The sequence below is a fragment of the Rhizobium favelukesii genome (genome assembly GCF_000577275.2).
GTDB classification, from domain to species: domain Bacteria; phylum Pseudomonadota; class Alphaproteobacteria; order Rhizobiales; family Rhizobiaceae; genus Rhizobium; species Rhizobium favelukesii.
Genome location: NZ_HG916852.1, coordinates 2,470,272 through 2,527,034 on the forward strand (window position 1 = coordinate 2,470,272; position 56,763 = coordinate 2,527,034).

Below are 56,763 nucleotides of genomic sequence, written 5' to 3' on the forward strand. Positions count from 1 at the left end.
GATCGCGAGGTAGGTGTTGACGATCGTTTCGATCGCATCGGTCACCTTCTCGGGCTCGAAGCCACGACCGATGATCTCGCCGATCGACGTGTGCTCGTCGCCTGACCCGCCGAGCGTGATCTGGTAGAGTTCAGCGCCCTTCTTTTCCACGCCAAGCAGGCCGATATGGCCGACATGGTGATGGCCGCAGGCATTGATGCAGCCGGAGATCTTGATTTTCAGCTCGCCTATTTCGGTTTGACGAGCTGGATCGCCGAAGCGCCTTGAGATTTCCTGCGCGACAGGAATGGAGCGCGCATTGGCGAGCGCGCAGTAGTCCAGCCCGGGACAGGCAATGATGTCAGTGATGAGACCGGCATTTGCCTCCGCAAGGCCCATGGCTACCAGACCGCGATAGACGGCTTCGAGGTCGGCGAGTGCCACATGCGGCAGGATCAGGTTCTGCTCGTGGCTGACCCGGATTTCGTCGAAGGCATATTCCTCAGCGAGATCGGCAACGGCATCCATCTGGCTATCCGAAGCATCGCCTGGGATGCCGCCGATCGGTTTCAGCGAGATCGTCACCATGCCATAGTCGGGATGCTTGTGCGGCTGCACGTTCTGCTGCACCCAGCGAGCAAAAGCCGGATCGGCCTTCTTCCAGCGGGCAAGGTTCTCCCAGCCTTCGGCGCGATCGGGTAGAGCCGGCGGCGCGAAATAGGCCGCAATCGCTTCGACGTCCTGCTCGGGCAGCTTCAGTTCGGTATCCCTAAGCTCTGCGAATTCGGCCTCGACCTGGCGTGCCAATTCTTCCGCGCCGGTTTCATGCACGAGGATCTTGATGCGGGCCTTGTACTTGTTGTCGCGACGGCCATGCAGGTTGTACACGCGCATGACCGCGGTCGTATAGGATAGCAGATCCTCTTCCGGCAGAAAGTCGCGGATCAGCTTGGCGATCATTGGCGTGCGGCCCTGGCCGCCACCGACATACACGGCAAAGCCGATTTCGCCCTTGTCGTTCTTCTTCAGATGCAGGCCGATGTCGTGGACCTGGATCGCAGCACGGTCGCGCTCGGCACCGGTGACGGCAATCTTGAACTTGCGCGGCAGGAACGAGAACTCCGGATGCACGGAGGACCACTGGCGCAGGATTTCCGCATAGGGACGCGGATCGGCGACTTCATCAGCGGCAGCCCCGGCGAAGTGATCGGCCGTGACGTTGCGGATGCAGTTGCCCGAGGTCTGCATCGCGTGCATCTCGACCGTGGCAAGCTCGGCCAGCACATCAGGCATGTCGGAGAGCTTCGGCCAGTTGAACTGCAGGTTCTGGCGCGTGGTGAAGTGGCCATAACCGCGGTCATAAGTGCGCGCGACATGAGCGAGCATGCGCATTTGACGAGAGCTCAGCGTGCCGTAGGGAATGGCGATGCGCAGCATGTAGGCGTGGAGTTGCAGATAGACGCCGTTCATCAGGCGCAGCGGCTTGAACGCGTCCTCCGCGAGCTCGCCGGAAAGGCGGCGCTGCACCTGGTCGCGAAACTGCTCGACGCGCTCGGCGACAAAAGCGTGGTCAAATTCGTCGTAACGATACATCTGCTTCCTCAGACTGCGATGAATGCGGGGTCGGCGGGCTTGTAACCCGGCGCGTATTCCATGGTCGGACCCTGGGCACGAATGCGCTCGCGAAGGCGCAGCGGCCAGAGCACGCCGTTGGTCTCCTGAACTTCGACGACGGCAACGTCGACGACCTCGTTGTCGGCATAGGACTTCTTGCCAATCGCTTCCAGCGCCACGACGGCTTCAGCATGGCGAGCAACGAGGGCGTCCTGCAGCGAGGCGACCCAGTCGCCATTGGCGTTCAGCCAGACGGCAACACCATCCGTCAATCGGTTGGCGGTCAGAACCTTGTCTACCATGTTCAGCTCCTTGCAAATTCGTCGGACCGGGCGCGTTCGCGTACCAGCGGTTCCGACAGTTCGAAATTGGCGCCTGCGACCGCATCGCCGATAATGACCATGACCGGGCCGGTCAACTCGTTACGGTGCTGCAGGTCGGGAAGATCCCGCAAAATCCCATGCAGCAGACGGCGATCGGATCGGCTGGCGTTCTCGACGACGGCAACAGTCGTCTCCGCGGGAAGGCCGGCCTGCATCAGGCGTTCAGCGACCGAGGCGGCAACGGTGCGGCCCATATAGACGGCGATTGTCGCACCGGATACCGCAAGGCTTGCCCAATCCGGCAAGACATCGCCCGTCAGATCGTGGCCGGTCGTGAAGACCAGCGAGGACGCAACGCCACGCAGCGTCAGAGGCAGCTCGAAATCGGCAGCTGCGGCGAATGCCGAGGTGATGCCCGGCACCACTTCATAGGAAATGCCAGCAACTCGTAGAGCCGCCATTTCCTCCCCTGCCCGACCGTAGACTAGCGGATCGCCGGACTTCAGGCGAACGACACGCTTGCCTTCACGACCGAGGTGCACGAGAAGATCGTTGATCTCCTCCTGTGACTTCGAATGGCATCCCTTGCGCTTGCCGACCGATAGACGCTCGGCGTCGCGGCGGCCCATGTCGACAATTTCCTGCGGCACGAGGGCATCATAGACGATGACATCGGCTTCCATCATCACGCGCTGGGCGCGCAGCGTCAGCAGGTCCGCTGCGCCGGGCCCGGCACCAACCAGCCATACGTGGCCGTCGACCTTTTCTGCAGACTGCAGCAGGCTATTGGCTGCACGACGCGCCTGCGGCAGGTTCTCGTTGGCGACAGCATCGGCGACCGCGCCGGAGAAGAAATGGTGCCAGAAAAGACGGCGCGCAGCCCCCTTCGGCACGAGATGCTCGACGGTTTTTCGATAGCTGGTGGCAAGATCGGCCAGACGCCCCAGCGACGGCGCAAGCAGCTGATCCACCTGGGCGCGTATCATCTGTGCGAGCACCGGTCCAGCGCCTTCCGTGCCGATTGCGACAGCCACCGGCGCGCGATTGACAAGCGCAGGCGTAAAGAAATCGCAATAGTCAGGCTGATCGACGGCGTTGGCGGGCACTTTCTCGGCGCGTGCGGCCTCGACGATGACGCGATCCTGCGCCGCGTCGCCTGTCGCCGCAAAGACCAAAGTTGCGCTGTGGACCTGCTCGGCTGCAAAGCCGGCGCGCACGGTTTCGATGCGATTGGCGATCAGATAGGCGTGATAATCGGCCTCGGGGCGATCGGTATAGGCAACGACCCTCGCCTGCGTATTCAGCAGCAGGCGAACCTTCGCAAAGGCTTCGTCGCCATTGCCGAAGACAGCCGCGATCTTGCCCTCGACGCGAAAGAAGGCAGGAAATACCGACAGTTGTTCATTCTTGCAAGGCATCATCAATCCATTTCGAAGTTGCCGGAATATGCACCGTCCGGCCAGGCAAATGAAGAAACAGAAATTCCAAAGCCTGCGCGGGTGCGTATTCTTTTACCCGCTCTTCCAACGATTTGAGTAAAAGTCACCGGTGCGGCGCAGCGGGCACACCTGGAGCTGCCGCAACGCAGCAGAAAGGCTGTGAGAAATCCGACGACGCGATCAAATCGGCATTTGCCTCCTCTGGCGCTGCCGGTAGAGTGCAGCCACCAAGGAGAAGACCATGCCCGACACGACCATCGCCGCCCGCCTGCTCAACGTGATGGAACATGACATCCTTCCGATGACCGAACGTGGGGTCGCTGCCGGCAACAAGGTATTCGGCGCCGCGATCCTTCGCAAATCCGACCTCTCGCTGGTCGTTGTGGAGACCAACAACGAGCTTGAAAACCCGCTGTGGCACGGCGAGGTGCACACGCTCAAGCGTTTCTACGAGCTTGGCGAGAAGCCAGCCACGAAGGACCTGATCTTTCTCTCGACGCACGAACCCTGCACCATGTGCATGTCTGCGATCACCTGGGCCGGGTTCGACAATTTCTACTATTTCTTCAGCCACGAAGATTCCCGCGACGCCTTCGCCATTCCCCATGACCTGAAGATCCTGAAGGAAGTCTTCGGTCTGGAACCTGGCGGCTACCGTCGCAGCAACGCATTCTGGAACAGCTTTGCGGTTGCCGATCTCGTCGAGACGGAAGACGAGCATTTGAAGGCCGAGTTGAAGGCACAAACAGCGCGCATCAAGGCGCGCTACGACGCGCTCTCCGACAGCTACCAGGCGTCGAAGGGCGACAACGACATTCCGCTGAATTGAGTGACCATGGACGCTTCCAAAGACATTTCACGCCTGATCGAGATCATGGCCGCGCTGCGCAATCGGGAAACCGGCTGTCCCTGGGACATCGTCCAGACATTTGAGACGATCAAACCCTACACGATCGAGGAGGCTTACGAGGTCTCCGATGCGATCGAGCGTAATGACATGGACGATCTCTGCGAGGAACTGGGCGACCTGCTGCTGCAAGTCGTCTTCCACGCGCGCATGGCGGAAGAGGCCGGCGAGTTCGCATTTAGCGACGTGGTTGAGGCCATCACTCGCAAGATGATCCGCCGGCATCCACATGTCTTCGCCCGTTCCGATGCAGATACGCCGGATGCGGTGAAGAAGCAGTGGGACGATATCAAGCAGGCCGAAAAGCGCGAGCGCGCCGAACGGCGAGCCAAGCGCGGTGTCAGCGAAGATTTCAAGGCCGGTTTCCTGGGATCGGTCCAGCGAAACTTCCCTGCCCTGACCGAGGCGCTGAAGCTGCAGGAGCATGCTGCGAAGGTGGGCTTCGATTGGTCGGCGCCCGAACCGATCCTCGACAAGATTGAGGAGGAAATCGGCGAGCTGCGCGCCGCGCTGGCCGAAGGCGATCAGGCGAAGGTCAGTGATGAACTCGGCGATCTTATCTTCGCCGTCGTCAACATCGGCAGGCACGTGAAGGCCGATCCAGAAGAATCCCTCCGCGGAACGAATACGAAGTTTCGTAGACGCTTCAATCACATCGAAGCTGTTCTTGATGCAGAAGGTGAAACTCTGGCAGCAGCTAGCCTGGAGCGGATGGAAGAAATTTGGCAGGCGGCAAAGGCAATCGAACGGCAGTTGGATTGAGCCGACACCCTCACGTGAAGCGCAATCGCGGGCGTAAACTCAAGTACCCGCTGTGGGGGAGCCTCTAGCGCTCCCAGTCCTCTTTGCCAGCCTTCGGCCCGTTGCCGAGACGGCGCTCCAGTTCGACCGATTCGGTTTCCGAGAGGCGCACATCGAGTGTGATCGACCCGTCCTCGTTGTCTTCGCGGTTGTCGACAATCGCGTGGTCGTAGAGCCAAGGCAGCAGCGCCAACTTGTCGACAGGCAGGCGTACGGTCGCTTCAGTCAGCACGCCGGAAAGCCTGCGGCTGATCTCTCCCATCAACGTATCGATACCCTCACCGCTGATTGCGGATAGGGCAACCACGTTCTCGGCGCCGCTCGCCTTCTGAACAATCGCATCGTGGGCTTCCGGTTCAAGGCGATCGATCTTGTTCCAGACCTCGATGATGCGCTTGTCGCTTTCGGCCTCGTCGATACCGAGGTCCTTCAGGATGCGGAGCACGTCCGCGCTCTGCGCCTGGTTGTCGATGTCGGACATATCACGGACATGGAGGATGAGGTCGGCTTCCAAAACCTCTTCCAGCGTGGCGCGAAAGGCCGCGACGAGGTGAGTCGGAAGGTCCGAGATGAACCCGACCGTATCAGAGAGGATCACGGTGCGGCCATGCGGCAGCTTCATTCGGCGCAGTGTCGGATCGAGCGTCGCAAAAAGCATGTCTTCGGCAAGCACGCCTGCCCCGGTTATGCGATTGAATAGCGTCGACTTGCCGGCGTTGGTATAGCCGACCAGCGCCACGATTGGGTGCGGCACCTTCTTGCGCTTGGCGCGATGAAGCTGGCGTGTACGCACGACCTGCTCCAGCTCGCGCTCGAGCTTGATGATGCGGTCCTGCAGCATGCGCCGGTCGGCTTCGATCTGGGTTTCACCGGGACCGCCCATGAAGCCGCCACCGCCGCGCTGACGCTCCAAGTGCGTCCAGCTGCGGACCAGACGGCCCTTCTGGTAATTGAGATGCGCGAGATCGACCTGCAGCGTGCCTTCCTTGGTGGAAGCGCGGCGGCCGAAAATCTCGAGGATGAGGCCGGTGCGGTCAATGACCTTGGCGTTCCATTCTCTCTCGAGATTGCGCTGCTGTACCGGCGTTAGCGGATGGTCGACGATAACGAGACCAGAATCGTTTTCATCGAGCGTCGCCTTGATCTCTCCGATCTTGCCCGTGCCCATCAACGTTGCGGGTCGCGGATCGTTGACGGTTACGACGGTGCCATTCACCACATCAAGGTCGATCGCCTGGGCAAGACCGGTCGCCTCTTCCAGGCGGCTCTCGGGCGTCCTGGTGACCACGGGCGCAGCATCGCCCGCGCTGCGCCCGCCTCGCGCCTGCTTGAGCACAGGCACGACAACGGTCGCGCGCATGTCATCCCGGTGCTTGGCAGCTTCCGGGATGATCGAATCGTTCTTTGTATCGCGTGTCGAAATAATTGCAGTTCCTGTTAGGAAGCGGCTTCTTCGCTCTCAAACATCTGCATCGGCTGGCCGGGCATGATGGTCGAGATCGCGTGCTTATACACGAGTTGCGAATGGCCGTCACGGCGAAGCAGAACACAGAAGTTGTCGAAGGACGTAACCACACCCGTCAGCTTAACGCCGTTAATCAGAAAAATTGTCAGTGAAATCTTTTGCTTGCGAACAGTATTGAGAAATAAGTCCTGCAGATTCTGAGAACGTTCCGCCATCGCGCCGCTTCTTTCTTTATTGCCGGCTTCGTTTTGCCGGTGAAATACTAATCAACCTCGCCTGCAGGCAGCTGACAACCCTCATCCCCTCTGCCCAGAAAGCCTTGGTATCAAATCGCAATCTTTTCCGCAACGTCGAAAAAGGCCTCCCGAATTTTCTGGGAGATGCTGCCCGGATGACCGTTCGCGATCGACTGGCCATCGATCGCCACGACCGGAAAGCAGATGCTCGTTGCAGCCGTGATGAAGACTTCACGTGCGGCAAGCATCTCGGCGACCGAGAACTCCCGCTCTTCGATCGTCAGCCCCAGCTTGGCTCCGACATCGATCAGCGTCGTGCGGGTAATGCCGCGCAGAATGCCATGTTCCGCCGGGCGCGTGATGAGCGTACCACCGCGGTCGACCATCCAGACGTTGGTCGCAGCGCCCTCCTTCACCATGCCCTTGGCGTCGACATAGATCGCTTCCTGCGCCCCGGCTTCCTTCGCCTGCTGACGCGCCATCGCGTTCGGCAGGAGGCCGACCGATTTGATGTCGACGCGATCCCATCGATTGTCGGGAACAGTAATTGCCTTGATGCCTGTAGCGTTCTTTTTGGCGATGATCGAGGGATCAGTGCTCTTGGCGGTGATCACCAGCGACGGCAGGGTTCCCTCTGCCGGAAATACGTGATCGCGCCGCGCAACGCCGCGCGTGACCTGCATGTAGAAGAGACCGTTGCGGACCCGATTGCGCCGCAACGTTTCGCGAATGACCTGGGTTAGCGCATTACGGCTCATCGGCCAGGCAATGCGCAACTCGCCAAGCGATCGGTCCAGTCTGTTTAGGTGGCGCGTAAGATCGACGATATAGCCATGCCTGATTTCACAGACTTCGTAGACGCCATCCGCGAACTGATAGCCGCGGTCCTCGATATGGACCATCGCGCTCGAGTGCGTGACATAGCGGCCGTTCACATAGGCTATTCTGGGCATGGAGAACCTGTGCGTGGGGGTATAAGCAGGTGAACGAGTGACGGCGCAGCAGCGCCGCCCTGGTATCAAACGCCAAGCGACTTCAGCTTGCGGTGCAGCGCCGAACGCTCCATGCCGACGAACTCTGCGGTACGCGAGATATTGCCGCCAAAACGATTGATCTGCGCAATCAGGTAGTCCTTCTCGAACATTTCTCGTGCTTCGCGAAGCGGCAGCGTCATGATGTGATAGTCGTTTTTGGCCGAGACCTTCGGCAGCATGTCGCCGAGGTCGGTCGGCAGCATCTCGGCGGTGATGGGCGCGTCAGGACCGTCAGAACGGGCAAGGATCATCAGCCGCTCGATGTTGTTGCGCAGCTGGCGGATGTTGCCCGGCCAATCATGGGCCTGCAGCACGGCCATGGCGTCGTCGCCGATGCGGCGCGGACGGATGCCGGCCTGCTCGGAAATCTGCCGCATCAGCTGATCGACCAGGAACGGGATATCCTCGCGACGATCTGCCAGCGCCGGTACGCGCACCGGCACGACGGCGAGCCGATGGTAGAGATCTTCGCGGAACCAGCCCTCGGCGATGCGGCTCTCCAGATTGTAGGCCGTCGACGAAACGATGCGCACATCGACCTTCACGCGCTTGGAGCCGCCGACGCGTTCGAACTGCTGATCGACGAGAACGCGCAGGATCTTGTTCTGCGTCTCGCGCGGCATTTCTCCGACTTCGTCAAGATAGAGAATGCCGCGGTGCGCCTCTTCCAACGCTCCGATCTTGCGCGCCTGGCCGGGCGAACCTTCGGTACCGAACAGCGCGATCTCCATGCGCTCCGGCGTGATATTGGCGGCATTCAGCGCCACGAACGGACCGCTTGCACGCGCCGACTTCTTGTGGATCATCCGGGCGACGAGCTCCTTGCCGGAACCCGACGAGCCGAAAATCATGATCCGGCTGTTGGTCGGCGAAACCTTCTCGATCGTCTGGCGCAGTTGCGAGACCGCCACCGACGTACCGATGAGTTCGACCGGATCGCCAGCCTTGCGCTTGAGTTCCGATACCTCGCGCTTCAGCTTCGAATTCTCGAGCGCGCGTTCGGCGATCAGGATCAGCCGGTCGGCCTTGAACGGCTTCTCGATGAAATCGAATGCACCACGCTTGATGGCGGACACAGCAGTCTCGATGTTGCCGTGACCGGAAATCATGACGACGGGAATATCCGGGTGGCGCGTCTTCACCTCGTCGAGCAGCGATAGACCGTCGAGCTTGCTTCCCTGCATCCAGATGTCGAGGAAGATCAACCGCGGCGCACGATCGGAGATCGCAGCCAAAGCGCTGTCGCTATCGTGTGCCGTGCGGGTCTCATGTCCCTCATCAGACAGGATACCGGAGACGATCTCGCGGATGTCGTGCTCGTCATCGACGACCAGAATATCAGAGGCCATAAACACTTTCCTTGTCACTTGCGGCCGGGGCAGAAGGCACGGTTTCCAGACGTGGCAGGTGCACGCGGATCATGGCCCCTCTTCCCTGGTCGAAATCAGCGGGCGCATCATGCAGTTCGAGCTGCCCGCCATGTTCCTCAATAATTTTCTTGACGATCGCCAGACCAAGCCCGGTGCCCTTCTCGCGCATCGTCGTATATGGTTCGAGAATGCTATGGCGGTTCTCCACCGGCAGGCCGCGACCGTTGTCGATCACATCAACGGTAAAGCGGTCGCGTACCGGATCGAGCGAAGCACGAACCAGGATCTTGCGTTGGTCGCGCTCGCCGCTCGGCACGGCTTCAATCGCCTCCACCGCATTCTTGATCAGATTGCCGAAAGCCTGACCGAGCATGCGACTATCAAATTGTCCTTCCAGCGGCTGGTCGCCCAGTTCCTGCTGGAAGCTAACGTGACTGTTGCCCATCTCGCGCAGGAACACCGCGTCGTGCAGGATCTTGCGCAGATCGCTCGGCTCCTTGATCGGCTTCGGCATCCGAGCGAACGATGAGAACTCGTCGACCATGCGGCCGATATCGCCCACCTGGCGGATGATGGTCTCCGTGCACTGGTCGAAGACACCCCGGTCGTCCTGGTCGATCTGTTTCCCGTAGCGGCGCTGGATTCGCTCCGCCGACAGCTGGATCGGCGTCAGCGGATTCTTGATTTCGTGAGCAATACGACGGGCGACATCGCCCCATGCCGTCGAGCGCTGGGCGATGACGAGATCAGTGATGTCATCGAGCGTGATGACATAGGATTCGCTCATGTCGCGAACCTCCTCGCGCGTCACCTGGACGCTGAGGGTCCGTACGGTCCCTGCGCGCACAAGAGCGATCTGCTTGCGGAAATCGCCACGATAGCGGGAAGCAGCTTCGGTCAAAACCTGATCCACCTCGGGCGCAATCTCGGAAAGCTGCTTGCCGAGCATCTCCGACGCCGGCAACGCCATCAGGGCTTCCGCCGAACTGTTGACGATCGTCACCCTGCGGTCGTTCTCGACACCGATGACCGAGGCAGTCACGCCGGAAAGAACGGCTTCGATGAAGCGACGACGGTCGTCCACTTCGTCCTTGGCCTCCAGGATCTCGTCACGTTGCGTGCGGATTTCCGAGATCATCTTGTTGAATGTGCGCGACAGGCTTGCAACGTCGCCGTCCACGGCATGGACGGGCACGACGATATCCATGTTGCCCGAAGCCACGCTATCCGCCGCCGTAATCAGCAGTCGGATCGGGCGCACGATACGGTCGGCTACGGCAATCGCCGTCCAGATGGCAGCGAGCAGAACGATGAGAGCGAAGCCGATGTAAAGGACCGCGAACGCGATCTGCAGTGAGAAACGCCCCGCTTCCATCGACTTATATTCGGTGGCGTTCTCCTCCATCATCCGCATGGCGCCCATCACCTTCGGATCCACGGCGCGAACCGTGTAGAGAAACGCACCATCAATCGCATCGAGCTTGATGATAGCGCCGACTAAGTTCGTTATGCCCGGCGGGATCAAGGTGGGCTGCCCCGCCGCGGCCTTGTTCAAAGCGTCCTGAGGAATTGCCGGCAGCGGCTTCTCGGTCTTGATATCAGCCTGGATAATCACAGAGCCGTCAGATTGGACCAGAAATGCGCCCAGCAGCCCGCGGCCTCGCGCCTGTCGCGTCATCAAATCGGAAAAGCCTGTGCGATCGAGATTGAACAGCGCTCGATTGCGTTCGAGGTCGTTCGCCATCGATACGGTCTGGCCCTGCAGGTAGCTCGCATTCTCCATCATGTAGGCCTGCCCGATGTTGCGGGAGGAACTGATGATCGACTGCGTACGAAGGGCAAACCACCGGTCGAGGCCGGCATTCAGCGTGATGCTGGCGAAAATGGCGACAAGGATCGCCGGGGTGATTGCGACGATCGAAAAGAGCACAACAATGCGGATGTGAAGCCGAGCCGCCGCGCGCCCGCGTTTGCGTGCCTTGACCAGGCGGGAAACCTCACGTGCAATGAGGGCCATCAAACCGAGTACGAAGAACGAGTTCACGACGACGGAGGTGACGACGACATGGTAGGTCGGCGCGATCGGGGTCAACCCAAGCAACACGAAGAGCGTCAGCGTCGCGCAAAGAAGCGCCCCGCCGGCAAGGATCAGGCCCGGTAGCGCAAACAGGGCACGGCGATCGGTCACGGCCGTGACAGCTTCGCCTTCCGCCGCAGGCGGCATCGCATCCTGTTCCATTCGCTTAATTCTCCTGGCGGCAGACCGTCGCTTCCGCCGCTCCCCGCGGATAGGGCGGGAAGCCGCCAGCCTACCTACACGACGCAACGACAAGTGCCGTTGCGCTTTTGGGCAGCTGCGAAAACCCGAACCCCATGCGTGACTTCTAAGCAACGCATTGTGGCGAAAATGCAACGTCGGCAGTCACATTGTCAAGCAGTGCGGGAGCTTCTGTACACCGATACGCCGAGCTCTCTGATCTTCTTGCGCAGCGTATTGCGGTTCAGACCCAAAAGATCGGCTGCCTTTATCTGGTTACCGCGCGTGGCCGTAAGGGCGGCAAGTATCAGCGGATACTCCATTTCCGTCAGCACACGGTCGTAAAGCCCCGGCGGTGGCAGGCCATCGCCGAAACCGGCGAAGTACGTCCGCATGTTTTCCTCGACAGCCTGGGCGATCGTCATATTGCCAGTGCGGATCGGACCCTTGTCGATGGGACTGTCTGGAACATCGGACCGAAGCTCAGCTTCGATGATTTCGCGCGTGATCACATCCTGTGGATAAAGTGCCATCAGCCGGCGAATGAGGTTCTCCAGTTCGCGCACGTTCCCCGGCCAGGCGTAGGCTTTCATCAGATCGAGCGCTTCCTGATCGAAGCGCTTGGAGCCGAGCCCTTCCTTTTCCGCCTGCTGGATGAAGTGGCGCACGAGATCCGGAATATCCTCTGCGCGGTCGCGCAGAGGCGGCAGACGCAGCGGAACGACATTCAGGCGATAGTACAGGTCCTCGCGGAAGAGCCCCTGATTGATCGCCTGCTTCAGGTCCTTGTTGGTCGCGGCGACGATCCGAACGTCGGTGCGGATCGGCGTGCGACCGCCGACGGTGGTGTATTCGCCCTGCTGCAGCACGCGCAGGAGGCGCGTCTGGGCATCCATCGGCATATCGCCGATTTCATCGAGGAACAGCGTGCCGCCTTCGGCCTGCTCGAAACGCCCGGTCGAGCGCGTCTGGGCGCCCGTGAATGCACCCTTCTCGTGGCCGAAAAGCTCGGATTCGATCAGGTCGCGCGGGATCGCCGCCATGTTGATGGCAACGAACGGCCCGTTGCGACGCTTGCCGTAGTCGTGCAGCGCCCGCGCCACGAGTTCCTTGCCGGTGCCCGACTCGCCGGTGATCATCAGGGTCAGATCCGTCTGCATCAAGCGTGCAAGGACGCGGTAAATTTCCTGCATCGCTGCCGAACGGCCGACGAGCGGCATTCCGTCCTGCATATCCTCGTCAAGCTTGGCAGGTCTGCGCTTCGGCTCGGCGAGCGCGCGACCAATGATGCCGATCAGTTCCGTCAGGTCGAACGGCTTCGGCAGATAATCGTAGGCGCCCTTCTCGGAAGCCTTGATCGCCGTCATGAAGGTGTTCTGGGCGCTCATGACGAGCACGGGCAGATCCGGGCGCGCTTTCTTGATCCGCGGCAACAGATCGAAGGCGTTCTCGTCCGGCATCACGACATCGGTTACGACTAGATCGCCCTCGCCCGCCGAAACCCAGCGCCAGAGCGTGGCGGCGTTGGAGGTAATTCGCACGTCATAGCCGGCGCGGCTCAGAGCCTGATTAAGCACGGTACGAATTGCCGCATCATCATCCGCGACGAGGATCGTTGCTGTCATCGAGTAAGTCCTGTGGGAGTTATGGTCGTTGCGTCTTCCAGCGATGCGTCCTTGGAGGCCGGCATCAAGACGCGGAATGTGGTGCGGCTGTTTTGGCTGTCGCATTCGATGATGCCGCCATGGTCGCCGATAATCTTGGCGACGAGCGCCAGGCCGAGGCCGCTGCCGTTCGTCTTTGTCGTAATGAACGGATCAAACAGATGCGGCAGCAAGTCGGCCGGCACGCCAGGGCCATTATCCTGAACACAAAATTCGAGCGGCAGCGAAATCTTTTCGCGCGTACCGGCGACGGATAGACGAATGCCCGAGCGGTAAGCCGTCGTCAGAACGATTTCGCCATCCGGGCGATCGCCTACCGCTTCGGCGGCATTCTTCACGAGGTTGAGGAACACCTGAACAAGCTGATCGCGGTTTGCGTAGACGGACGGCAATGAGGGGTCGTAGTTCTCGGTGATGCGCAGGTGGCGCGCAAAGCCCGCCTTCGCCACAGCCTTCACGTGATCGAGAACCGAGTGGATATTGACGGGCATCCGATCAACCGGCCGCTCGTCTGAGAAGACCTCCATGCGGTCCACGAGCGAGACGATGCGGTCGGTTTCGTCGCAGATCAGCCGCGTCAATGCGCGGTCGTCATCGACGACCGATTGCTCCAACAGCTGTGCTGCACCGCGAATGCCGGAAAGCGGATTCTTGATCTCATGCGCCAGCATGGAGGCAAGGCCGGTGACCGAGCGAGCGGCCGCACGATGCGTCAGCTGGCGATCGATCTTGTCCGCCATCGACCGCTCCTGGAAGACGATCACCACCGAGCCCGGATCGCTCACAACCGGGGCAACGTATAAATCGACGAGCTTGTCCTGTCCGAGGCGCGGCGAGCTCAAGTCGACACGATACTCGTTGATCGGCGCCCGCCGTTCGCGAACCTGATCGATCAAGGCCAGTAGCGGACTGCCAAACGGAATGAAGGTCGAGATCTTGTAGCGGGCAAGGTGGGCGGCGCTGGCACCAAAGAAGGCCTCCGCTTCCCAATTGGCGAAAGCGACGAGGCCGGCCTCGTTGACCATTACGACGGGATTCTGGATCGCGTTGAGCACAGCAGTGGCAACGGCGCTGCCTCCGTTGTCGACCGACGATGGCACGTCATTCGTCATGCAGCCTCCCGGGTCTGCGTGTTCGATGCCGCAGCCATCAATGCATCATAAAACCGTGCGGTAACCTCTTCAGGCTCGCGTGCCGTCATGATTGCAGCCTTCTCCTGGGCTGCGACATCAGGCGCGAAGCGATCGAGATACCAACCGAGGTGCTTCCGTGCATGGCGGACGGCGACCGCTTCGCCATAGAACGCAAGCATCATACGGTAGTGTTCAGCGGCAATGTCGGGGATTTCCCATGCGTCAGGCGCCGCGTAACCGGCCAATACACCGGCGTGCCATGGCCTTCCCTGACACCCTCTGCCGATCATGACGGCATCGGCTCCTGAGCGCCGCAGCATCGCGTGCGCATCTTCGACGGTTTCAACATCGCCGTTTGCAACCAGGGGAACGGCGATGGCATCGCGTACCGCCCGGATTGCGTCCCAGTCAGCCCGGCCTTCATAAAACTGCATGCGCGTACGGCCGTGGATCGTAATCAACTGGACGCCTGCCTCCTCCGCGCGGTGCGCAATCTCGGGCGCGTTGATGGAATTCTCGTCCCAACCGAGCCGCATCTTCAGGGTCACGGGAACGCTCACCGCCTTGACTGTCGCCTCAATGAGGCTCAGGGCGTGATCAGGATCGCGCATCAAGGCGGAGCCGGAATAACCGCCTATCACCTTCTTGGCCGGACACCCCATGTTGATGTCGATGATATCAGCGCCATGGTCGGCCGCGATCTTCGCAGCCTCGGCCATCCAATGCGCTTCGCGGCCAGCCAGTTGCACCATGTGCGGCTCAAAGCCCGCACTCTCAAGGCGCGCCCATGATTCGGCGGTGCTGTTGACGAGCTCACGGCTCGCAACCATTTCGGTGACCACAAGCCCGGCGCCATGGCGCCACGCCAGTTGCCGGAACGGCATGTCCGTCACGCCGGACATGGGTGCCAGAACAACGCGGTTCCTGACTTCCACAGGTCCGATCCGCAAAGGTGATGCGAGGTCAAAGTTCAGCAATTGATTATCTTTCAGGCACGCAGAATGCGTGCACTATTTTTAGACAGGTTTAAATGGCTTGCCAAGAGGGCAGTGCGCGAATTGACATTTTTAGGGCAAATGCTGGAATTCGATGCGCCAAGCCGCTAAGCACCGGTGCAAAATCGCGTTTTGAGGATTTATGCCGCAAATGCATCAAAAGCAACCAGCAATAGGTATTGTCGTCGTAGCCGCCGGGCGTGGCGAACGCGCAGGCGCATCCGAAGAGGGCCCCAAGCAATATCGGACCATTGGCGGCAAGCCGGTGATCGCTCACACATTGGAGAAATTCGCCAGTTGGGAGCTTTCCCGCCACATCGTCGTGGTCATTCACCCCGATGACGAGGTCCTGTTTGCCAAGGCAGCCAGTCAGGTCCAGTCGGGCGCGCCGATCGATGCGGTCCACGGCGGCTCGACGCGCCAGCAATCCGTTCTTGCGGGACTGCACCATTTGCGCAGCAAGAACCTCACACATGTTCTGATCCATGACGCTGTGCGGCCCTTCTTCGACCACACCCTTCTCGATCGCATCGCCAGCCTCCTCTCGGAAGGCGTGCCGGCAATTCTCCCGGCTATGCCTGTAGCCGATACGCTGAAGCGAGCCGACCTCGACGGAACAGTTCTCGATACAGTGCCCCGCACACAGCTTTATGCAGCGCAGACGCCGCAGTCGTTTGCCTTCGAACCTATCTTGGCCGCCCACGAGAAGGCAGCCTCCGCAAACCTGACGGACTTTACCGATGACGCGGCCATTGCCGAATGGGCCGGTATACCGGTACGGATCGTCGAGGGGCTAGCGGACAATGTGAAACTGACGGTCAAACGAGACATTGCGATGGCAGACAGCAGACTTTCCGGTCAGGCACTCCCCGATGTGCGCACGGGCAACGGCTACGATGTTCACCAGCTAGAGCCCGGCGATGGCGTGACGCTTTGCGGCGTTTTCATTCCCCACGATCAGAAACTCAAGGGCCACTCTGACGCTGACGTGGCGTTGCATGCGCTGACGGACGCGCTGCTTGCGACCTGTGGCGCCGGCGACATCGGCGACCATTTTCCGCCATCGGATCCGCAATGGAAGGGTGCACCCTCGCGCATCTTCATCGAACATGCGGCGAAGATCGTGCGTGAGCGCGGCGGCACGATCATGAATGCCGACGTCTCGCTGATCGCCGAAGCGCCGAAAGTCGGGCCGCACCGTGACGCGATGCGCGCCAAGCTTTCGGAATTTCTCGGCATTTCCATCGATCGCTGCTCGGTCAAGGCGACGACGAACGAGACGATCGGTTTCGTCGGCCGCCGCGAGGGCATTGCCGCGATCGCCACGGCAACCGTCGTCTATAGGGAAACCTGAGATGAGTATCTTCCCGGCCGATATCGTCGCACAAGCCGAAGCCATCATTCGCGACTTCACTGCTGCGGGGCTGATGGTCTCGACGGCAGAATCCTGCACCGGTGGGTTGATTGCCGGCGCACTGACCGAGATCTCGGGGTCTTCTTCGGTCGTGGACAGAGGCTTCGTCACCTATACCAACACCGCCAAGATGGAGATGCTTGGCGTGCAGGAGGAAACGCTGATCCGCTTCGGTGCTGTGTCGGAAGAGACGGCGCGGCAGATGGTGCACGGCGCCCTCTTCCGCTCCCGCGCGGCCATCGCCGTTGCCGTGACGGGCATTGCCGGCCCCGGCGGCGGGTCGGCGCAAAAGCCGGTCGGCCTCGTCCATCTCGCTGCCAAGTCACGCGCCGGCGGCCTCACTCATCGGAAGATGCACTATGGCGATATCGGTCGCGACCAGGTGCGCCTTGCGACCGTCAGGACCGCATTTGGCATGATCCAGGAACTGGCTCAGCTGTAGATCTTGGTCGCCCGCGTTTCAAAGGCTTCGGAGAACATGCGGAACGCGCGGTCAAACATCGAGCCCATGACTGCCCCCAGGATGCGGCTCTTGAACTCGTAGTCGATGAAGAAGTGGACGTTGCAGCCCGTTGCCGTCTCCTCGAAGCGCCAGCGATTGTCGAGATAGCGGAATGGCCCATCGATATACTTCACCTCGATAAGGCGTTCGGCCCGGTTCAACAGCACCTGCGTCGTGAAGGTTTCGCGGATCGCCTTGTAACCTACGGTCATATCAGCGATCAGCAGCACCTTGCCGTCACGCTCCTTGCGGCTGCGAATACTGAGCGCCTCACAGAGTGGTAGGAATTGTGGGTAGTGCTCGACATCGGCGACGAGGTCGAACATTTGATCGGCGGAATGCGGGACGGGGCGATGCGTTTCGAACTGAGGCATGATCGGCAGTTAAGTGGGAGCGCCGAGAAGATCAAGAAGGCGGCGCATTTCCTGATGCGATTTCAACTGAAGGACGGGCACGTCGGGACAGAACCGATCGATTCCTGCAACAATATGTGGCACAAACCGACGCTCGAAATTCCAGATGAAGCTCAGAAATTCGAGATCGAGCTTTTCGGGGCAGCCCGCCGCCATTTCAGGTCGCGCCCTTCCCCGCCATCGCAGCCACCTACCGGTGACACCAAGAACGCAGCGCCAGCGTGGCAATCGCACCCATAGGACGAATTCTGTTCGCGGTAGACGGAGATCGAAGGTTGATGATCCCGTTCAGTCCATCAGCCACCGTTCGGACGCAACCGCAACCGCGATCAAGTCCCGCTCCTCAGTTTTCGGCCGCTTCACCCAGCCAGGCAACCAATAGAACTCACGGTCCATCGAAATATGGCGTATGCCGAGCTGCTGCGCGAGCTTGCGCGATAGCGTTGTCTTCCCGCCACCGGAGCATCCGACGACCAGAACACGCTTCGAGTGAAGCAACAATTCGGCCGCGTGCGCAAAATCGGTAATGAAATTTGGCATGTTTCCATCCCTGCAGACAGGTGTCGAATTGAAGAGGTCGCTCAGTCTACTGGATCGAGGCGATGCAGCAGGCGCCCCATGTCTGCTCGGCTTTTCAGCTGGACAACAGGAACCGATGCGCCGTGCCGACGAATGCCCTCCATAAATTCCGGTACGTCATCCCGCTCGAAGTTCCAGACATAGGAAATGAATTGCCAATCCGGCATCTGCTCAAGGCAACCCGGGGCCATGTCGGGGCGGGTCTTTCCGCGGTCCATGAACCCGCGTTTGACGATACTCCAAACGCACAGCCAGCGTGGCATCCGCACCCAGACGACCAGATCGGCGCGCGGCAATCGAAGGTCGAGTGAGCTCGGATTGTTGCCGTCGATAATCCAGTGGTTCTCGGCGACGATCTGAGCGATCAGTTGCCTTTGCTCAGACCTCGCGCGTGACATCCAACCCGGCAGCCAGAAGACCTCGCGATCCATGGACACGTAGCGGACGCCAATGACCCGCGCGAGTTTCTGGGAAAAAGTGCTCTTGCCACCACCGGAGCAGCCGAAAACAACGATCCTGCGCGCCGCACCAAGTACTTCGGCAGCATCCTCGATCGCGGTGATGTCGTTCGGCATATGCGGCTCCGAGACTGGGAGCCGCGCAACATACACAACTTCAGATTAGGAACAACCGCTCTTACTCGGCGGGGATCAGCAACTTCTTCTCGCGTGCGGCCTTCAGGCGAGCAAAATCCTCGCCGGCATGGTGTGACGAGCGCGTCAGCGGGCTGGAGGCCACCATCAAGAAGCCCTTGGTGTAGGCAACCGTCTCATAGGACTTGAATTCGTCAGGGGTGACGAAGCTCATAACCGCGTGGTGCTTGCGGGTTGGCTGCAGGTACTGGCCGATCGTCAGGAAGTCGACGTCTGCTGTACGCAGGTCGTCCATCAGCTGCAGCACTTCGTTGCGCTCCTCACCGAGCCCGACCATGATGCCCGATTTGGTGAACATGGTTGGGTCCAGTTCCTTCACGCGCTGCAGCAGGCGGATGGAGTGGAAGTAGCGTGCGCCCGGACGAACCGTCAGATAGTTGCCGGCCACGGTTTCCATGTTGTGATTGAAGACGTCGGGCTTGGCGGCGACCACGCGCTCCAGCGCGCCCGGCTTCTTGAGGAAGTCAGGCGTCAGGATTTCGATGGTCGTCGACGGTGACGCAGCGCGGATCGCCCAAATTACCTTCTCGAAGTGCTCGGCGCCACCATCGGCCAGATCATCACGGTCGACGGAGGTGATGACGACGTGGGAGAGCCCCATCTCCTTCACCGCCTTGGCAACGTTCTCCGGCTCGGCCATATCGAGCGCGTTCGGCTTGCCGGTCGCAACGTTGCAGAAGGCGCAAGCGCGGGTACAGATCTCGCCCATGATCATGAAGGTCGCGTGCTTCTTGTCCCAGCATTCGCCGATATTAGGGCATCCAGCCTCTTCGCAAACGGTGACGAGCTTATGCTCCTTCACGATCGAGCGTGTCTCCGCGTAGCCCTTGGAGGTTGGTGCTTTGACGCGAATCCAGTCCGGCTTGCGCAGGACTTCCTGATCGGGCCGATGTGCCTTTTCCGGATGCCGCACGCGCTTGGCGTCGGGATTGATCGTGTCGAGAATGGTTACCATCGTAGTTCAAATCTCCGCCGCTCCATGCGGCAAAAGCCCTATCTATCGGCGGACGAGCCGCGCGACGAATATCAGCAAGCAGGCACCAAGAAAACCCGTGACGAAGTAGCCGAGCCTGCCGCCAGCCACCTCTATATGAAATTGCGCCAAAATCGCAGTTGCGATCACGGAGCCGACAATCCCGAGCACGATGTTGAGCAATATCCCGTAGCGCGCCTCCATCAGCTTGCCCGCGAGCCAGCCTGCAAAACCGCCGATGATGATTGCCGCAATCCAGCCTACGCCTTCCATCCTGCCCCTAGCCCTTACGCTATCGCCCTCGCGATCAGCACCACGATGATGGCCCCGACCGTTGCGTGAATGATCTGCACCACAAGCGCATTATCGATCCCGAGCGATATTCCGAGCGCGTTGAAGAGAAAGCCTCCAACAAACGCGCCGATGATGCCGCTCAGCAGGCATCGTATCAATCCACCTCCACCGACGACCAGGCTTGCGAGGAAGCCCGCAAGCAGACCGATGAGCAGAAAGATGAGCAGTGCCTGCGTACCCATAGACATGATGATTTCCTTTTGTTTTTTCCACCCCATGGGGATGGATTTGCCACCCCGAGATAGAGGGCGGCGACGGAAACTATCAAGCGTTCAGAACACGACCATAGGCATCGAGGACTGCTTCCTTCATCGTTTCGGAAACGGTCGGATGCGGGAAGATCGTGTGCATCAGTTCTTCCTCGGTCGTCTCGAGGTTCATCGCGACGACAAAGCCCTGGATGAGCTCGGTCACTTCGGCGCCGACCATGTGGGCGCCGAGCAGCTCGCCGGTCTTCTTGTCGAAGATCACCTTGCAGAGACCCTGGTCTTCTCCGAGCGCGATCGCCTTGCCGTTGGCCGCAAAGGAGAACCGGCCGACACGGATGTCGCGGCCCTGCTCCTTGGCCTTGGCTTCAGTGAGGCCTACCGAGGCGACCTGCGGGTTGCAGTAGGTGCAGCCCGGGACCTTGTTCTTGTCGGTGGCGTGAACGTTCGGCAGACCCGCGATCTTCTCGACGCAGACGACGCCCTCGTGCTCAGCCTTGTGGGCGAGCATCGGTGGACCGGCAACGTCGCCGATCGCATAGATGCCTGCCACGTTGGTCTTGCCGTAGCCGTCGATCACGATGCAGCTGCGATCCGTCTTGACGCCGACTGCCTCCAACCCGAGGTTTTCGATGTTGCCCTGAACGCCGACGGCCGAGATCATCCGATCAGCCGTAATCTGCTGCACCTTGCCGTCCGACGTCTCGACATGCGCGGTGACGCTGTTGGCGGACTTTTCGACCTTCGCGACCTTGGCGCTCGTGAAGATTTTCAGGCCGCGTTTTTCCAGCTGCTTGCGGGCGATCGTGGTGACTTCCGCATCTTCGACCGGCATAATCGTCGGCATGACTTCGACAACAGTCACATCGACGCCCATGGAGCGGTAGAAGCTTGCGAATTCGATTCCGATGGCGCCCGAGCCCATAACGATCAGCGACTTCGGCAGCACATCCGGCTTCAGCGCTTCGAAATAGGTCCAGATCAGCTTGCCGTCCGGCTCGATGCCAGGCAGCGCGCGCGGACGGGCACCAGTCGCAACGATGATGTGCTTGGCGGTGTAGGTGCCCTCGCCCTTGACGTTCTTCGGCACCGGGTTCTGCGGCTCGACGACAGGCTTGGAAGACTTGCCGACGACGATTTCGCCGGGTTTGGTGATCTTGGCTTCGCCCCAGATCACATCGACCTTGTTCTTCTTCATCAGGAAGCCGACACCACCGTTCAGGCGCGCCGACACGCCGCGCGAACGGGCGACGACAGCCTTGACGTCGGCGCTGACCTTGCCTTCCAGCACGAGGCCGTAATCCTTGAGGTGGTTGGAATGGTCGAGAATTTCGGCCGAGCGCAACAAAGCCTTGGTCGGGATGCAGCCCCAGTTCAGGCAGATGCCGCCCAGATGCTCGCGTTCCACGATCGCGGTCTTGAGGCCCAGCTGGCTGGCGCGCACGGCGGCGACGTAGCCCCCCGGTCCGGAGCCGATGATGATGACGTCGTAATTCTCAGCCATGTTTTCCTGCCTTTGCTATCGGGCGTCGCGGGTGAGTAGCACCCACTCGTGTTTTCTGCCGTTTTCGAAGAACGCCACGGCATCAGCGCGCGCCGTCTCCGAAAATCCATTGTTCTTGTAAAGCGACGGAGCCGCTTGGTTGTAACTTGCTGTGATCAGACTGACCGGCGCGGTTTTTGCCCGCTCGATCTGATCCTCCAGAAGCCTTCGACCGATCCCGATGCCGCGCAATGGCTGTGGACACCGAGCGTTCCGATAAACCAGCTTCCAATCACCATCTGCTGCAGATCGATAACCGGTTTCAGCGCCGGGCGATCCGCCGGAATGTTGCGTATGCCTTCATCTAGTCCGTAGCCGATCGCGGCTCCCGCGATCTCGCCATGAGCCTCGCCAATCACGGCATCGCGCCAGTTGCCTTGCCCATCGTCGCCGCGCGGCTTCCGCCGTCCGCGCTGCATCGGGGTGTCGCCGCCACCGCCGCTTCCTTGCTCCGTGAGCGAAAGCCAAGAGGCGAAGCCGTGAGAGGCGCCAGCTCCGTCGCATCCTCCCGCGCGGCGAGCCGAAGCGAAACGAAGGATCTCATGCTCAAAGCCCCAGCATCATCCGCACAGTCGATTCCATGCCGCGCCCGAGAGCGCGGGTATTTTCAGCGTCAAGGTGGATGCCATCGACCGGCGTCGTCTTCGCCACCGAATTGCCATCGAAGAAGCCGCAGCCGAGTTCGTCCGCGAGATCACGATAGAGCGTCGGAAGCTTTGTCGATTCCTCGATGCCACCGACAAACGAGGCCGCGAAGGGCACGTTGGCCGTCTCGCGAATCTTCGGTGGCGCAACGATCAGGATGTCAGGCCCATCGAATTCGAACGGCCAGGCATGATTGCGGATCAACCGCACCAGCCGTGCGATGCCCTGGCAGGCGGCAAAAGCCGATCCAGCCACGACCGGCTTCATGTCGTTGGTGCCGAGAAGCAGAATGACAAGATCAAGCGGCGCATGCGTCTGCAGGATCGTCGGCAGGATGCGCGCGCCGTTCCGGTCGCAGTCGGCGAGGTGGTCGTCGAAGGCGGTTGTCCGTCCATTCAATCCTTCGGCGATAACACGCACCTCGTTGCCGAGTGCCGCCTGGAGCGCACTTGGCCAGCGATCCTTGTAGTCATGACGCCCGATCGTATCGGCGTCATAACCCCAGGTCAGCGAGTCACCATAGCAAAGAACGGTCTTCGTCATTTCCGCCTCCGCTCCGGTCTCAGACGAGCATACCCATCGGATTTTCGATGTAGCCCTTGAACGCTTGCAACAGCTCGGCACCGAGCGCACCATCGACGCAGCGATGGTCGGTCGAAAGCGTGACGCTCATCACGGTTGCGATCACCATTTCGCCCTTGCGGACGATGACACGCTGCTCGCCAGCGCCGACGGCAAGGATCGTTGCATGCGGCGGGTTGATGACGGCTGCGAAGTTCTTCACGCCCATCATGCCCATGTTCGAAACAGACGTCGTGCCGCCCTGATATTCCTCAGGCTTCAGCTTGCGATCCTTTGCACGCTTGCCAAGGTCGCGCATCTCGTTGGAGATCACCGACAGGGTCTTTTCCTCGGCCTTGCGGATGATCGGCGTGATCAGACCGCCCGGGATCGAGACCGCAACGCCGACATCGGCGTGCTTGTGCTTGACCATGTTGGCCTCGGTCCAGGAGACGTTGGCATCCGGAACATCGCGCAGCGCCAGAGCCATGGCCTTGATGACCATGTCGTTGACGGACAGCTTGTAGGAGGCGCCGCCATCCTTGCGGGGAGCCGCGTCGTTGAGCTGGGCGCGCAGCGCCAGTAGCGCATCGAGCTCGCAATCGACGGTGACGTAGAAGTGCGGCACCGTCTGCTTGGATTCGACGAGGCGCTTGGCGATGACCTTGCGCATGCCGTCATGCGGCACAAGCTCGTAGGAGCCAGGCTCGAACAGCTTGAGAACGGCTTCTTCCGAAGCGCCCTTGGGTGCAGCAGCCGGAGCCGGTGCAGCAGCTTGCGTGGCAGCGGCGGCCGCAGCAGCCTTGGCACCACCACCTGTGACAGCGGCTTCCACGTCGCTCTTGACGACGCGGCCATGCGGACCGGAGCCGGCGATGCCAGACAGATCGATACCGGCTTCCTTCGCCAGACGACGCGCGAGCGGCGAGGAGAAGGCGCGATTGCCACTTGCCGGAGCGGCTGCGGGTGCAACGACCGGAGCAGGAGCGGCGGCCGCCGGCGCCTGAGCGGCGGATGCCGGTGCGGCTTCAACCTTCGGCGCTGCCGCGCCATCGACCTTTGGAGCCAGAGCAGCGGAGCCTGCCCCGCTGGCAGCGGCGGACACGTCTTCACCTTCCGCTGCGAGCACGGCGATCAAGGCATTGACCTTGACGCCTTCAGTGCCGGCCGGAACGACGATCTTGGCAACGGTGCCCTCATCGACGGCTTCGACTTCCATCGTCGCCTTGTCGGTCTCGATCTCTGCAATGACGTCACCCGACTTGACCGTGTCGCCTTCCTTGACCAGCCACTTGGCGAGGTTGCCCTCTTCCATGGTCGGAGACAGGGAAGGCATCGTGATGTTGATAGGCATCGAAATACCCTCCCCTTGTTACTTGTAGCAAACGGCCTTCACGGCATCGACGACTTCACCAACATTCGGGAGAGCGAGCTTCTCGAGGTTGGCGGCATAAGGCATCGGAACGTCCTTGCCGGCGACCGTCAGAACCGGCGCGTCGAGATAATCGAAGGCCTGCTGCATGACGCGGGTGGCAATTTCGGTGCCGACGGAGTTCTGGGGATAGCCTTCCTCGACAGTGACCAGACGGCCGGTCTTCTTGACCGATTCGATCACGGTGGGAATATCCATCGGGCGCAGCGTGCGCAGGTCGATCAGTTCGGCGTCGATGCCGATCTTTTCGAGTTCGGCGACAGCCTTGACCGCATAGGTCATGCCGATACCGAAGGAGACGATCGTCACGTCCTTGCCCGGACGATGAATGCGCGCCTTGCCGATCGGCAGGACGAAATTATCTATCTTCGGCACGTCGAAATGCTGACCGTAGAGAATTTCGTTTTCGAGGAAGACGACCGGGTTCGGATCGCGGATGGCAGCTTTCAGCAGGCCCTTGGCGTCGGATGCTGTATAAGGCATGACGACCTTGAGGCCCGGGATCTGGCTGTACCAGGCCGAGTAATCCTGGCTGTGCTGGGCGCCGACGCGGGCAGCAGCGCCGTTCGGGCCGCGGAACACGATCGGGGCGCCCATCTGGCCGCCGGACATGTAGAGCGTCTTGGCAGCCGAGTTGATGATCTGGTCGATCGCCTGCATAGCGAAGTTGAAGGTCATGAACTCGACGATCGGCTTCAGGCCAGACATCGCAGCACCGACGCCGACGCCGGCAAAGCCGTGCTCGGTGATCGGCGTATCGATGACGCGGCGCGCACCGAACTCCTGCAGGAGGCCCTGTGTGACCTTGTAGGCGCCCTGGTACTCGGCAACTTCCTCGCCCATGACGAAAACGCTCTCGTCAGCCCGCATTTCTTCCGCCATGGCATCGCGAAGCGCTTCGCGAACGGTCATCGAGACCATTTCGGTACCGGCCGGAATTTCCGGATCGTTCTGCACGGTTGCCTTCGGCTCGGCTGGAACAGGAGCAGCAGCCGGCTTTTCTTCCACCTGTGGGGCAGCGGCGGCGGGAGCAGGCGCGGCAGGTGCTGCCGAAATATCGGAGGCCGACTCGCCGTCCTGCAGCAGGACTGCGATCTTGGCGTTGACCTTCACATTTTCGGTACCGGCCGGCACCAGCAGCTTACCGATGACGCCTTCATCAACGGCTTCGACTTCCATCGTCGCCTTGTCGGTTTCGATCTCGGCAATGACGTCACCTGACTTGACGGTATCGCCTTCCTGCTTGAGCCACTTGGAAAGCGTGCCTTCTTCCATCGTCGGAGAGAGGGCGGGCATGAGAATATCGATTGGCATGGGTCGTCCCTCCCCGATTAGAGCAGAATGTCAGTATAGAGCTCGGATGCATCCGGCTCCGGATCGGACTGGGCGAAGTCGGCGCTATCAGCAACGACATCGCGGACGTCCTTGTCGATCGCCTTCAGATCGTCTTCGGAGGCCCAGCCCTTTTCGAGTAGGCGCGCACGCACCTGTTCGATCGGATCCTGCTCGGAGCGCATCTTCTGCACTTCCTCCTTGGTGCGGTACTTCGCCGGGTCGGACATCGAGTGGCCGCGGTAACGGTAGGTGAGCATCTCGAGGATGATCGGCCCCTTGCCCGAACGGCAATGCTCGAGCGCTTCATCCGCTGCAGCCTTCACCGCACGGACATCCATGCCATCGACCTGGACGCCGGGGATGCCGAAACCGGAGCCACGGAGCGAGTAGTTCGACTGCGCGGTAGCGCGCGCAGTCGACGTGCCCATGGCGTAGCGGTTGTTTTCGACGATATAGATGATCGGGAGCTTCCAGAGAGCAGCCATATTGAAGCTCTCGTAGACCTGGCCCTGGTTGGCGGCACCATCACCGAAATAGGCGACGGAGACGCTGTCATTGCCGCGGTAGCGGTTGGCGAAGGCGAGGCCCGTTCCGAGCGAGACCTGGGCACCGACGATGCCATGACCGCCGTAAAAATGCTTCTCCTTAGAGAACATGTGCATCGAGCCGCCCTTGCCGCGCGAATAACCGCTGCGGCGTCCGGTCAGTTCGGCCATGACGCCGCGCGCGCTCATGCCGGTGGCCAGCATGTGGCCATGGTCGCGATAGGCGGTTATAACCTGATCGCCTTCCTTCTGGGCCATCTGCATACCGACGACCACAGCTTCCTGGCCGATGTAGAGGTGACAGAAACCGCCAATGAAGCCCATGCCGTAGAGCTGTCCGGCCTTCTCCTCGAAGCGGCGGATCAGCAGCATCTCGCGATAGGCCTTCAGCTCCTCATCGCGCGTAAAATCAGCAACAGGACCACCATTGGATGCCTTGTTTGCCGGCTTTGCGCTAGTTTTACGGCTGGAAACGGTCGCGGTTTTTCGCGGCGCCATTCAACCCTCCCTGTGGGTTTGTCGGTTCTTTGGTGGCGCGTACCATAGGGAAGAAATTTCGCCGCAGCAATGCCATAAATGCATGGCTCGTATTCGTCAGTAAATTACTGATAAATAAGCATTTATCGAGATTAACTCAATTTCGGTTAATTGGAATAGTGATTGAATATCACGATCTCGTCGGCACGAGAAACATTCAGCTGAAGACGCGCTTTCTCGTCCAGCATGTCCTTGTCCATCGAACCGTCGCTCAGCAGCGCGACCTGCTTTTCGAGGTGCTCGCGCTTGCCTTTCAGAACCGCCAACTCCCTTTCGCGCGCTATCCGCTGGCGCTCGAACCCCTCGGTTGCCCGCAGACCGTAATCACCATGAACGCAATGATAGCCGAAGTAGGAAAGAAACGCGATCGTCATCGCCGGAACCACGAAACGACCGATCTTTTTCTTCTTGTGATGCTTTGTCCACATAAACGCACGCTCGAACGCATTACCTCGATGCGTTCAAGCCTACCGGGCAGAGATTAACTGTCCGTTGACTATGAAAAATCGGGCAAGAAAAAACCCGCGCCTTTTGAGGCGCGGGTTCGAAGTCGTTAAAAATCAGATGCGATTAGCCGCGGATGATCGAACGGCCGGCATAGCGGGCCTGCGGGCCGAGGCCTTCTTCGATGCGGATCAGCTGGTTGTACTTTGCCAGGCGGTCCGAGCGCGACAGCGAGCCAGTCTTGATCTGACCGCAGTTCGTGGCGACAGCCAGATCTGCAATCGTAGAGTCTTCGGTTTCGCCCGAACGGTGCGACATGACGGCGGTGTAGGCAGCCTTGTGCGCGGTGTTGACGGCATCGAGCGTTTCCGTCAGCGAGCCGATCTGGTTGACCTTGACGAGGATCGAGTTGGCAACACCCATGCGGATGCCGTCACGAAGACGGGCTGAGTTGGTAACGAAGAGATCGTCGCCGACCAGCTGAACCTTCTTCCCAGCCAGATCCGTCAGAGCCTTCCAGCCGTCCCAATCGTCTTCGGCCATGCCGTCTTCGATCGAGATGATCGGGTACTGGGCCGCGAGCTGAGCAAGATATTCGGCCATGGCGCCCGATTCCAGCGTCCGGCCTTCACCTTCGAGAACGTACTTGCCGTCCTTAAAGAATTCCGTCGAGGCGCAGTCAAGGCCGAGGCTGATGTCGTCGCCCGGCTTGTAGCCGGCTTTCTCAATCGACTTCATGATGAAGTCGAGGGCTTCAGGCGCGCTCTTCAAGCCCGGCGCGAAGCCACCTTCGTCGCCGACGTTGGTGTTGTGACCTTGAGCTGACAATTCCTTCTTAAGGACGTGGAAGACTTCCGAGCCCATGCGAACGGCTTCACGGATGGAATCGGCGCCGACCGGCAGGATCATGAATTCCTGGAAGTCGATTGGGTTGTCGGCATGCGCACCACCGTTGATGATGTTCATCATCGGAACCGGCAGGAGGTGGGCGCTGGCGCCGCCGACGTAGCGGTAGAGCGGCAGGCCGGAAGCCTGTGCTGCCGCCTTGGCAACGGCGAGCGAGACGCCGAGGATGGCGTTGGCGCCAAGACGCGCCTTGTTCGGCGTGCCGTCCAGCTCGATCATGATGTTGTCGATCTGGATCTGGTTTTCGGCGTCGATACCACCGATCGCGTCGAAGATCTCCGTGTTGGCGGCTTCGACGGCCTTTTCAACACCCTTGCCGAGATAGCGCTTGCCGCCATCGCGCACTTCGACTGCTTCGTGAGCACCGGTCGAAGCGCCCGACGGCACCGCCGCGCGGCCCATGCTGCCATCTTCGAGATAGACATCGACTTCGACGGTCGGGTTACCACGGCTGTCGAGAATCTCGCGGGCGATAATGTCGGTAATTGCGGTCATCGGCTCTTCCTGCTCGAGGGTGGATAAATCGTTCGAAGCCTGTTTAATCGAAGGCACGCAAATTACAATGCCACACCGACGACACACGGCATGTCACGACCTATCGCGCGAATATGTCAGGCTTTTGAAGAGGCTTGCCCCTCCATCTTTCTGCTGCCCTGCTCCAGTGTTTCGAAACTACAGGTTTTAAAAAACAAGTCACAGTATTCGATGTGGTTGCACATTTATCGATCGGTAACCAATCAATAGTACAATTAATCCTCAATAAGGAAATACTGCCTGTCCGCCGGCAAGTAGTATTGCATGATGCACTTCCTTGTGCGGTTCAAACCCGCCTGCTTAGGGCTTTTAAGTTCCCTCCAAATCCCAAGCCATTTCAATAAACAACACCTGTTCACTATTAAAATTTACGGGGCGCCGGATGAAACTCAATATTGCTCGCAGCCTTGCCATCTTCGCGGCCGTCGTCACCGCGGGATTGATCACTTCGATCGGCATACAGAATTACGCCTTCAACAAGCTGCGGGTGAACGGCGAAATGTATAAGCAGATCGTCTACGGCAAGGATCTCGTCGCCGATATCCTGCCGCCGCCTCTCTACATCGTCGAATCCTACATGCTTGCACTTGAGGCGGTGCAGCGTCCTGAAGTCGCGCGGAAGAATATCGAGCGCATCCAGACTGTCCTGAAGCCCGCCTATGAGGATCGCCGCAAATATTGGTCGGAAACGGCGCTCAGCGCCGATCTCAAGGAAAAACTCCTGAACGACGTCCTCGTCAAAGGCGACGTCTTCTGGAAGGTGATGGCGGAAGAACTCGCCCCGGCCATTCTCAAGAACGACGCTGCCGTCATCCCGGCGGCCTTCGAGAAGCTTTCAACGAATTTCCATATTCATGAAGAGGCCGTCAACAAGCTCGTGGACATGGCGAACGCCTTCCTTGCTGCTGCCGAAAAGGATGCTGCCGAACAAACCCGCATCCTTTCCACGATCACACTTGCGGCAGCCGCTGTCTCGTTTTGCCTGTTGCTCGGCGGCCTCTATGCCTTCCGTCGACGCGCTATCGTGCCGCTCTCGGCGATGCGCGACTATATGGCGATCCTTGCCGGTGGCGATTATTCGAAGGAAGTGCCCTTCAGCCGCCGCGCCGACGAGATCGGCGCGATGGCGCGCGCCGTCACCGTCTTCCGTCAATCTGCCGAAGAGCGAAACAATATCCGCGAGCGCCAAGATGCTGAACGCCGGGTGCAGGCACAGCGTGATGCGGTGCTTGCCGCGACCAAGGCAGAAGAGGAAGCCGCCCGCGAGCGCGTCATTGCAAGCCTGAGCCGCGGTCTGGAGCGCCTTTCCGGCGGCGACCTCACTGTCCAGCTCAGCGAACCCTTCGAAGCCGCCTACGAAAAGCTGCGCCACGAGTTCAACTCGAGCATCCGCACGCTTTTCGGCGCAATGAAGGAAATCTCGGCCGTCACGAATACGGTAAGGACCGGCTCGAGCGAAATCGCCTCGAGCACGGATGATCTGGCCCGGCGAACGGAGCATCAGGCCGCCTCGCTGGAGCAGGCAGCCTCCGCGCTCGACCAGATCACCGTCACCGTCAAGAACTCATCGGAACGGGCCAATGAAGCGAACGCGGTGATGACGGCGACGAAGGAAAGCGCCAGCTACTCGGCAACCGTCGTGCACGAGGCGGTGGCCGCGATGGAGAAGATCGAGACATCATCCGCGCAGATCGGCGAGATCATCAACGTCATCGACGAAATCGCCTTCCAGACCAACCTCCTCGCGCTCAATGCCGGTGTGGAGGCCGCCCGTGCAGGTGAGGCCGGAAAAGGCTTTGCCGTCGTTGCGCAGGAAGTGCGCGACCTTGCCGGTCGCTCCGCCAATCTGGCGAAAGAAATCAAACAGTTGATCGAGAGGTCTTCCAGCCAGGTTTCAGCAGGCGTTGGCCTCGTCAACCGCACAGGCGAAGCGCTCAGCAATATCGATCAGCAGGTTCTGATGGTCACTGCGCTGATCGAGGGGATCGTGCGTTCTTCCTCCGAACAAACCACCGCGCTCCTGGAAGTCAACGCCGCGGTCAACACGATGGACAGCGTCACGCAGCAGAACGCGGCGATGGTCGAGCAAACCAGCGCCGCCTGCCGAGAGCTCGGCGCCGAGGCAGTGCACCTCAATCACCTGCTGTCTCGTTTCCGTCTCGACGATACGGACAACTCCGTGACCAAGGGATATCCCTCCCACAAACGGATGGCGCTTGCCGGTTGACGGCCGGCACTTTCTGCAGGTTTCAGGCCGCCTTGGCGATCACGTCGAAAGCCAGCAGCTTTTCGAGTAGCCGCGGCATATCCTTCAGGCGAACCATGTTCGGCCCGTCGGACGGCGCATTGTCAGGGTCTTCGTGTGTTTCGATGAAGACGCCGGCGACGCCAACGGCAACGGCTGCCCGTGCCAGCGTCTCCACGAATTCGCGCTGGCCGCCGGTTGAGCCGCCCTGCCCGCCTGGCTGCTGCACCGAATGCGTGGCGTCAAAGATCACGGGAGCGCCCATCGCCGCCATGATCGGCAGCGAACGCATGTCCGAAACCAGCGTGTTGTAGCCGAAGGAGGCGCCACGCTCGCACAGCAGGATATTGGGGTTGCCGGTCGAGTTCAGCTTGTTGAGGACATTCTTCATGTCCCAAGGAGCAAGGAACTGGCCCTTCTTGACGTTGATGGTGCGGCCGGTCTTGGCGGCAGCGACCAGCAGGTCGGTCTGGCGGCTGAGGAAGGCCGGGATCTGCAGGATGTCGACGACGGTCGCCACCTCGGCGCACTGCTCCTCGGTGTGGATGTCAGTCAGGACCGGAAAGCCGTATTCCTTCTTGAGGTCTGCAAAGACCTCAAGCGCCGTTTCGAGGCCGATCCCACGCTGAGCCGACAGCGAGGTGCGGTTCGCCTTGTCGAAGGAGGACTTGTAGACGAGGCCGAGACCAAGCTTGTCGCAGAGTTCCTTTAGCACGCCCGCGACCATGAAGGCATGGTCACGGCTCTCCATCTGGCAGGGCCCAGCAATCAGCGACAGCTGGCCGGCATTGGAAAAGGTGACGCAGCCGGCGCCTTCGCCAACCACGACTTCGGACTTTGTCTGGCTCATCGTTTCTCCTCAAAGGCGAAGAGCGCGCCCTGCCCGGGAGCCGCCTTCACCAGAATTCGATTGTTTTTGCGCGTGTAGGTCATCCCGTTAGCAGCCAAATGCGCTTCTGTCACGGCGAGATCGCCAACCTTGAAGACGATGGCGATGCCGCGCAAGCCGCGATCGGTGGACGCTGCAGGAAGGTCGAAATAGGCATACAATCCATCGGGGGATAGAACGCTGATCCTGGCATTCGGAGCGGCGACGCTCACGCCGAAGGCGTCGTTGACAATCCCCGGGCCGTGCGCCGCTGCGCGCACGAATGATCCGAACGCCTTCGGATCTGGCGAAACCAGAGCGATCTCTGCAATCCCATGGACGCCGTTCGCGTGCACTTGCAGCGCTTTTCGATCGGCCGGCAGCGGATTGACGCGTTGACACGTGAAAAAGAAGAAATCCGGAGCCCGCAGATCCACCGCGAAAGCGAGCTTGAACGCGGCTGTGGCCTCCGAGCCATCGGGCATCTTCATCGGTCGCTCGAACTGTAGCATCTCGCCGCCATTGATCCTTTCGGAAAGGAACCGGGCGTGGTCGCGATCGGCATCTGCGGTCGCGAAGACCACGGCAGAGAATCCATCGTCCCCGCATCGAAACCGAAAGGCGCGGTCACGCGCGGTGAAGACATTCCCTTTCTTCGCCGACGCCTCGTGCAGTTCCGCGCTGGCGACCCCCAGGGGCTCTAGGTAAGTTTCGTCGGAGAAGAATATGCAGGCGTTCTCTGTTCCAAACGGATGCCGGGCATCGGGCGCGATGGTGAACCCAAGTTTTCCGAGACGTTCGCGCGCGAGTCCAATATTGGAGACCGGCAGCACGATGTGGTCCAGCGGATGTGCTTCGCTCATAGCAAACTCTCCGGAATTTGCGAAGATGTGCGCCGGGTCGCAGGACAATGCAACCCCCTTCGGCGCTTTCAGTCAAATGAACTGAGAAAACTGAACAAGTTGCGGGCAAGTTTTACGAAAATTTAGGCACTTGCGGAACACATATGGAACATATAGTGTCTGTTCTGGCTTTGTTTCACGACTCTGGGGTTCAACTTCGATGCTGACGCGTAAACAACAGGAGCTTCTTCTCTTCATTCACGAGCGAATGAAGGAGTCCGGTGTCCCCCCTTCTTTCGATGAAATGAAAGATGCCTTGGACCTCGCGTCGAAGTCAGGCATTCACCGGCTGATTACAGCGCTCGAAGAACGTGGCTTCATTCGCCGACTGCCGAATCGGGCCCGCGCCCTGGAGGTCATCAAGCTTCCGGAGGCATATAACCCGAGCTTGCAACCACGCCGCGGCTTTTCGCCGAGCGTCATCGAAGGCAGCCTCGGCAAACCGCAGCTTGTTGCGCCGCCGAAGCCGGCAGCACATGCCGACAACGGCAATTCCGCCTCGGTACCGGTTATGGGACGGATCGCCGCCGGCGTGCCGATTTCGGCAATCCAGAACAATACTCACGACATCACCGTTCCGGCCGACATGCTTGGCCCGGGCGAGCACTATGCGCTTGAGGTCAAGGGCGACTCGATGATCGAAGCCGGCATTTTCGATGGCGACACGGTGATCATTCGCAATGGCAGCACCGCAAATCCCGGCGACATCGTTGTCGCGCTCGTCGATGACGAAGAAGCGACCCTCAAGCGCTTCCGCCGGAAGGGCGCCTCCATTGCGCTCGAGGCCGCGAACCCGGCTTATGAAACGCGTATTTTTGGACCCGACCGCGTCAAGGTTCAGGGCAAGCTCGTCGGGCTCATTCGTCGTTATCATTGACGACAGGCGGCTCACCGTCAAACGTGCCGCTTCGCCAGTTGTATGCCCAATGCCGCATCCAGGGGCGGTCAAGCGTGGTAGTAGGCGGTGACACGATGGTGTTCCCTGTTCGTCTTTGCGTATCTCGGCGGCGCCAGAGCCGCGACGCAGGATTTCTCCGGTGAATAGCAGTGCGTCCGGCCGGCATTCGGTCGCACGCAGGCGAGCGGGCGTCACGACGATATCGGCGGTATCGCGCGCAGCGCCGAAGTAAGCAGGGTTTTCGACGATTGTCAGAACGTAGCTGCTATCGTGCGTGGCGGTGCACCAGGCGTTTTCAGGGAAACAAGGCGGTCTTCAGCGCCCGTCGCAGAGGCCTGCCGCAACGTATTGCGGGCATTGCGCAATTCCTCAGCCGAGAGTCTTTGAGCTTGGCCTTCGCTGTCCGCCGCCGGACAGGGGTGATATTGCATCGCCGAGGTGGAATTGATGCAGTGCCAGCGGTCACGGCGATCCCCTTCCCGACGCTCAACGCAGCCCGTGATCGTCGTGATTATACGCGCGTCCAATATGACGGTCGCCCTACTCCGTGCTTCGAACTGGGCGGAAAGCGTTCCCACGACACCAATACGCCCGCCAGCGCAAGATTTCGGATCAGTCGGCGGCGCCCCGGGGACTGCGGCCGGTGCAATCAGGGCGAACGCAACAAACCATGCCCCCAGGCGGATCATTGGCGGGTCACTTGCGAGCTCAAACCAGAGGACGGCGTCGGCCCGAGGAAGACCGGAGAAAATACGAAGAACCGCCCATGATCCATCTCCGTCGCCACAGCGCGACGAAAACACGAAGAGCAGCCGGGCGGCGCGGTCGTAAACCACGTTGCCCAGGAGACGAGTGATTGCGTGCTGAAGGCGCGCGGAGGCTTCTAAGCAGATTGAGCCCGAAGAAAAGAACGCTCTGCCATGCGAGCAAGCGCATCCGCGCCGAGGGGCCTGCCTCACAAAGTGGCTTCAACCCCGGCATGCATCTGCGCCCAAAAACAGCCGCCCTTGCAACCACAATGCAAGTTCTTCAGGCTTCAGGCAACAATAATCGATTGAAATCCGAAGGAGAATCGGAAGCCAGAAAAGCCAAGGATAATCATCAGCTTCTGCTATGCGCAGGGCTCATCGCAGGAGTGCCCAAAAGTTGATACTGCGATGCACAAAATGGCGTCACGGGAACTTGGCATTAGGCGCGCGATCATATAGCTATCGTCGACGACGCTTAACCCTATGGCGCTTTTATGGCGCCAACCGCCAGTTTGGAGGATCAGAATGACGGAACAAAGCGCAACACTGAAAATCGGTGATAAATCAGTCGATCTCGCCGTCAAGAGCGGCACGATCGGCCCTGACGTCATTGATATCGGCGCCCTGTACAAGCACACGGCTTCCTTCACGTACGATCCTGGTTTTACCTCGACCGCATCCTGTGAATCGAAAATCACCTACATCGATGGTGATGCCGGCGTACTGCTACATCGCGGTTATCCGATCGAGCAACTTGCCGAGCATGGCGACTTCCTCGAGGTCTGCTACCTGCTCCTCTATGGCGAACTGCCGACCGCTGCGCAGAAGAAGGATTTCGACTATCGCGTCACGCATCACACGATGGTGCATGAGCAGATGAGTCGGTTCTTCACGGGCTTCCGCCGCGATGCGCATCCGATGGCCGTCATGTGCGGCTGCGTCGGTGCATTGTCGGCCTTCTACCACGACTCCACCGACATCACGGATCCGCATCAGCGCATGGTCGCAAGCCTGCGCATGATCGCCAAGATGCCGACACTTGCGGCCATGGCCTACAAGTATCACGTCGGCCAGCCCTTCGTTTACCCGAAGAACGATCTCGACTACGCCTCGAACTTCCTGCGCATGTGCTTTGCTGTTCCGTGCGAAGAATATGTCGTCAATCCGGTGCTGTCCCGCGCCATGGACCGCATCTTCATCCTGCACGCCGACCACGAGCAGAATGCATCGACCTCGACGGTCCGCCTCGCCGGCTCATCGGGCGCAAACCCGTTCGCCTGCATCGCCGCCGGCATTGCCTGCCTCTGGGGCCCGGCTCACGGCGGCGCCAATGAAGCAGCGCTGAACATGCTGACCGAGATCGGCACCGTCGACCGTATTCCCGAATACATAGCCCGCGCCAAGGACAAGAACGATCCGTTCCGTCTCATGGGCTTCGGTCATCGCGTCTACAAGAACTACGATCCGCGCGCCAAGATCATGCAGAAGACGACACACGAGGTTCTCGGCGAACTCGGCGTCAAGGACGACCCTTTGCTCGAGGTAGCAATGGAACTGGAGCGTATCGCTCTCACTGATGAATACTTCATCGAAAAGAAGCTCTATCCGAATATCGACTTCTACTCCGGCATCACGCTCAAGGCTCTGGGCTTCCCCACGACCATGTTCACCGTGCTGTTTGCTCTGGCCCGCACGGTCGGCTGGATTGCACAGTGGAACGAGATGATCGAAGACCCGGAGCAGCGTATCGGCCGTCCGCGCCAGCTCTACATCGGCGAGCCACAGCGCGATTACCTGCCGGTCTCCAAGCGCTAAACCGCGACAGCAGACAGCAAAGAGCCCGGTCAGAAATGGCCGGGCTTTTTCTTTTGAAGGACGTCGAGAACGATCTCAGCCGCGTATTCTCCCGGCGGCTTTTCGGTCTGCATCCTCTGCCAGAGGGTGTCAAACCCCTCCATCATCGCCTGTCGCGGCAAGGTGTCTGCCGAAAGCTTCTCCATCCAGCGTGCAAAGCTGCCGCCTCGGACGACTTCATTGATATATTCGGGCACGACAGTGTAGTCCGTGATCAGGTTCGGAAGGGCCGCGCTCCACGTCTTGATCTTGCTGGTCATGAGCTTGATGATCCAGTCGGTCTTGTAGGCCGAAATGCAGGGAACACCGGTCAGCGCGAGCTCCAGCACGACAGTCCCGGACGCGGCCATGGCCGCATCCGCTTCAGCGAATGCCTGCCACTTCGCCTCCACCCCCGTCAGGATCTCCGGCTTGGTCGTCCAATCCTTGACGAGATCACGGATCATGGATTCGCGTCGTGGCATGGTCGGCAAAACGAAGCGCACGTCACCGTTGCGCGCCACCAGCTCGCTCACGGCATCGCCAAAATGCGGCAGCAGCTTCATGATCTCCGACGAACGCGAACCGGGCAGCAACATCACCGTCTTGCGGTCGGTTTCACTTCGCGGTTTCGTCTGCGCCCGCTGGCGTCGTGCGTCCACCAGGTTCGGATCGGCGGTCAAACGGTGACCAACGTAGATTGTCGGCGGACCACCCAGCTTGCGCATCACTTCCGGCTCGAATGGCAAGACTGCCAGCACCTGGTCGACGTACGAGAGCATGCGCTGCGCGCGGTATTCCTTCCACGCCCATACGCTTGGACAGACATAATTGACGACGGGCAGTTCAGGCAGCGCCGCGCGCACGCGCTTGGCGACCCTATGGGTGAAATCGGGACTGTCGACGATAATAAGCACATCCGGCTTTGCCGCGATGATCGCCGCCGCCGTCTCTCGAATGCGTCGAACCAGCCGCGGCAGGTTCGAAAGCACTTGCGTGATGCCCATGACCGACAGTTCGGAGAAATCGAAAAGCGAGCGCAGGCCCTGCGCGTCCAGCCCCTCGCCGCCGACGCCGATCAGCTCCACGCGACCTTGATACTGCTGCTTTAGGGCCGCGACCAGGTCCGCGCCCAGAAGATCGCCCGAAACCTCCCCAACGACGATAGCAACTTTTAGCGAAGCCTCGCTCACACTAACCCCCAGGATGGCAATCCCCTATCCAGTCCGCACACGAAAATACCAGCCTCATCCGCGGCCTTGATGACAGCGTCACGCTCAAGGATCAGCGAGCGGCCCGCTTCAACGGTCACGCCGGCCAGTCCCGCCTGGCGCAGGTTCTCGATCGTCGAAATACCGATCGATGGCAGGTCGGCGCGGATATCCTGCTGAGGCTTGCAGAGTTTCACGAGCACTCCGCGCCGGCGCGCGGAAATTCGCCCGGCCGACCGCAGGTTCGCGACACGCTCCAGCATGCTGTCCGTGCCTTCCACACCTTCGAGCGCAACGATGCGGCCGCCGACTGAAACCGACCCCTGACCAACGTCCAGCCTACCGAGCGCATCGGCCGCTTCGGCTGCACGTATTATGTCCTTCGTGTCGTCGGCGCTTGGCTGCACGGCGCCCAATGGACCGACCGATGCAAGCAGATCCGGTGCGATCTCGTGCGCGCCGACGACCCGGCGTCCATTCTCTTCAATCAAGGTGATTACCATGCGCAGCACCGTATCGTCGCCGCCAGCGAGCAGCGTACGGATCGTCGACGGCAATTTCACCAGAGTCTTCAGCGTCGGCCGGACTTCCCGCCACTCCGGGCGCCGGCGTACAGCGCCAGACATGACGACGCGGTCTATGCCGTTGCTTTCAAAGATGCGATTGAGAGCAGCGAAATCGCCGACGCCGATGACGGCGTGGTCAAAGCCTTCCCAAGAACGGTCGGCCTCGTTCTTCAGCGCAACAATGAAGGGATTCTCACCTGCTTGCCGCGCCGCGGTGGCGACATGAGACGGCAGAAGGCCACTGCCCGCGATGATTGCCAAGCGGCCTTTTGCCATGTCACCAGCGAGAGCCAAGCATCACCCTTTCTGTCCCCTCGTCGGAGAGGAAAGCGCGCGATCGCTTTCGGCGGCAATGAAATCGAGAATCTGCATGACCTGTTCGCAATCGGCATACTCATCCCTGATCGCGGCGGCGTTGTCACGGATCGAACCGTCGCCTTCGAAGATCGCCTTGTAGGCGCGGCGCACGGCATGAATCGTCGCCCGGTCAACACCGGCGCGGGTCATGCCAACGACGTTCAGGCCGCTCAGAAGACCTGGATTGCCATTGAGCATGCCATAGGGAATGACATCATAGCTGACAGCCGAGAGCCCACCAACAAAGGCCTGCCGGCCGACACGCGTGAACTGATGCACGGCACAGCCGCCACCGAGAATGACACGATCCTCGATCGTCACGTGGCCCGCCAGCATCACATTGTTGGACATGATGACGTTGTTTCCGACCCGGCAATCATGCGCGACATGAGAATTCGCCAGGAAGAGATTGTTGTTGCCGACAATCGTCCGACCACCGAAATCGGCGGTACCCGTGTTTACCGTCACGCCTTCGCGGAAAGTGCAGTTGTCGCCAACCGTCAAGGTCGTCTCTTCGCCGCCATGATGAACGCTCTGCGGATCGCCGCCGATGACGGCCATCGGGAAAATGCGGCAGCCCTTGCCGATCGTCGTCTGGCCGGACACAACCGCGTGCGTCAGCAGTTCCACGTTATCGCCCAGCACGACCTTCGGGCCCACATGGCAAAAAGGGCCGATCTTGACGTTCTCGCCGATCACGGCGCCATCTTCGACGACGGCCATAGCGTGAATGCTGGCAGTGGCTGCAATCGTACTCATGCCTGATCCTTGCGAACGATCATCGCCCCGATGTCGGCTTCAGCGACGAGCGCTCCATCGACCTTAGCATCGCAATGGAACTTCCAGATGTTACCGCGCTGTTTCTGTTTCTTCACGTGATATTCGACGCGATCACCGGGAACGACCGGCTTGCGGAAGCGCGCATTGTCGATCGTCATGAAGTAGACCAGGTTGCCGGTCTCACCTTCCTTCTTGGCGCAGATCGCGCCGGCCGTCTGAGCCATGCCCTCGATGAGCAGAACACCCGGCATGATCGGCGCCCCCGGAAAGTGACCGGTGAAGTGCGGTTCGCTTGCCGTCACGTTCTTGATGCCGATCGCGGAATCGTCGCCATCGATCTCGATAATCCGGTCAACAAGCAGGAACGGATAACGATGCGGCAGCAGCTTCATGATCTCGTTGATATCCGCCGAAGAGAGCAAAGTCTTGGCTTCCTCAGTCATTCTTTTCTCCCATTTTCTTGCTGCCCGTTGATCGCGCCAAAATCGCAGCCGTCTCTCGCAGAAAATCGTTGATGGGACGCGCGGGCACGCCACCGTAGCGTTCGCCGGCAGGTATGTCTCCGATCACGCCGCTCTTTGCGGCGATCTGCACTCCGTCACCGATCTTGATATGCCCGTTCAGTCCAGCCTGCCCGCCGACCTGCACGCCATCGCCGAGCACAGTGCTGCCGGCAATGCCGACCTGAGAAACGATGGCGCAATGGCGTCCGATGCGGACGTTGTGGCCGATCTGCACCTGATTGTCGATCTTTGTGCCTTCGCCGACGACCGTATCATCCATCGTCCCGCGATCGATCGTGGTGTTGGCGCCGATCTCGACATGATCCTGGATGATGACCCGGCCGACCTGCACGATCTTGATCATCCCCCGCGGGCCCGGGGCGTAACCGAAGCCATCTTGGCCGATCCGCGCACCGTTGTGAATGATGACGCCATTGCCGACGAGTGCGCACAGCACACTCGCACCAGCCGCGATCGTGCAATTGCGGCCAATCTTGACGTTTGGCCCAATGATGGCGCCCGCCCCGATGTGTGTGCCCTCACCGATTTCAGCATGCGCACCAATGACCGCGAATGGCTCGACCGAAACCTTGCCCTCGAGCCGGACGGTCGGATCAACGATCGCGCGATCGGAGATACCGGAAGCTTCGGACAACAGTGCTTCAGGGCGCAGCGCCTTCGGATAGAGATAGCCCCCAGCCATGGCAAAGGCCGCATGAGCATTCTTCGAAATCAGAACAGGCAGATGATCCGGCACCAGCGATCGCAGGCCGACACTGCAAAGGACGGCAGACGCCGCGCACGTCGCGAGCTCGTCCTTGCTCTTCTTCGACATGATGTAACACAGGTCACCCGCCTTCGCCCGACTTACGGGCGAAACGGAGCGGATCACGACATCTGCATCTTTCGGATCAGCAAGCTCTGCCCCAAGATACTGCGCCAACTCCAAGAGTTTCACGCCATCATGGGGCAGAAAAAAGCCATTTTGCTCCATCGGCAAATCTCCAGAACGGAATTCGATTTTACGGTTCCGGACTGCCGATATCAGAATTGGTTGTTTATGCCAAACTTGAAGTGCTGAGTTTTGTCGAAGTCTTCCTTGAGAACCGGAATAGCGTAGTCGACGCGCAGCGTACCGAATGGCGACGCCCACATAAGACCAACACCGACAGAAGCACGGAGCGATGCATCAACGCCGTTCACACTATCACCACGCGGATCGACATCATTGCCAAACAGCGTACCTGCATCGGCGAACACGGCGCCGCGCAAGCCGAAGTCACGCGGGACCGCAGGGAGTGGGAAGGTCGCTTCAGCCGACACCGTAAAATAGGTGTTCCCACCGAGCGGGTCGTCGTTTGCCCCGGCAATGCGTGGGCCGATGCCCTTGTTCTCGAAGCCGCGAATATCGCCGTTGGTCAGCGTGAACTGATCAAAGACGTTCAGATTCTTGTTAAAGCCGATGACATAACCCGCCGAACCCGAAACCGATCCGATGATATCAGCATCATCCGCAAGCAGGTGGAAATACCGCGCCTTACCGTAGATCTTGTAGAATTCCGAGTCGCCACCAAGGCCAGCGATTTCATGCGTGGCGCTGGCATAGATACCTTCGCGAGGCAGCGTCATGTCATCGAGCGTATTATAGGTCAGCGTCTGCGAAACGGACGACTTCACCCACGGACTGTTTTCAACGAGGTTCTGGTATGGCGCAGACAGATTGCTCAGCGAGCCCGAGGGATCATACTTCATCTGCTTGTAGTTGTAGCGGAACGTCGTCGCCAGATCTTCCGTGATCGGCGCCGTCGCGCGCAATACGCCACTGTTTTCCTCGTAGTCGTAGTTGTCGTTGCTCGACGTCTGACTGTGGTTAAGATCGAAACCAACAGCCAGGCGATAGCCCAAGAAGTAGGGCTCCGTGAAGTTCAAGCCATAGGTCTGAGAGCCTTCTTGACCACCACCGGCGCTAATCTTGATGTACTGACCGCGACCGAGGAAGTTCTTTTCCTCGACAGATGCTTCGAGCAGCAGACCATCGCCGCCGGCAGCATAGCCTGCGCCGATACCGAACGAGCCGGTCGCCTGGTCCTGCACGTCAACGACGACAACAACGCGATCCGGCGAACTGCCAGGCTGCGTCGAGATGTTGACGGACGAGAAATAGCCGAGAGCCTCGAGGCGGCGCTTGGCCCTCGTGATCATCTGCTGATTGAAGGCGTCGCCTTCGCTCATGTCGAACTCGCGACGAATGACAAAGTCACGCGTACGGCTGTTGCCGCGGATTTCGATGCGCTCTACGTAGGCGCGCTCGCCCTGATCAACGAGGTATTCGACCCCGATCGTATTGTTGGTCAGATCACGATTGCCGCGCGGCGTCACGCGCGCAAACGGATATCCGGCGGAGGCGACCTGATCGGAGATCGCTTCCATCGATTTCTGGACTTCCTTGGCGCTGTAGACCTGACCTTCGTGCGTGCGGACGAACCCCTGAAGCTGCGTAGAATCAATACCGGGAACAGTCGACTGCACCGTCACGGCACCAAAATTATAGCGCGGACCTTCTTCGATGTTGAAGGTTAGCGTGTACTTGTTCGTTGCCTCGTCGAAAGCCGCATCCGATGAGATGATACGGAAGTCGGCATAGCCGCGATTGTAGTAGAACTGACGCAGCGTTTCTTCGTCGGCATGAAGTTTGTCTTCGCTGTAGACGTCCTTGCGGGTCAGGAACGACAGAAAGTTCGAGCGCTTCGTCGCGATGACCGAAGAGAGACGACCCGAACTATAGGCGTTGTTGCCAACGAAATTAATGGCAGCAATCTTGGTGCGATCACCTTCGTCGACGACGAAGGCCAGATTGACGCGTCCCTCACCGAGCGGCACGACCTGCGTGGTCACCTGGACTTCGCTGCGGCCGGTCGCGGCGTACGCGTCCTTGATTGCCTGAATGTCGGACTGGATCTGCGCTTCGTTATATGGTCCGGCCGCGTGGGTTTTCACGACAGCAGCGAGCTTGTCGTCCTTGATCTTGCGGTTGCCGTTGAAGACCACCTGGTTGACCAGCTGCGCTTCCTCAACGGAAACAACCAGCGTGCTACCGGAGACGGAGATCTTGACGTCGGAAAAATAGCCGGTGTCGTAAAGCTGCTTCACCGAGTCATCGATGTCTGTGTTGGAGAAGGTCTTGCCAGGCACGATCGTCAGGTTCGAGCGTACCGCTTCGGCGCCGACACGGCTTGCGCCGCGTACATCAACACGCTGAATGACTGCAGCTTCTGCCGTCGTTGCCGAGACGAAAACCGTTGCACCTGCCCCCGAAGCAACAATACCTGCAGACAGCGCAACCGCCGATACTGCGTTCAAAAATCTTGAACCAGCCTTCATTTCACCCATTACCTTTTTTCTCGTCCCCGGCCCAGGCGTCCCCCGATTCCGGTCACGTGTGTCGTTTTACCCGCTTTTGACATACAAGCAAGGGAGCACGTTAATTTCTGTTTACTTCATTTCCAAGCGTGACGCATTCGCCACTACAGCTTTGAAACATCGTAAATAAACGGTAATTTTCCCTCGTCCGGCAATCAGCCTATCAAAGCACTTATATCGTTCCAGGTGGCAAAAACCATCAAGCTCAAAACCATCGCCAAGCCAATGCGGAACGCAATGTCCTGGGCAGACGATCCCAACGGTTTTCCTCTCACCGCCTCAATCGCATAGAACATCAAATGACCACCATCAAGTACCGGAACCGGCATCAAGTTCAGTAATCCGATAGAAACCGACAAGACAGCAGCGAGCTGCAGCAAAGCTGCAACGCCTAGTGTCGCCATCTGGCCGGAAGCCTGCGCGACACGGATCGGTCCGCCGAGCTGGTCGGGCTTCATGTAACCGGAGATGAGATTGCCGATATACTTGAAGGTGCCGGTTACGATGTGCCAGGTCTGGATCGTTCCTTCCTTGACCGCCGCCAGCGGCGAATAGGTCTGCACCCGGAAGTGACCGACCTCCTGGTTCGTGACGATACCGATAAGGCCGATCTCGATCTTGTTGCCGAACTGATCGGTCATGTCGGTTCGGGCCGGTACCATCGGCACATCCAACTTCTCGCCGTTGCGCTCGATCGTCACGATGATTCTTTGCTCGGGCCGAATGCTGACGTAGCGTCGGACGTCGTCGAAAGTCTCGACCTTCGTGCCATCGATAGCGATCAGAAGGTCACCCGGCGCGACGCCCGCCTCGGCAGCAACGCTGCCCTGCTTGACTTCCGCGACAACGGGATCCGCGACCGATCGGCCGTAGATCGAGAAAAGAACCGCAAAAATCGCAATCGCCAGGACGAAATTGGCAATTGGGCCGGCGGCAACCGTTGCGGCACGCTTCCACAGCTTCGCGCCGGCGAACGAACGCGCACGATCCTCTTCCGACATCGCTGCGAGCTTGTCGTCATCGGGCTTGCTCGATGAATCCTCATCGCCGAAAAAGCGGACGTAGCCGCCAAGCGGTATCAGTGAAAGCTTCCAGCGGGTTCCGTGCTTGTCGGTGAAGCCGACCAATTCCGGGCCAAAGCCGATCGAGAACGCCAATATCCTGATGCCGCTCCAGCGCCCGACAAGATAGTGCCCCATCTCGTGCACGAAGACGAGCAACGACAAGACGAGGACGAAGGGCACGATATAGCCCGTCAGGAACGCCAATATACCGGTCAAGCCAAGCATCTGATCTTTCCGCCAGCCTTTGCAGACATTATACGCCGAACAGGGCTGCACCGAGCGACGTCATTTCGCCGCCCTTTATCAGCGAAAAAAGCCCAGCTAGCAAGAACGCTGCAAAGCAGGCAAAAATGAGCCCGTCGACCCGGTCCATGATGCCACCATGCCCAGGAATGAGACGGCTCGAATCCTTGACGCCGAAGCGGCGCTTGATGAAGGATTCGAAGAGATCGCCAGCCTGGCTACATATCGACAGGATGAACGCGATCGGCGCCACAAACACGACGCTTTGCGGAAACGCAAAATAGGTAACCAGACTGCCGGCAATCACTGCGGAGACGACACCGCCAATGGCGCCGGACCATGTCTTTCCCGGAGATATCTTCGGCGCCAGTTTCGGGCCGCCGATGGCGCGGCCGACAAAATAGGCAAGAATGTCGGTTGCCCACACGACTGCAAAGACGAAGAGCATCGCAACGAGCCCGACACTGTCGGCGCCGCGTATACTCGAGAGCGCAATGCCGGTAAGACCGGCGTACATCATACCCGTGGGAAACCAGCGTGATGTTTTCGACACAAGCACGAAGCCAACAGCAACCAGGAAGAACAGCGATAAGAGAAGCAGCGAATAGCGAAATGTGCCAGCCACCACGGCCACGGCGATCGCCACCTGCCCCACCCAACCGATTGCGTTGGCGACCGGTTGCTCGGTCGCAAGCCTCGTGATTGTCGACCATTCATAATAAATCAGCAGTCCGATCAATGCGGACAAAAGGCTAAAGGCGACACCACCATACCAGGTGGCGAGCAGAACGATGACGGCAAGAATCACTCCGGAGAGAATGCGTAACTTCAGCTCCTGCTGCATCAAGTGCCTACTGCCGCAGCCGTTTGGGCTACCAGTCCACCGAAGCGACGGTCGCGCGACGCGAAGGTCTCCAACGCTGAATGGAAGATCTCCCGGCTGAAATCGGGCCAATACTCAGGAACGAAAATGAACTCCGAGTAAGCGGCCTGCCAAAGCAGGAAGTTGGAAAGGCGCTCCTCACCGCTCGTACGAATGATCAGATCGGGATCCGGGATGCCCGCCGTATCGAGCCGCGCATTGATGAGCGCGGGTGAAATGTCCTGCGCCCTCAGCCGTCCTGCCTCGACGTCACGCGCAAGACTTGTCATTGCACGAGCGATCTCGTCGCGCGAACCATAGTTGAAGGCGATAACGAGGGTCAGCGCGGTGTTCGACTTCGTCCTCTCTTCTGCGTCCACCAGAAGATCGAGGATATCGCTCTTGAGGCTGAGCCGGTCGCCGATCACCTTCACGCGCACATTCTGGCGATGAAGCTCCGCCAAGTCGCGACGAATGAAGGCCTTCAGCAAGCCAAGCAGATCGGAAACCTCCGTTTCCGGACGGCGCCAATTCTCCGAGGAAAAGGCGAAGAGGGTGAGATACTTGATCCCTGCGTCACCCGCAGCGCGCACGGTCTCGCGCACCGCGTCAACGCCCTTTCGATGACCCATCGTCCGCGGAAGTCCGCGCTGCTTCGCCCATCGGCCATTGCCATCCATGATGATGGCGACGTGTTCTGGCACAGTCAAAAATGTTCGTTCCGACATTTCCCGTCCGGTTCTTGCAGCAAAGGCGCAGCCGCAGCGCGCCCTAAACCTGCATGATTTCCTTTTCCTTCTCGCCAAGCAAGCGGTCGACTTCAGAAATCGTCTCGTCTGTCATCTTCTGCACACGATCTGATTGCGCCCGGCTTTCATCCTGGCCAATCACACCGTCTTTTTCGGCTTTCTTAAGGCCGTCCATACCGTCGCGACGCACATGGCGAATTGCAACCTTGCTCTTCTCGGCATAGTCGTGGGCGACTTTCACCAGCGATTTGCGGCGTTCCTCATTGAGTTCCGGCAGCGGAATGCGCAGGTTCTGGCCGTCGATGATCGGATTGAGGCCGAGATTCGACTCGCGGATGGCGCGGTCGGTCGCGTTGACCATCGATTTGTCCCAGACCGAAACCGACAGCATGCGCGGCTCCGGCACGGTAATGTTGGCCACCTGGTTCAGCGGCACACGCGAACCATATGCCTCGACCATGACGGGGTCGAGAATGTTGGCCGAGGCGCGGCCCGTGCGCAACGATGCGATATCGTGCTTGAACGCGGAAATCGCGCCATCCATGCGGCGCTTGAGTTCCTTGATGTCGATGCCTTCACTCATGTCATTGCTCCCGTCTTGGTAGAAGCTGCGGCAAAACCAGCCGTCCACTCGATCAGTTATCAGAAACGACGGTCTTGAGGCCGCCGCCCTTGAGGATTTCAGCAAAACCACCCTTCTCGTGGATCGAGAAGACGATGATCGGAATTGAATTCTCCCGTGCCAGCGCCACGGCCGCGACGTCCATTACGGCCAGCCCCTTATCGAGGACTTCCTTGTGCGTCAGATGGTCGAAACGGGTCGCTTCCGGATCCTTCTTCGGGTCTGCCGAATAAATACCATCGACCTGCGTTCCCTTGAAGATCGCTTCCGCACCCATTTCGGCAGCACGCAGCGCGGCCGCCGAGTCCGTCGTGAAGAACGGGTTTCCGGTACCGCCTGCGAAGATCACGACGCGGCCGAGCGACAGGTGATAGAGCGTCGCGCGCTGTGAGAAACTCTCGCAGATCTCGGGCATCGCAATCGCCGACAGTACGACGGTATCGATGTTGAGCTTGCGCAGCGAGGTTGCCAGCGCCAGCGCGTTGATCACGGTCGCAAGCATACCCATGTGGTCGCCGGTGACACGATCGCCGCCCTTGGAGGCAACTGCGACGCCGCGGAAGATGTTGCCGCCGCCGACGACGACGCCGACTTCCACACCCATCTGCCGCGCTTCGGCTATGTCAGCCGCAATGCGGTCTGCGACCGCTACATCAATCCCAAATCCCTGGCTGCCCATGAGGGCTTCGCCGGAAGCCTTGAGTAGAACGCGTTTGTAGACAGGCTCTGACGACATCTTGGCTCCTCGTATATCACCGCTGAGGCCCGGATACACGAAGGGCACCGCGTTGTCACGCGATGCCCTTCGGTTTTCACATTTATAGGTTTATCAGCCCTTGGCGACGGCGGCGACTTCGGCAGCGAAGTCGGACTCTTCCTTCTCGACGCCTTCGCCGAGCAGCAGTCGTGCCATGCCGGCAACTTCGATCGGCGCGCCAGCTTCCTTTTCAGCTTCCTTGATCGCAGCGCCGACCGTCAGGTCGGGATTGATCACGAAGGCCTGCGACAGAAGAGCAACCTCTTCGAAGAACTTGCGCATGCGGCCGTCGACCATCTTTTCGATGATGGCTTCCGGCTTGCCGGATTCGCGGGCCTGTTCGATGAAAACGTTGCGTTCGCGCTCGGCAACGGCGGCGTCGACTTCTTCGGCGCGGATGGCCAGCGGATTGGTCGCGGCGATGTGCATGGCGACCTGGCGGCCGATCGACGTCAGAACGGCCTTGTCGCCATTCGACTTCAGCGCAACCAGAACGCCGAGCTTGCCGATGCCGTCGCCGGCAGCGTTGTGGATGTAGGTCGCAACGACGCCGTGCTCGACTTCCAGCTTGGCTGCACGACGGAGCGTCATGTTCTCGCCGATGGTCGCGATCGCGTCCTTGATGGTGTCAGCGACCGGCTTGCCGGATGCCGGGTAGGTCGCAGCCGAAATGGCCTCAACCGTGCCGTCGGTCGAAAGAGCAACGTTGGCGATGCCGCGAACGAGATCCTGGAAGGCGTCGTTGCGGGCAACGAAGTCGGTTTCGGAGTTGAGTTCTACGACGACGGCCTTGTGGCCGGCACCGGCAATGGCGATCAGGCCTTCAGCGGCGGTCCGGCCCGACTTCTTGTCGGCCTTGGAGATGCCCTTGGCGCGCAGCCAGTCGATTGCGGCTTCGATATCGCCGTTGTTTTCGAGCAGCGCCTTCTTGCAGTCCATCATGCCTGCGCCGGACTTTTCGCGCAGTTCCTTCACCAGTGCAGCCGTAATCTCGGTCATAAGCTTCCTCTTGTCGGTTCAAACGGTGGCCCGCAAAGGCGGTGCGGCACCGGATTGAGGCACGAAATGTACCTGTATGTATGACAGCGTGATGAAAGACGCGTCATAACGAAACTCGTAGGGCGACGGGCTGACTGCCCCCGCCTGAAACGGTCAAGGCCGCCGAACTTCTAAAAGTCGCGAGCGGCCTTTCCCAATCTCTGGAAAGCATGGCGGGCAGTTCAGCCCACCTGCTTCTTTTATCAGGCGCCGGTTTCGTCGAGCGCCGGCTCCGCCGGAGCTTCGATCGATGCGCCGAGGTCGCGGCCCGACGAGCTTTGCTGACGAGCGATACCGTCGATGGCAGCACGGGCGATCAGGTCGCAGTAAAGAGCGATGGCGCGCGAAGCGTCGTCGTTGCCCGGGATCGGATAGTCGATCAGATCAGGATCGCAGTTCGAGTCAATGATTGCGACAACCGGGATGCCGAGGCGCTTGGCTTCGTCGATCGCGATCTTTTCCTTGTTGGTGTCGATGATGAACATCAGGTCCGGCGTGCCGCCCATGTCCTTGATACCACCGAGAGCCTTGTCGAGCTTTTCGCGCTCGCGCTCGAGGGTCAGGCGCTCCTTCTTGGAGTAGCCGGACTGCTCGGAGCCAAGGATTTCGTCGAGCTTGCGCAGACGCTGGATCGAGTTGGAGATCGTCTTCCAGTTGGTCATCATGCCGCCGAGCCAACGCGAGTTGACGTAGTACTGAGCGGAACGCTTGGCCGAGTCAGCGATGAGCTCGGAAGCCTGGCGCTTGGTGCCGACGAAAAGAACGCGGCCGCCACGAGCAACGGTGTCGGAGACAACCTGCAGGGCGCGCGACAGCATCGGAACGGTCTGAGCGAGGTCGATGATGTGGATGTTGTTACGATCGCCGAAAATGTACGGCTTCATCTTCGGGTTCCAGCGGTGCGTCTGGTGGCCGAAGTGGACGCCTGCTTCGAGGAGCTGGCGCATAGAGAAATCGGGCAATGCCATGCCTTGTTATCCTTTTCCGGTTGAACCTCCGCAAGGCTAACAGCATCCTCGTCGAGAATGCCACCGGGCGGAACCATCCGGATTTCTCCCGGACAATCCCATGCCTTACGTGTGGAATGCGGGTCGCCATACCCTCCCTTATCCGGAAAATCAAGGCTTCCTGCGAAAAAAGCGACAATGGAGGCTCGTGGCAGCGTACTCGACGCCGGCTGAAGGCGCCACACCAGTGCGATCAATCCGACGCGCAGGGCCAGTTTGCCGGTGCGGAAAGGCCGGCAGGCAGCTTCGTCTTCGCATCGCCGCAGGCAAGATCGACCTGAGCCTGATCGAGACCCGTCGCAGCAGACAAATCAAGCCCTTCGATTCGCGTCAAAAACATGAAGGCGCGATCGAACGCGACCGGCCCCTCAAAGGTTGCCTCGCTGAGGTCGGCGCGCGACAGATTGGCGAGAGAGAACTTGGTTCCTGTGAGAACGGCTTTGGCGAAGCTCGCGCGGCCAAGCTCGGCTTTCTCGAAGTTCGCGCCGCTGAGCTTTGCGCCATTGAAATTGGAGCGCTGAAGTTCTGCGCCGGCGAACGACGCTCCCTCTGCGAAAACGTTCTCGAATCCGGATCGATAAGCCTCGATCTTCGAGAAATTCGCCTTACCGGCCTGAGCTCCCGTGAACCACGCACGCGCCAATGTTGCCTTCTCGAGATTCGCCGAGGTGAGATTGGTACCGCTGAGATTGGTCAGGCTCAGGTCCGTGCCTGCCAGGTTGGCACCCTGAAAGTCGCTTCCCTGCAACATGAGATTCTTCTTGCTGCACTCGCTCCAATCAATTCCCGCCACCGGCGTCCTGCCGCAATCCGACGCCGAGGCTGGAGTGCTCGCGAACAGCGTCAACGCAACCAAGCCAGCTGAGATTCCGGAGAGTCCACCACTCAATACACCATGCCGCATCGCCAAGATTCAAACTCCAATCCGACTCTTGCGCCCTAATCAGCGCGCCTTTCGAATTACTAGCATAGAGAGGGTTTACTTAGACATACCGACAATCGTCGTGGTGAGCATCCGCGACGATTATTTGCAGGCAGCGGACGTGCTATCGAGCAGTTCGAGCTTTGCAAGCCTGCCGCTGAGAACAAAGTCGCCATAGTCCAGGGTCAGATCGCGGGTGATGCCGTTTTCGTAGAGCTTGAACGACATGCGATAGACAGGCAAAGCGTCGGTCTTGGTATTCTCGTTGAAATACGAGATCGTGACCGGCCAGAAGGCAGCCTTCGCGAAGGCGCCGGCATTGCCCGCATCGGCCTCATCGACCGCCGGTGCCACCTGCTTGCCGACGACGGTGGTCGTCACCAGCGCCTTGTCCCCGTCATCCGAGCCGTCGAAGACGCGCGCCTCGAACAGGCGCTTGCCAGCCTTGGCGTTCTGGATCACGTCCAGCATATGTTCGGTCGGGAACCGGCTCGCGGCAAGTTGCAGTTCTTTGCTGGTCGGCTGGGTCAAGGCAACCTTCACGCCTTCAGCCTGGTCCTGCGCGGCTCCGTTGACCTCCTTGTCGAGCTGCTCGTCGGTAAAAGACTTGGTGTCGAACGTGAACCTGCGGTCCTTCAGGTTCTCGAAGGTCTTTGTCTGCTGGTCGCTGACGCGGACGGCATCGCCCGTATCGATCTGCGTCACGAAGCGGAAATTGGTGGTGAAGCCCGTGCAGTAGTTGCCGCCGAACTCGTAAACCATGCGGCCCGACATGCCCGAAATGCCGGAGCGCTCCGAGGCGTCCTTCAATTCCAGATCATAGACCGCCCGGTGAGCGACAAGACCGGTCGCAATCGCGGCACTCGTTGCTGGCGCGGCCGCATAGACGGTCGTCGAAACGCTCGCCAGAAGAAGTGCGGCAAGACTCGATCGGAACATTGACAATCTCCTGTTGGACTCGCCTGCAATGTTATAAGAACGCTTTCGGCCAAATCGAGGCTCGAAAATGTCACAATCTAGATTCCAAGCCTTGATGCATAAGTTTAGAACTATTCACAATAAAAGCGGAGAGGAAAATGTCCGATCAAATCGCTGCGCGCCTAAAAGAAATGGGGATATCCCTGCCTGAGGCTGCGGCCCCGGCCGCAAACTACGTTCCCTACGTAGTCAGCGGGAACCTCCTCTACATCTCCGGGCAGCTGCCTCTCGAGGGCGGCAAGATCGCCGTCTGCGGTCATCTGGGCAAGAATGTCGACGTCCAAGCCGGCCAGCGCGCTGCAGAACTCTGCGCCATCAATATCCTTTCTCAGGCACGCGCTGCTCTCGGCGGCGATCTTGGCCGCATCAAGCGCGTCATCAAGCTCAACGGCTTCGTGGCCTCTACATCAGACTTCGTCGAACAGCACCTCGTCATCAATGGTGCCTCCAACCTGATTGCCGGCGTCCTCGGTGAGGCCGGCAAGCATGCGCGCGCCGCCGTCGGCATGGCCGCCCTGCCGATGAACGCCGCTGTCGAAATCGATGCGATCGTGGAAATTGCCTGATGACCTCAGCTGCATGGCTCAAGGAACAGCCGGTCGCTCATCGCGGCTATCATGACCTCAACAAGGCCGTGTGGGAAAACACGCTCTCTGCGTTCTCGCGCGCGGTCGAAGCAGGCTTTGCAATCGAGTGCGACCTGCATTACGCCTCAGACGGCGTGCCGATCATCTTCCACGATGAGGATCTGGAGCGCCTGTGCAATCTCAAGGGAGACGTGCGCGAGCGCACGTCACGGGAACTCGGCCTCATCTCCGTTGGCGGAACAGCCGACAAGATACCGACGCTGCGGCAGCTGCTGGATCTTGTGAAGGGCCAGGTTCCCTTGGTTATCGAGCTGAAAGGCCGCGAGGCCGATGACGAGGGATTTGCGGAAGCCGTTCTCGAAGTGCTTGAAGGCTATGAGGGCAAGGTCGCGCTGATGAGCTTCGACCACTGGCTGCTTCGCGATCTAAAGGCGCTCAATATCCCCTATCCGCTCGGCCTGACGGCAGGGGGTAACAAACCGGAAGAGTTCGAAGTGCACGAAAAGGCCATGGAGCTCGGCCTCGACTTCATTTCTTATTTCTTCGCCGACCTGCCGAACCCGTTCATTACGGCACAACGTGAAAAGGGCATCGTGGTCATCACCTGGACCGTGCGCGATGAAAAGGGACAAAGGCACACGTTCGAGAATGCCGACCAGATGACATTCGAGGGATTCGATCCGCGCGTTTCGGTTTGACGCTCGCTTTTTGGACAAGATCGTGCGCAGACTGGTGGTGAGCCCTATTTTCCTCCCAAACGGTCTCGCATTCGCTCCATGACAGACGAACTTTCAATCCGCATCGAGCGGTCTTTCACCGCGATTTCCCAGGAGAGCTGGTCGCGGCTTTCCGGGGCCTCCCCAAAAGGCAGCACGCTCGCCTACAATCCCTTCGTGTCGCATGCTTTCCTGTCCTCGCTGGAAGAATCGGGATCAGCGACGGCGCAAACCGGCTGGATGGGCCACCATCTGCTATTGGAAACGGACAAGGGCGAGCTTGTCGGCGCCCTCCCCGGTTATCTGAAGAACCATAGCCAGGGCGAGTACGTTTTCGACCACGGCTGGGCCGATGCCTTCGAACGAGCGGGCGGACGCTACTATCCCAAGCTGCAATGCTCCATTCCCTTTACCCCTGCGACCGGCCCACGTCTGCTTGTCGCCGAAGGTCTGCAGCGCCTGCCGATCCAGCATGCAATAGCCGAGAGCCTCAAGGAAGTCGTGCGCCGGCTCGGCGTGTCCTCCGCTCACATCACATTCGTACCCGAGGACGAGATCGGCATCTTCGAGGGCGAGGATTACCTGCACAGGACGGACCAGCAGTTTCATTTCATCAATGAAGGCTATGCCAATCACGAGACGTTTCTTGAGACGCTGGCGTCGCGCAAGCGCAAAGCTCTTCGCAGGGAACGCCGCACCGCACTCGAAAACGGCATTCGCATCGATTGGCTGACCGGCAGCGATCTGACCGAACGCATCTGGGACCAGTTCTTCGCCTTCTATATGGATACGGGCGGCCGAAAGTGGGGCCGGCCGTACCTGACGCGCAAGTTCTACTCGCTGATCGGCGAGCGCATGCCGGACAATATACTGCTCGTCATGGCAAAACGCGACGGTCGCTACATTGCCGGCGCGATCAACTTCATCGGCGGCGATACGCTCTATGGCCGCCATTGGGGATGCATCGAGGACCACCCGTACCTGCATTTCGAGGTCTGTTATCATCAGGCGATCGACTTTGCCCTGGAAAGGGGCCTCAAGCGTGTTGAGGCCGGCGCCCAGGGCGAACACAAGCTGGCACGAGGTTATCTGCCGGTGACAACCCACTCCGCGCATTATGTTGCACATGCGGGGTTGCGCCGGGCGATCGCCGACTATCTCGAGCGGGAGCGCAACGACGTCGAACAGATGAACGAGATCCTGACGGAGCACAGCCCGTTTCGAAAGGGCGAGCGGCGACAGGAGGATTGACGCTTTCGTCCCTGCCGCGCTACGCGATCACAGCAGCAAAGAGGAGATTTCGTATGACCAGCGCCGCCTATGACAGCAACAATATCTTCGCCAAGATCCTGCGCGGCGAAATTCCGTCGCATCGCATCTACGAAGACAACGACACGGTTGCGTTCATGGATGTGATGCCGCAGGCACCAGGCCACGTGCTCGTCGTTCCCAAAACAGCTTCGCGCAACATCCTCGATGCCGATCCGGCGGTTCTTGCGCAGACGATCCCGGTCGTGCAGAAGATCGCCAATGCCGTCAAGGAAGCATTCGATGCAGACGGCGTCCTCGTCTGCCAGTTCAACGAACCGGCCGCCGGCCAGACCATCTTCCACCTGCACTTCCACGTGATCCCGCGATACGAGGGCATGGCGCTGCGTCCGCATTCGGGGCAGATGGAAGACAATGCGGTGCTCGCGGCCAACGCCGAGAAGATCAAGGCAGAGCTCTGATCAAACGGCGGCAGTGGCTACGATTCCGGTGCTAAGTTGTCGTTGCGTCCTTTCAAGTTGGCGCAGCGCCGCATCGGCAAGTGCGTAGGCAACGCCGAACACAAGCAAACCGCCAAGAACATCGGCAAGATTGTGCCCGCCCTGTATCAGGATCGCGGGCATCATCAGGACATTCAAGAGCAGGAACGGTAGGCCAAGTGGCCCGCACCGCAGCATGAAACATGCGGACATCGCCGCCATAACCGTGTGGAACGACGGAAATCCGATCAGTCCCAGCACGTTCCTTGGCGTCAAATAGGTCGCGCCGTTGCGTCCGAGCTCGACAAGCTGAGCACCGTAGTGCGGACCAACGGCAAGGGGGACGGCCTCAGTCACCGCTGGCGACAGCCCGTAAATCGATGATGCGCCAAACGATGGAAAGAAGAACCAGCAAATGATCGCCATCAGCGCTCCGATCACGCCGGTCATCAGGAAATGATGAAGCAGCCTTGTCCGACCGCCAAGACCCAAGATCAACAGGATGACGACGAGCTGCGGCAATGACGTTGCGTAGATCATCTGGAGCACAATTCCAGCGGACGGATATTGCGAGGCCCACGTCACGAAGTCCGGCCAGCGAAACCCTAACGCTGCGTCAAAGCGAGCGAGAACTGGGTCGATTGGCTGAAACCGCAGCGGCAACAGCAGATAGTTGAAGATCGAGCCGACAATCGTGAAAAGCACGAAGAGACCGGCAGCGATCGACGTTACGGCAATCCGGTCGTTGCGGCGGACATGCCGATAGAATTGCCCAAGCCCGACCAGGAAGGCGCCACAGGCGATGAGGCTCGCATATCCGGTAACGTCGATTCCAACGCCCTTCAATACCAACAGGCAAGCATCAAGCAGTGCGAAGGTCGCGAGGATCAAAATGATAAAACGTTCAGCCGGCAGAAACGCCATTGCGAGGCTCCTTGCTGGAGCCGATATAAAGCCGGTTCATTTAAGAATCGCCTAAGCGATCGCCTATAACAGCAAAGAAAAAGGCGGCCGACGCCTAATGCAGTTCACTTAGTGAGCTGCGGGCAAGTTTGATGGTTCAGGATGGGGATTCGTTTTCCCATCCTGTTTTTGTTTGTGATGTCACGCACCCTTGGACATTCGGCCGAATTATCGGCTCTTTCGCAGGCGATCGACCCGGACTGGATCGCTCAGGCTCTCGCCACGACAGGCAAGGCGAGCATCCGCAAGCGCAAGCTGCCAGCCGAGCAGGTCGTCTGGCTGGTGATTGCGTTGGCCCTTTATCGTCATCAGTCGATCCCGGAGGTGGTGGCCCATCTTGATCTGGTTTTGCCCGATGAGGTCAACGCGGATATTGCCAAGAGCGCGTTGACACAGGCACGGCAGCGCTTGGGTCAGGCACCGTTGGCGCAGTTGTTTGCAATGAGTGCATCATGCTGGGATGAACGCCACCAATCCGGGCGTGCCTGGCGGGGTCTTTGTCGTTATGCCGTGGACGGCAGCACGCTGCGGACGTCCGACAGCCCGGAGAACCGGGCGCATTTTGGAGCGCAGGCCTACGCGTCTGGCGTTGTCGCAAGCTATCCGCAATTGCGGCTGCTGACGCTGACGGCGCTGGCGACGCATCTGGTGCGTGATGCGGTGTTCGGAGCCTATGGCACAAACGAGATGCTCTATGCCAAAAGCCTGCTCGACCGGGTTCCGGACCATTCGCTGACGGTCTTCGACAAGGGCTTCTTCAGTGCCAGCCTTCTCTTGCAATTGCAGACGAAGGGACATGAGCGTCACTGGCTGATTCCGGCCAAAGCCAACAGCACATGGGAACGACTGGATCCGCACCCCACCGATTATCGGGTGCGCATGAAGGTCTCGCCCCAGGCGCGGCAGGCAGAACCGGACTTGCCGGCCTTCTGGGAGGTCAGGGCCATCGAGACGACCACCAGCCATGGCAAAAAGCGCATATTGTTGACATCGCTGATGGACAGACAAACTTATCCGGCAAGCGAAATCGTCCATCAGTATGAAGAGCGATGGCGCATCGAGACAAGTTATCGCGAACTCAAGCAGGAGCTTCTCGGTAGCGAACTGACCCTGCGAAGCGGCACGCCGGAGACTGTCTATCAGGAGGTCTGGGGCGCGTTGCTGGCCTACAATCTGGTGCGGCTCGAAATGGCAGAGGTCGCGACCGAAGCCCAAGTCGAGCCAACCCGACTAAGCTTTATCACAGCCCTGCATTACCTGCGTCACGAATGGGGATGGATGGCGATCGAAGCACCCGGCAAAATCCCCGCCCACCTCACCAGATTGAGAAACAGATTGGCAGACTTGCTGCTGACAGAAAAACGGGGGCGATCATGCCCCCG

At 59.8% G+C, this 56,763-nt stretch carries 54 protein-coding genes and 2 pseudogenes (2 of these 56 running past the window's edge); 13 read left to right on the top strand and 43 right to left on the bottom strand.

Features of this window, described 5'->3' with window-relative positions:
• The 3 genes in view from LPU83_RS50845 to cysG are tightly spaced (at most 8 nt apart) and all read right to left on the bottom strand, a layout consistent with a single transcriptional unit that may run on beyond the window.
• Window positions 1-1,572, bottom strand: the 5' portion of a protein-coding gene (locus LPU83_RS50845) for a nitrite/sulfite reductase (protein WP_024316993.1). Its footprint begins 99 nt before the window's first position; the window shows 1,572 of its 1,671 coding nt (coding positions 1-1,572); it begins with the start codon at window positions 1,570-1,572; its stop codon lies off the left edge, out of view.
• A gap of 8 nt (window positions 1,573-1,580) precedes the next feature.
• Entirely contained in the window at window positions 1,581-1,895 is a 315-nt protein-coding gene (locus tag LPU83_RS50850; RefSeq protein WP_024316992.1) for a DUF2849 domain-containing protein, read from the bottom strand.
• A gap of 2 nt (window positions 1,896-1,897) precedes the next feature.
• A complete protein-coding gene (gene cysG, locus LPU83_RS50855; protein ID WP_024316991.1) occupies window positions 1,898-3,334 on the bottom strand; it encodes a siroheme synthase CysG in 1,437 nt (478 codons plus the stop codon).
• A gap of 262 nt (window positions 3,335-3,596) precedes the next feature.
• On the opposite strand from cysG, the gene LPU83_RS50860 reads away from it, so the two are divergent.
• On the top strand, window positions 3,597-4,184 hold the full coding sequence (locus tag LPU83_RS50860; RefSeq protein WP_024316990.1) for a nucleoside deaminase: 588 nt from the start codon (window positions 3,597-3,599) through the stop codon (window positions 4,182-4,184).
• A gap of 6 nt (window positions 4,185-4,190) precedes the next feature.
• A complete protein-coding gene (gene mazG, locus LPU83_RS50865; protein WP_024316989.1) occupies window positions 4,191-5,024 on the top strand; it encodes a nucleoside triphosphate pyrophosphohydrolase in 834 nt (277 codons plus the stop codon).
• 64 nt (window positions 5,025-5,088) lie between these two features.
• On the opposite strand, the gene hflX is transcribed toward mazG, so the two are convergent.
• From hflX to dusB, 8 genes are all read right to left on the bottom strand, one after another.
• Window positions 5,089-6,423 carry a GTPase HflX gene (hflX, locus tag LPU83_RS50870; protein ID WP_024316988.1) on the bottom strand — a complete coding sequence of 445 codons (1,335 nt, stop codon included), beginning with the start codon at window positions 6,421-6,423 and terminating at the stop codon, window positions 5,089-5,091.
• Window positions 6,424-6,500: 77 nt separating this feature from the next.
• The gene (gene hfq / locus LPU83_RS50875; RefSeq protein ID WP_003539403.1) at window positions 6,501-6,743 is read right to left on the bottom strand and encodes an RNA chaperone Hfq; all 243 of its coding nucleotides are present in this window, start codon (window positions 6,741-6,743) and stop codon (window positions 6,501-6,503) included.
• A gap of 110 nt (window positions 6,744-6,853) precedes the next feature.
• A complete protein-coding gene (locus tag LPU83_RS50880) occupies window positions 6,854-7,717 on the bottom strand; it encodes a D-amino-acid transaminase (protein WP_024316987.1) in 864 nt (287 codons plus the stop codon).
• A gap of 65 nt (window positions 7,718-7,782) precedes the next feature.
• Entirely contained in the window at window positions 7,783-9,147 is a 1,365-nt protein-coding gene (gene ntrX / locus LPU83_RS50885; RefSeq protein WP_024316986.1) for a nitrogen assimilation response regulator NtrX, read from the bottom strand.
• The gene (locus LPU83_RS50890; protein WP_024316985.1) at window positions 9,137-11,407 is read right to left on the bottom strand and encodes a sensor histidine kinase NtrY-like; all 2,271 of its coding nucleotides are present in this window, start codon (window positions 11,405-11,407) and stop codon (window positions 9,137-9,139) included. Before LPU83_RS50890 ends, ntrX begins: the two co-directional genes overlap by 11 nt.
• A 191-nt stretch (window positions 11,408-11,598) precedes the next feature.
• Window positions 11,599-13,050, bottom strand: a complete 1,452-nt coding sequence (gene ntrC, locus LPU83_RS50895) for a nitrogen regulation protein NR(I) (protein WP_024316984.1) — start codon at window positions 13,048-13,050, stop codon at window positions 11,599-11,601.
• A complete protein-coding gene (locus LPU83_RS50900) occupies window positions 13,047-14,201 on the bottom strand; it encodes a two-component system sensor histidine kinase NtrB (RefSeq protein ID WP_024316983.1) in 1,155 nt (384 codons plus the stop codon). The genes ntrC and LPU83_RS50900 overlap by 4 nt, the downstream gene beginning before the upstream one ends.
• Window positions 14,198-15,124: a tRNA dihydrouridine synthase DusB gene (gene dusB / locus LPU83_RS50905; protein WP_231052299.1), complete on the bottom strand. Its 927-nt coding sequence runs from the start codon at window positions 15,122-15,124 to the stop codon at window positions 14,198-14,200. The genes LPU83_RS50900 and dusB overlap by 4 nt, the downstream gene beginning before the upstream one ends.
• Window positions 15,125-15,359: 235 nt before the next feature.
• Between dusB and LPU83_RS50910 the strand changes: the two genes are divergently transcribed.
• Window positions 15,360-16,571 (top strand): bifunctional 2-C-methyl-D-erythritol 4-phosphate cytidylyltransferase/2-C-methyl-D-erythritol 2,4-cyclodiphosphate synthase, encoded by a 1,212-nt coding sequence (locus LPU83_RS50910; protein WP_024316981.1) that lies wholly within the window; start codon window positions 15,360-15,362, stop codon window positions 16,569-16,571.
• Between the two features lies 1 nt (window position 16,572).
• Window positions 16,573-17,073, top strand: coding sequence for a CinA family protein (locus LPU83_RS50915; RefSeq protein ID WP_024316980.1), 501 nt, complete (start codon window positions 16,573-16,575; stop codon window positions 17,071-17,073).
• Here the strand turns inward: LPU83_RS50915 and LPU83_RS50920 are convergent.
• The 14 genes and pseudogenes from LPU83_RS50920 to eno form a co-directional block, all read right to left on the bottom strand.
• Entirely contained in the window at window positions 17,064-17,507 is a 444-nt protein-coding gene (locus tag LPU83_RS50920) for a type II toxin-antitoxin system RatA family toxin (protein WP_024316979.1), read from the bottom strand. The genes LPU83_RS50915 and LPU83_RS50920 overlap by 10 nt on opposite strands.
• A gap of 9 nt (window positions 17,508-17,516) precedes the next feature.
• Window positions 17,517-18,086: pseudogene (locus LPU83_RS50925) on the bottom strand (P-loop NTPase family protein).
• A gap of 41 nt (window positions 18,087-18,127) precedes the next feature.
• Complete coding sequence (locus LPU83_RS50930) at window positions 18,128-18,700, bottom strand: P-loop NTPase family protein (RefSeq protein ID WP_024316978.1); 573 nt, start codon at window positions 18,698-18,700, stop codon at window positions 18,128-18,130.
• 61 nt (window positions 18,701-18,761) lie between these two features.
• Window positions 18,762-19,733: a lipoyl synthase gene (gene lipA / locus LPU83_RS50935; RefSeq protein ID WP_024316977.1), complete on the bottom strand. Its 972-nt coding sequence runs from the start codon at window positions 19,731-19,733 to the stop codon at window positions 18,762-18,764.
• Between the two features lie 42 nt (window positions 19,734-19,775).
• Window positions 19,776-20,024: a GlsB/YeaQ/YmgE family stress response membrane protein gene (locus tag LPU83_RS50940; RefSeq protein WP_024316976.1), complete on the bottom strand. Its 249-nt coding sequence runs from the start codon at window positions 20,022-20,024 to the stop codon at window positions 19,776-19,778.
• Window positions 20,025-20,038: 14 nt separating this feature from the next.
• Entirely contained in the window at window positions 20,039-20,293 is a 255-nt protein-coding gene (locus tag LPU83_RS50945) for a GlsB/YeaQ/YmgE family stress response membrane protein (protein WP_024316975.1), read from the bottom strand.
• Between the two features lie 76 nt (window positions 20,294-20,369).
• On the bottom strand, window positions 20,370-21,815 hold the full coding sequence (lpdA, locus tag LPU83_RS50950; protein WP_024316974.1) for a dihydrolipoyl dehydrogenase: 1,446 nt from the start codon (window positions 21,813-21,815) through the stop codon (window positions 20,370-20,372).
• A gap of 15 nt (window positions 21,816-21,830) precedes the next feature.
• Window positions 21,831-22,398 (bottom strand): annotated as a pseudogene (locus LPU83_RS50955) (GNAT family N-acetyltransferase).
• A gap of 2 nt (window positions 22,399-22,400) precedes the next feature.
• On the bottom strand, window positions 22,401-23,042 hold the full coding sequence (locus LPU83_RS50960; RefSeq protein ID WP_024316973.1) for an SGNH/GDSL hydrolase family protein: 642 nt from the start codon (window positions 23,040-23,042) through the stop codon (window positions 22,401-22,403).
• 19 nt (window positions 23,043-23,061) lie between these two features.
• Window positions 23,062-24,414 (bottom strand): pyruvate dehydrogenase complex dihydrolipoamide acetyltransferase, encoded by a 1,353-nt coding sequence (locus LPU83_RS50965; RefSeq protein ID WP_024316972.1) that lies wholly within the window; start codon window positions 24,412-24,414, stop codon window positions 23,062-23,064.
• A gap of 18 nt (window positions 24,415-24,432) precedes the next feature.
• On the bottom strand, window positions 24,433-25,806 hold the full coding sequence (locus LPU83_RS50970) for a pyruvate dehydrogenase complex E1 component subunit beta (RefSeq protein WP_024316971.1): 1,374 nt from the start codon (window positions 25,804-25,806) through the stop codon (window positions 24,433-24,435).
• Between the two features lie 17 nt (window positions 25,807-25,823).
• On the bottom strand, window positions 25,824-26,870 hold the full coding sequence (gene pdhA / locus LPU83_RS50975; protein ID WP_024316970.1) for a pyruvate dehydrogenase (acetyl-transferring) E1 component subunit alpha: 1,047 nt from the start codon (window positions 26,868-26,870) through the stop codon (window positions 25,824-25,826).
• Between the two features lie 146 nt (window positions 26,871-27,016).
• Window positions 27,017-27,337: an FtsB family cell division protein gene (locus LPU83_RS50980; RefSeq protein ID WP_024316969.1), complete on the bottom strand. Its 321-nt coding sequence runs from the start codon at window positions 27,335-27,337 to the stop codon at window positions 27,017-27,019.
• A gap of 142 nt (window positions 27,338-27,479) precedes the next feature.
• The gene (gene eno, locus LPU83_RS50985) at window positions 27,480-28,754 is read right to left on the bottom strand and encodes a phosphopyruvate hydratase (RefSeq protein ID WP_024316968.1); all 1,275 of its coding nucleotides are present in this window, start codon (window positions 28,752-28,754) and stop codon (window positions 27,480-27,482) included.
• A 421-nt stretch (window positions 28,755-29,175) separates the two neighbouring features.
• On the opposite strand from eno, the gene LPU83_RS50990 reads away from it, so the two are divergent.
• Window positions 29,176-31,020, top strand: coding sequence for a methyl-accepting chemotaxis protein (locus LPU83_RS50990; RefSeq protein WP_024316967.1), 1,845 nt, complete (start codon window positions 29,176-29,178; stop codon window positions 31,018-31,020).
• Between the two features lie 22 nt (window positions 31,021-31,042).
• Here the strand turns inward: LPU83_RS50990 and kdsA are convergent, their stop codons facing one another.
• Both kdsA and LPU83_RS51000 read right to left on the bottom strand, forming a co-directional pair.
• Window positions 31,043-31,888, bottom strand: coding sequence for a 3-deoxy-8-phosphooctulonate synthase (gene kdsA / locus LPU83_RS50995; protein ID WP_024316966.1), 846 nt, complete (start codon window positions 31,886-31,888; stop codon window positions 31,043-31,045).
• Window positions 31,885-32,769 carry a VOC family protein gene (locus LPU83_RS51000; protein WP_024316965.1) on the bottom strand — a complete coding sequence of 295 codons (885 nt, stop codon included), beginning with the start codon at window positions 32,767-32,769 and terminating at the stop codon, window positions 31,885-31,887. Before LPU83_RS51000 ends, kdsA begins: the two co-directional genes overlap by 4 nt.
• Window positions 32,770-32,968: 199 nt before the next feature.
• Here LPU83_RS51000 and lexA point away from each other — a divergent pair, with 199 nt between their 5' ends.
• From lexA to gltA, 3 genes are all read left to right on the top strand, one after another.
• Window positions 32,969-33,685, top strand: a complete 717-nt coding sequence (gene lexA, locus LPU83_RS51005) for a transcriptional repressor LexA (RefSeq protein ID WP_024316964.1) — start codon at window positions 32,969-32,971, stop codon at window positions 33,683-33,685.
• A gap of 877 nt (window positions 33,686-34,562) precedes the next feature.
• Entirely contained in the window at window positions 34,563-34,856 is a 294-nt protein-coding gene (locus LPU83_RS51010; protein ID WP_141652590.1) for a hypothetical protein, read from the top strand.
• Between the two features lie 124 nt (window positions 34,857-34,980).
• Entirely contained in the window at window positions 34,981-36,270 is a 1,290-nt protein-coding gene (gltA, locus tag LPU83_RS51015) for a citrate synthase (protein ID WP_024316962.1), read from the top strand.
• 29 nt (window positions 36,271-36,299) lie between these two features.
• Here the strand turns inward: gltA and lpxB are convergent, their stop codons facing one another.
• From lpxB to LPU83_RS51090, 15 genes are all read right to left on the bottom strand, one after another.
• Window positions 36,300-37,481, bottom strand: a complete 1,182-nt coding sequence (gene lpxB / locus LPU83_RS51020; RefSeq protein ID WP_024316961.1) for a lipid-A-disaccharide synthase — start codon at window positions 37,479-37,481, stop codon at window positions 36,300-36,302.
• Entirely contained in the window at window positions 37,478-38,359 is an 882-nt protein-coding gene (locus LPU83_RS51025) for an LpxI family protein (RefSeq protein WP_024316960.1), read from the bottom strand. Before LPU83_RS51025 ends, lpxB begins: the two co-directional genes overlap by 4 nt.
• Before the next feature lie 3 nt (window positions 38,360-38,362).
• A complete protein-coding gene (lpxA, locus tag LPU83_RS51030; RefSeq protein WP_024316959.1) occupies window positions 38,363-39,181 on the bottom strand; it encodes an acyl-ACP--UDP-N-acetylglucosamine O-acyltransferase in 819 nt (272 codons plus the stop codon).
• Window positions 39,178-39,645 carry a 3-hydroxyacyl-ACP dehydratase FabZ gene (gene fabZ / locus LPU83_RS51035; RefSeq protein ID WP_024316958.1) on the bottom strand — a complete coding sequence of 156 codons (468 nt, stop codon included), beginning with the start codon at window positions 39,643-39,645 and terminating at the stop codon, window positions 39,178-39,180. The genes lpxA and fabZ overlap by 4 nt, the downstream gene beginning before the upstream one ends.
• Window positions 39,638-40,699: a UDP-3-O-(3-hydroxymyristoyl)glucosamine N-acyltransferase gene (gene lpxD, locus LPU83_RS51040; RefSeq protein WP_024316957.1), complete on the bottom strand. Its 1,062-nt coding sequence runs from the start codon at window positions 40,697-40,699 to the stop codon at window positions 39,638-39,640. Before lpxD ends, fabZ begins: the two co-directional genes overlap by 8 nt.
• 50 nt (window positions 40,700-40,749) lie before the next feature.
• Complete coding sequence (gene bamA / locus LPU83_RS51045) at window positions 40,750-43,086, bottom strand: outer membrane protein assembly factor BamA (protein WP_024316956.1); 2,337 nt, start codon at window positions 43,084-43,086, stop codon at window positions 40,750-40,752.
• Between the two features lie 194 nt (window positions 43,087-43,280).
• Complete coding sequence (rseP, locus tag LPU83_RS51050; protein WP_024316955.1) at window positions 43,281-44,414, bottom strand: RIP metalloprotease RseP; 1,134 nt, start codon at window positions 44,412-44,414, stop codon at window positions 43,281-43,283.
• Between the two features lie 28 nt (window positions 44,415-44,442).
• Entirely contained in the window at window positions 44,443-45,276 is an 834-nt protein-coding gene (locus LPU83_RS51055) for a phosphatidate cytidylyltransferase (RefSeq protein ID WP_024316954.1), read from the bottom strand.
• Window positions 45,276-46,022 carry an isoprenyl transferase gene (locus tag LPU83_RS51060; protein WP_024316953.1) on the bottom strand — a complete coding sequence of 249 codons (747 nt, stop codon included), beginning with the start codon at window positions 46,020-46,022 and terminating at the stop codon, window positions 45,276-45,278. The genes LPU83_RS51055 and LPU83_RS51060 overlap by 1 nt, the downstream gene beginning before the upstream one ends.
• A gap of 43 nt (window positions 46,023-46,065) precedes the next feature.
• Window positions 46,066-46,626, bottom strand: coding sequence for a ribosome recycling factor (frr, locus tag LPU83_RS51065; RefSeq protein ID WP_024316952.1), 561 nt, complete (start codon window positions 46,624-46,626; stop codon window positions 46,066-46,068).
• A 52-nt stretch (window positions 46,627-46,678) separates the two neighbouring features.
• Window positions 46,679-47,401 (bottom strand): UMP kinase, encoded by a 723-nt coding sequence (gene pyrH, locus LPU83_RS51070; protein WP_024316951.1) that lies wholly within the window; start codon window positions 47,399-47,401, stop codon window positions 46,679-46,681.
• A gap of 93 nt (window positions 47,402-47,494) precedes the next feature.
• Entirely contained in the window at window positions 47,495-48,421 is a 927-nt protein-coding gene (tsf, locus tag LPU83_RS51075; protein ID WP_024316950.1) for a translation elongation factor Ts, read from the bottom strand.
• Window positions 48,422-48,663: 242 nt separating this feature from the next.
• Window positions 48,664-49,428, bottom strand: a complete 765-nt coding sequence (gene rpsB / locus LPU83_RS51080) for a 30S ribosomal protein S2 (RefSeq protein ID WP_024316949.1) — start codon at window positions 49,426-49,428, stop codon at window positions 48,664-48,666.
• A 232-nt stretch (window positions 49,429-49,660) separates the two neighbouring features.
• Window positions 49,661-50,371 (bottom strand): pentapeptide repeat-containing protein, encoded by a 711-nt coding sequence (locus LPU83_RS51085; RefSeq protein ID WP_029710256.1) that lies wholly within the window; start codon window positions 50,369-50,371, stop codon window positions 49,661-49,663.
• Between the two features lie 120 nt (window positions 50,372-50,491).
• Entirely contained in the window at window positions 50,492-51,328 is an 837-nt protein-coding gene (locus tag LPU83_RS51090) for a cell envelope integrity EipB family protein (RefSeq protein ID WP_024316947.1), read from the bottom strand.
• Between the two features lie 137 nt (window positions 51,329-51,465).
• Between LPU83_RS51090 and LPU83_RS51095 the strand changes: the two genes are divergently transcribed.
• The 4 genes from LPU83_RS51095 (at window position 51,466) to LPU83_RS51110 (ending at window position 54,400) form a co-directional block, all read left to right on the top strand.
• The gene (locus LPU83_RS51095) at window positions 51,466-51,933 is read left to right on the top strand and encodes a RidA family protein (RefSeq protein WP_024316946.1); all 468 of its coding nucleotides are present in this window, start codon (window positions 51,466-51,468) and stop codon (window positions 51,931-51,933) included.
• Window positions 51,933-52,652 carry a glycerophosphodiester phosphodiesterase gene (locus tag LPU83_RS51100; protein ID WP_024316945.1) on the top strand — a complete coding sequence of 240 codons (720 nt, stop codon included), beginning with the start codon at window positions 51,933-51,935 and terminating at the stop codon, window positions 52,650-52,652. The genes LPU83_RS51095 and LPU83_RS51100 overlap by 1 nt, the downstream gene beginning before the upstream one ends.
• Window positions 52,653-52,730: 78 nt before the next feature.
• Window positions 52,731-53,921, top strand: coding sequence for a GNAT family N-acetyltransferase (locus LPU83_RS51105; protein WP_024316944.1), 1,191 nt, complete (start codon window positions 52,731-52,733; stop codon window positions 53,919-53,921).
• 53 nt (window positions 53,922-53,974) lie between these two features.
• Window positions 53,975-54,400: an HIT family protein gene (locus LPU83_RS51110; RefSeq protein ID WP_024316943.1), complete on the top strand. Its 426-nt coding sequence runs from the start codon at window positions 53,975-53,977 to the stop codon at window positions 54,398-54,400.
• Here the strand turns inward: LPU83_RS51110 and LPU83_RS51115 are convergent, their stop codons facing one another.
• A complete protein-coding gene (locus LPU83_RS51115; RefSeq protein WP_024316942.1) occupies window positions 54,401-55,342 on the bottom strand; it encodes a phosphatase PAP2 family protein in 942 nt (313 codons plus the stop codon).
• 141 nt (window positions 55,343-55,483) lie between these two features.
• Between LPU83_RS51115 and LPU83_RS51120 the strand changes: the two genes are divergently transcribed.
• On the top strand, window positions 55,484-56,763 hold the 5' portion of the coding sequence (locus tag LPU83_RS51120) for an IS4 family transposase (protein ID WP_197901934.1). The gene runs 58 nt beyond the window's last position; the window shows 1,280 of its 1,338 coding nt (coding positions 1-1,280); its start codon is at window positions 55,484-55,486; the stop codon falls past the right edge of the window.

Excerpts from the sequence above, each read along its gene's own strand:
- frr (WP_024316952.1), bottom strand. The coding sequence starts at position 46,626 with ATGAGTGAAGGCATCGACATCAAGGAACTCAAGCGCCGCATGGATGGC.
- LPU83_RS50945 (WP_024316975.1), bottom strand. The coding sequence starts at position 20,293 with ATGTCTATGGGTACGCAGGCACTGCTCATCTTTCTGCTCATCGGTCTG.
- LPU83_RS50965 (WP_024316972.1), bottom strand. The coding sequence starts at position 24,414 with ATGCCTATCAACATCACGATGCCTTCCCTGTCTCCGACCATGGAAGAG.
- LPU83_RS51095 (WP_024316946.1), top strand. The coding sequence starts at position 51,466 with ATGTCCGATCAAATCGCTGCGCGCCTAAAAGAAATGGGGATATCCCTG.
- LPU83_RS50850 (WP_024316992.1), bottom strand. The coding sequence starts at position 1,895 with ATGGTAGACAAGGTTCTGACCGCCAACCGATTGACGGATGGTGTTGCC.
- LPU83_RS50860 (WP_024316990.1), top strand. The coding sequence starts at position 3,597 with ATGCCCGACACGACCATCGCCGCCCGCCTGCTCAACGTGATGGAACAT.
- dusB (WP_231052299.1), bottom strand. The coding sequence starts at position 15,124 with ATGTCCGGCGTGACGGACATGCCGTTCCGGCAACTGGCGTGGCGCCAT.
- rpsB (WP_024316949.1), bottom strand. The coding sequence starts at position 49,428 with ATGGCATTGCCCGATTTCTCTATGCGCCAGCTCCTCGAAGCAGGCGTC.
- LPU83_RS51105 (WP_024316944.1), top strand. The coding sequence starts at position 52,731 with ATGACAGACGAACTTTCAATCCGCATCGAGCGGTCTTTCACCGCGATT.
- mazG (WP_024316989.1), top strand. The coding sequence starts at position 4,191 with ATGGACGCTTCCAAAGACATTTCACGCCTGATCGAGATCATGGCCGCG.
- lipA (WP_024316977.1), bottom strand. The coding sequence starts at position 19,733 with ATGGTAACCATTCTCGACACGATCAATCCCGACGCCAAGCGCGTGCGG.
- LPU83_RS50910 (WP_024316981.1), top strand. The coding sequence starts at position 15,360 with ATGCCGCAAATGCATCAAAAGCAACCAGCAATAGGTATTGTCGTCGTA.
- LPU83_RS51115 (WP_024316942.1), bottom strand. The coding sequence starts at position 55,342 with ATGGCGTTTCTGCCGGCTGAACGTTTTATCATTTTGATCCTCGCGACC.
- LPU83_RS50930 (WP_024316978.1), bottom strand. The coding sequence starts at position 18,700 with ATGCCGAACGACATCACCGCGATCGAGGATGCTGCCGAAGTACTTGGT.
- hflX (WP_024316988.1), bottom strand. The coding sequence starts at position 6,423 with ATGCGCGCGACCGTTGTCGTGCCTGTGCTCAAGCAGGCGCGAGGCGGG.
- LPU83_RS51085 (WP_029710256.1), bottom strand. The coding sequence starts at position 50,371 with ATGCGGCATGGTGTATTGAGTGGTGGACTCTCCGGAATCTCAGCTGGC.
- LPU83_RS50900 (WP_024316983.1), bottom strand. The coding sequence starts at position 14,201 with ATGACGAATGACGTGCCATCGTCGGTCGACAACGGAGGCAGCGCCGTT.
- LPU83_RS50990 (WP_024316967.1), top strand. The coding sequence starts at position 29,176 with ATGAAACTCAATATTGCTCGCAGCCTTGCCATCTTCGCGGCCGTCGTC.
- LPU83_RS51110 (WP_024316943.1), top strand. The coding sequence starts at position 53,975 with ATGACCAGCGCCGCCTATGACAGCAACAATATCTTCGCCAAGATCCTG.
- LPU83_RS50880 (WP_024316987.1), bottom strand. The coding sequence starts at position 7,717 with ATGCCCAGAATAGCCTATGTGAACGGCCGCTATGTCACGCACTCGAGC.
- bamA (WP_024316956.1), bottom strand. The coding sequence starts at position 43,086 with ATGAAGGCTGGTTCAAGATTTTTGAACGCAGTATCGGCGGTTGCGCTG.
- LPU83_RS50920 (WP_024316979.1), bottom strand. The coding sequence starts at position 17,507 with ATGCCTCAGTTCGAAACGCATCGCCCCGTCCCGCATTCCGCCGATCAA.
- ntrX (WP_024316986.1), bottom strand. The coding sequence starts at position 9,147 with ATGGCCTCTGATATTCTGGTCGTCGATGACGAGCACGACATCCGCGAG.
- lpxD (WP_024316957.1), bottom strand. The coding sequence starts at position 40,699 with ATGGAGCAAAATGGCTTTTTTCTGCCCCATGATGGCGTGAAACTCTTG.
- LPU83_RS51055 (WP_024316954.1), bottom strand. The coding sequence starts at position 45,276 with ATGCAGCAGGAGCTGAAGTTACGCATTCTCTCCGGAGTGATTCTTGCC.
- pdhA (WP_024316970.1), bottom strand. The coding sequence starts at position 26,870 with ATGGCGCCGCGAAAAACCGCGACCGTTTCCAGCCGTAAAACTAGCGCA.
- LPU83_RS50960 (WP_024316973.1), bottom strand. The coding sequence starts at position 23,042 with ATGACGAAGACCGTTCTTTGCTATGGTGACTCGCTGACCTGGGGTTAT.
- lpxA (WP_024316959.1), bottom strand. The coding sequence starts at position 39,181 with ATGAGTACGATTGCAGCCACTGCCAGCATTCACGCTATGGCCGTCGTC.
- hfq (WP_003539403.1), bottom strand. The coding sequence starts at position 6,743 with ATGGCGGAACGTTCTCAGAATCTGCAGGACTTATTTCTCAATACTGTT.
- LPU83_RS51100 (WP_024316945.1), top strand. The coding sequence starts at position 51,933 with ATGACCTCAGCTGCATGGCTCAAGGAACAGCCGGTCGCTCATCGCGGC.
- cysG (WP_024316991.1), bottom strand. The coding sequence starts at position 3,334 with ATGCCTTGCAAGAATGAACAACTGTCGGTATTTCCTGCCTTCTTTCGC.
- tsf (WP_024316950.1), bottom strand. The coding sequence starts at position 48,421 with ATGACCGAGATTACGGCTGCACTGGTGAAGGAACTGCGCGAAAAGTCC.
- lexA (WP_024316964.1), top strand. The coding sequence starts at position 32,969 with ATGCTGACGCGTAAACAACAGGAGCTTCTTCTCTTCATTCACGAGCGA.
- LPU83_RS51090 (WP_024316947.1), bottom strand. The coding sequence starts at position 51,328 with ATGTTCCGATCGAGTCTTGCCGCACTTCTTCTGGCGAGCGTTTCGACG.
- fabZ (WP_024316958.1), bottom strand. The coding sequence starts at position 39,645 with ATGACTGAGGAAGCCAAGACTTTGCTCTCTTCGGCGGATATCAACGAG.
- LPU83_RS50915 (WP_024316980.1), top strand. The coding sequence starts at position 16,573 with ATGAGTATCTTCCCGGCCGATATCGTCGCACAAGCCGAAGCCATCATT.
- LPU83_RS50970 (WP_024316971.1), bottom strand. The coding sequence starts at position 25,806 with ATGCCAATCGATATTCTCATGCCCGCCCTCTCTCCGACGATGGAAGAA.
- eno (WP_024316968.1), bottom strand. The coding sequence starts at position 28,754 with ATGACCGCAATTACCGACATTATCGCCCGCGAGATTCTCGACAGCCGT.
- LPU83_RS50890 (WP_024316985.1), bottom strand. The coding sequence starts at position 11,407 with ATGGAACAGGATGCGATGCCGCCTGCGGCGGAAGGCGAAGCTGTCACG.
- LPU83_RS51000 (WP_024316965.1), bottom strand. The coding sequence starts at position 32,769 with ATGAGCGAAGCACATCCGCTGGACCACATCGTGCTGCCGGTCTCCAAT.
- lpdA (WP_024316974.1), bottom strand. The coding sequence starts at position 21,815 with ATGGCTGAGAATTACGACGTCATCATCATCGGCTCCGGACCGGGGGGC.
- LPU83_RS51060 (WP_024316953.1), bottom strand. The coding sequence starts at position 46,022 with ATGTCGGAACGAACATTTTTGACTGTGCCAGAACACGTCGCCATCATC.
- gltA (WP_024316962.1), top strand. The coding sequence starts at position 34,981 with ATGACGGAACAAAGCGCAACACTGAAAATCGGTGATAAATCAGTCGAT.
- LPU83_RS50940 (WP_024316976.1), bottom strand. The coding sequence starts at position 20,024 with ATGGAAGGCGTAGGCTGGATTGCGGCAATCATCATCGGCGGTTTTGCA.
- ntrC (WP_024316984.1), bottom strand. The coding sequence starts at position 13,050 with ATGACAGCAACGATCCTCGTCGCGGATGATGATGCGGCAATTCGTACC.
- LPU83_RS50980 (WP_024316969.1), bottom strand. The coding sequence starts at position 27,337 with ATGTGGACAAAGCATCACAAGAAGAAAAAGATCGGTCGTTTCGTGGTT.
- kdsA (WP_024316966.1), bottom strand. The coding sequence starts at position 31,888 with ATGAGCCAGACAAAGTCCGAAGTCGTGGTTGGCGAAGGCGCCGGCTGC.
- pyrH (WP_024316951.1), bottom strand. The coding sequence starts at position 47,401 with ATGTCGTCAGAGCCTGTCTACAAACGCGTTCTACTCAAGGCTTCCGGC.
- rseP (WP_024316955.1), bottom strand. The coding sequence starts at position 44,414 with ATGCTTGGCTTGACCGGTATATTGGCGTTCCTGACGGGCTATATCGTG.